Source organism: Nocardia sp. CNS-044 (assembly GCF_059570515.1).
Window position 1 is genome coordinate 230,687 of record NZ_JCANSX010000011.1, and the last position, 57,671, is coordinate 288,357.

A 57,671-nucleotide genomic window follows, 5' to 3' on the forward strand; every position below is an offset into this window, starting at 1 on the left:
GCGCGCGGCACTGGCCGAGGCGTTGCCCCGGTACATGGTGCCGTCCGCGGTGGTGGTGCTGGACGAGGTGCCGCTGACCGCCAACGGGAAGCTGGATCGCGAGCGGTTACCCGAACCGGTTGCCGTCGCGCGCGAATTCCGGGCGCCTGCACCGGGATTGGAAGAGTTGGTCGCGCGGACATTCGAGCAGGTGCTCGACGTGGACCGGGTGGGAGTCGACGACGATTTCTTCGCGCTGGGCGGCGATTCGCTGAGCGCCTCGCTGGTGGTGGCGCGGATAGGCGCGGCCCTGGAGGTGCGCGTGCCGGTGCGGTCGGTGTTCGAGGCCCCGACGGTCGGCGAATTGGCCGCGCTCGCAGTGACACTCAGCGGCGTGGGCCGGTTGCCCCTGCTACCCGGAGTGCACCCCGACCCCGTGCCGCTGTCGCTGGCGCAGCAGCGGATGTGGTTCCTGAACCGGTTCGATCCGGACTCCGCGGCGTACAACATTCCGGTGCTGCTGCGGCTGTCGGGACGGTTGGACACCGCGGCGCTGGCGGCCGCGCTCGCGGATGTGATGGCACGTCACGAGGTACTGCGGACGATTTACCCGGAGGTCTCCGGTGAGCCGCGGCAGGTCGTTCTCGACGAGCCCGCGGTGCCGGTGGAGCCGGTGCTGGTGTCCGCGGATTCGGTCCCGGAGGTGGTGGGCGAGTTCGTGCGGCGCGGATTCGATGTGACGACCGCGGTGCCGATGCGCGTGGGGCTGTTCGAATTCGACGGCGACACAGGAGAATTCCTACTGGCACTGGTGGTCCATCACATCGCAGGCGATGGTCAGTCGATGGGACCGCTGGCCCGTGACGTGATGGCGGCGTATGCCGCGCGACTGGCCGGGCACGCGCCGGAATGGGAGCCGCTCGCCGTGCAGTACGCGGATTTCGCGTGGTGGCAACGGCAGATGCTGGGGACCGAGGACGATCCGGCGTCGTTGCTGTCCGCGCAGCTGGAGTTCTGGCGCTCGACGCTCGCGGGCGCACCCGACCGGTTGGAACTGCCCGCGGACCGACCACGTCCGGCCGTCGCGTCGCTGTCGGGCGGCCGGGTGCCCGTGGAGATCGATGCGAGTCTGCACGAGCGGCTGCTCGAGCTGGCACGGGCGCGCGGAGCGTCGCTGTTCATGGTGATGCATGCCGCGCTGGCAACGGTATTGGGGCGACTCGGCGACAGCGATGACGTGGTGATCGGCACCCCGGTCGCGGGACGCGGTGAGCCCGCGCTGGACGATCTGGTGGGGATGTTCGTGAACACCCTCGCCTTGCGGACCAGGGTCGATACCCGCGAACCGTTCGCCGAGTTGCTGATGCACGCTCGCGAGACGGACCTGCTCGCGTTCGAGCACGCGGACGTGCCGTTCGAGCGGGTCGTGGAGGCGTTGAGCCCGGAGCGATCGGCGGCGCGGCATCCGTTGTTCCAAGTGGTCCTGGCGTTCCAGAACGTGTCGACGGTCGATGTGGCGCTACCCGGCGTCCGGGTAGCCCGAGTGGACGCCGATACCGGGGCGACCCAGTTCGACCTCCAACTGGTGCTGTCCGATTCGTTCGGCAATACCGATGTGGCGCACGGTATCTCGGGAACGATGACCTACGCGCGGGATCTGTTCGACGAGGCGAGCGCAGCGGCGATCGTCCGACGGTTGGTGCGGGTGCTGGAAGCCGTCGCCGACGATCCGGCCGTGGTGATCGGGGACATCGACTTGCTGGAAGCCGACGAGCGCGCGGCGCTCACGTCGCGCGTCGGGACACGGACCGTGGCGGCTGCGGAGCCCTCCGGATTGCTGCCGGACGTGTTCGCCTCGGCCGTACGCGACAACGGCGACGGTATCGCCGTCGTCGCGGGGGATGCCACGCTGACGTACGCGGAGCTGGACGAGCGGTCCAGTCGGCTGGCGAGGGTACTGATCGGTTGTGGCGCCGGACCGGAGCGTCCGGTGCTGGTGGCGGCGGCGCGGTCGATGGCATCGGTGGTCGCGTGGTGGGCGGTGGTCAAGACGGGCGCCGCGTACGTACCGGTGGACCCGGGCTATCCGGCGAGCCGGATCGAGCAAATGGTCTCGGATTCAGGTGCACCGCTGGGGATTACGGTGTCGGCGGCGCGTGCCGAGGTGCCGGATTCGGTGGACTGGATCGTCCTCGACGACCCGGCCGTCGCCGCGTGGATCGACGCGTCGGCGAGCGGCCCGATCAGCGATGACGAGCGGTCGCGGCCGCTGCGGGCCGCGGATATCGCCTACGTGATCTTCACCTCCGGATCGACCGGAGTGCCGAAGGGCGTCGCCATCACCCATTCCGGCATCGCCGACTTGATCTCGGTGTGGCGCGCCGACCGCGAACTCCGGCACACCTCCAGGGTGTTGCATTTCGCGTCGCCGTCGTTCGACGCCGCACTGCTGGAGATCCTGATCGCCGTCAGCCGGGCCGCTGTCCTGGTCGTGGCGCCGACCGAGATCTACGGCGGCGGCGAACTCGCCGAGCTCCTGCGCGTGCGGCGGGTCACCCACGCCTTCCTGACCCCGGCCGCGCTCGCGTCGGTGGATCCGGACCGGCTGGACGACCTGCGGCTGGTGATGTCCGGTGGGGAGGAGGTCCCGGCCGATCTGGTGAGCCGATGGGCGGGCACCGACAGCGCGGGCGTCAGAAAATTCCAGGTGCTGTACGGGCCGACCGAGGCCACGATCGCCGCCACCGCGACGGGTGCGCTGCGATCGGATGAGCGGCCGACGATCGGTGCCCCGCTGCCGGGAACGCAGGCGCTGGTCCTGGATGCCCGGTTGCAGCCGGTGCCGGTAGGGGTGGCCGGAGAGCTGTATGTCGCGGGCCCTGCGCTGGCGCGCGGGTACCTGAACAGGGCGGCGACGAACGCGGCTCGGTTCGTGGCGCATCCGTTCGGGGAACCGGGACATCGCATGTATCGCACGGGTGATGTGGTGCGCTGGAACACCGGCGGCGCCCTGGAGTTCCTGGGGCGCAACGATTCCCAAGTGAAGATCCGCGGCTATCGGATCGAGCTGGGCGAGATCGACGCGGTGCTGAGCGCGCGGGCGGATGTGGCATACGCGGTCACCGTCGCGCGGCAGGATGACACGGGGCCGGAGATGCTGATTTCCTACGCGGTGCCCGAAGCCGGGGCGGGCCTGTCGGGTGAACAGTTGCGGGCGTCGTTGGCCGAGCTGCTGCCGTCGTACCTGGTGCCCGCCGCGGTGATGATCCTGGACGCGATTCCCCTGTCGCCGAATGGAAAGCTCGACCGCGCGGCCCTGCCCGCACCGGTCGTCCAGGCCAAGCGATTCCGGGCCCCGGCCTCACCGGTGCAGGAGATAGTCGCGGGCGTGTTCGCCGAGATCCTCGGCATCGACGGTCCGGTAGGCGCCGACGACGACTTCTTCGAACTCGGTGGCAACAGCCTGGTGGCGATTCGGGTAGCGGCCCGGATCGGCGCCGCGCTCGACGCGACCATCCCGGCGTCGATGATCTTCGAGGCGCCGACGGTCGCGCGGTTGGCCACCTGCGCCGAATCGCGGGCCGACACCGGCCGGGTGGCGCTGACCGCACAGCAACGGCCGCAGCGCATTCCGCTGTCGTACGCCCAGCAGCGCATGTGGTTCCTGAACCAGCTCGAGCCCGGCTCGGCGGCCTACAGCATCCCGATCGTGCTACGGCTGTCCGGGAAGCTGAATCTCGACGCGCTGTGCGCGGCCGTCGAGGAGGTGCTGAACCGGCACGAGGTACTGCGGACCGTGTACCCGTATGGGGAGGGCGAGCCGTCGCAGGTCGTTCTTCCCGCCGCGGCGATCGCGCCGCTGACCGTGACCTCCGTCGCGGAACATGAACTGGCCGAAGCCTTGTCGGCGTTCGTCTCGACGGTGTTCGATCTGACGGTCGACGCGCCGGTGCGGATCCGGTTGTTCGAGCTCGCGCCGAACGAGTGGGTCCTCGCCGTGGTGGTGCACCACATCGCCTGCGACGGATCGTCGCTCGGCCCGCTGGCACGAGACACCATGACCGCGTACGCGGCCCACCTGGCCGGGGAGACACCGAGCCTGCCGCCACTGCCGGTGCAGTACGCCGACTACGCGATCTGGCAGCGAACCGTGCTGGGGACCGAAGACGATCCCCAGTCCCTGTTGCGCGCCCAGATCGACTACTGGACAGTCGCATTGGCGGAGCTGCCGGTCTTGCTGGAGCTGCCGACCGACCGTCCGCGTCCACCCGTGCAGACCTATTCGGGCGCGAGCGTACCGATAGCCGTCGGCGCCGATCTGCACGCGGGATTGCAGCGGGTCGCGCGGGTGCACAACACGACACTGTTCATGGTGTTCCATGCCGCGCTGGCCGCTACGTTGGCCCGGCTGGCCGATACCGACGACATCGCCATCGGCACTCCGTACGCGGGACGCGGCGAGCCGGAGCTCGACGATCTGGTCGGGATGTTCGTCAACACCCTGGTGCTGCGGACCCGGTTGACCCCGGGGATGACGTTCCGCCAGCTGCTCGAGCAGGTGCGCGGAACCGATCTGGCCGCGTTCGGGCACGCCGATGTTCCGTTCGAGCGACTGGTGCAGGAGCTGAACCCGGTGCGCTCGCACGCGCACCATCCACTGTTCCAGGTGATGCTGGCATTCCAGAACATCGGCAGGGCCGAGTTCGAACTGCCGGGGCTCTCGGCGTCGGCCATGACGGCCGACACCGACACTGCGCTGTTCGATCTGCAGATCACGGTCTCGGATTCCTACGACGCCACCGGCGCCCCGGCGGGCGTCACTGGCGCGGTGACCTATGCGAGCGACCTCTTCGACGCGCCGACGGTGACCATGATCGTCGATCGCCTCCTGCGGTTGCTGTGCGCGCTGGTGGCCGATCCGGCGCAGCCGGTGCACGAGATGGAACTGCTCGGCGCCGAGGAACGGGAAGCGGTTCTGACGCAGTGGAACTCGACCGAACACCGGCTACCGCCCGGCGAGACGCTGCCCTCGATCTTCGCCGACTCCGCGCGGGCGCATGCCGATCGGCCAGCGGTGGTATTCGGCGAAAAGTCGCTGACTTACGCGGAATTCGCGTCTCGCGTGCACCGATTGGCGCGGTGGTTGATCTCCCGGGGCGTGGGTCCGGAATCTTTGGTGGCGCTGCGGATGCGGCGTTCACTGGACCAGGTCACCGCCATGTACGCGGTGCACGCCGCGGGCGGTGGGTACGTGCCGGTCGATCCGGACCTTCCCGCCGACCGCATCGCGTACATGCTGTCGATCGCCGCACCGGTGCTGGAGCTGTCGTCCCTCGATGGACTGGAGCTGGCCGGTTTCGATGACGCGCCGGTCACCGACGCGGATCGGCTCGCGCCGCTGCGACCGCACAACGTCGCGTACGTGCTCTTCACTTCGGGCTCGACCGGACGGCCGAAAGGTGTGGCGATATCGCATTGTTCGGTGGTGAACCAAGTGCGCTGGGTCAGCGGCCTCTGCGCGCTGACGCCGAACGACGTGGTGCTGCAGAAGTCTCCGGCCACGTTCGACATGTCGGTGTGGGAGCTGTTCGCGACCCTGGCGGCAGGGGCGCGCATGGTGATCGCACGAGCCGACGGACATGCCGACCCGGCCTACCTCGCCGAAACCATTGCCCTCCAGCGCGTTACGGTCGCGGCGTTCGTGCCGTCGATGCTGGCGGTATTCGCGGACGCGGCGCCCGCACGGTCGGTGGAGTCGGTGCGGACGCTGCTGGTGGGCGGTGAGGCATTCGGCCCCGAGGTGGTGGCCGCGGTGCGGCGAACAGTGCCCGGGGTCGAGGTGCACAATCTGTACGGGCCGACCGAGTTCAGCGTGTGCGCGACCGCGCATCGGGTGGCCGAATCCGACAGCGCGAACATGCCGATGGGCACACCGGTATGGAACGCGCGGGCATACGTCCTCGACCACCGGTTGCATCCGGTGCCGCCGGGTGTCGCCGGGGAGCTGTACTTGGCGGGCGCCCAGCTCGCCCGCGGCTATCGGTCACGACCGGGCCTCACCGCGGAACGGTTCGTAGCCGACCCGTACGGCGACGGCGGTCGCCTGTACCGCACCGGCGACTTGGTGCGTTGGCGCCACGACGGCGAATTGGAATACCTGGGCCGCACCGATTTCCAGGTGAAGCTGCGCGGGCTGCGTATCGAACTGGGCGAGATCGAGGCGGTACTCGCCGAGTACCCCGGCATCGCCAGGGCGATCGCTGTGGTGCGCTCCACCGGAGTGGTGGATCACCTCGTCGGCTACCTGACGCCCGCCGCGGGCGCCGCGGTCGACACCGCGTCCGTCTTGGCGCACGCGGCGACCAAACTGCCGGAATACATGCTGCCCACCACGGTGATGGTGCTCGACACGGTGCCCCTGACCGCGTCGGGCAAGCTCGACTCCACGCGACTACCGGAGCCGGTGCTCGCGGTAGCGGAGTTCAGGGAGCCTTCGTCGTGGCTGGAAGGTGCGGTCGCACGGGCATTCGCAGCAGTGCTCGGAGCGGATCGGGTGGGCGCCGACGACGACTTCTACGCGTTGGGCGGTAACTCGCTGAAGTCGGTGCAAGTGGTGAACGAATTGCGGAAAGAACTCGACTACGAGGTGCCGATCGCCTGGATGTTGTCGGATCCCTGCCCCGCCGACCTGGCGAAGCGGATCGAATCCGGAATGCGCTCGGGTCCCGTCGTCGAGCGAACCGATCACGGCTTCGACGTGCTGCTGCCGATCCGGACCGGCGGTGAGCGACCACCACTGTTCTGTATCCACCCGGCCGCGGGCCTGTCGTGGTGTTACCGCACCCTCGACCGCTACCTCTCCGACGGTCGACCGATCTACGGCCTACAAGCTCCGCAGATCGGCGGCGAGGTCCCCGGTCCGACGTCGATCGAAGAGATGGCCCGACGCTACTTCGACGAGATTCGCGCCGTTCAGCCCCACGGTCCCTATCACGTCATCGGCTGGTCACTGGGCGGTGTGATCGCCCATGCCGTTGCCGTCGAGATGCGTGCCGCCGGTGAGCAGGTCGCGCTGCTGGCGCTGTTGGACGCCGAGGTGGACGGTGTCGAGGAGCCGACGTTCTCCGCAGTCACCGCGGGAGAGCTGATCAGCAATCTCGGTCCGGTCCTCGGCGTCGATTTCGTGAGTCCCGACGCGACCGCCGAGGAGGCTGCCGAGCTGATCGAACGGCACTTGGGGCGCGGCCTCGGTATCGACGCCACACGGATCGAGCGCCTGACCGATGCCTACAACCTGGCGATCCGGGCGGTCGGCGTATGGCGGCCCGTGGTATTGGACAGCGACATGCTCTATTTCACCGCGACACGGGAAAGGCGATCGGATGCCACGGGGCACGAGGGATGGGCGCGGGTGGTCCGCGGGCAGATCTCGGTCTTCGACATCGATACGACGCATCTGGCGATGACCGAACCGGGTGCGATGGCTCAGATCGCCCGGATTCTCAACGCACGATTGGAGTGAGGTCCGCTCAGTTCGGCGAGGTGGTGGGCGCGCCGGATTCCTCGGTGCGGCCGTCCTCTTGCGGGAGGGGCGTGTTGATGCCCAGCAACGCCCCGATCGACGCCCCGAGTGCCCCACCGAGCAGGGCGGCGGGGATGGCGACGATGGTGACGCCGAGGGCCGCGCCGAGGAGCGGGCCGACAACCAATCCGGTCGGCAGGAACGGGATACCGACGATGAACCCGGCGGCCGCGCCCGCCAACGCGGCGGCTATCGCGACCGGCGCGGACAGTCCCGCGGCGATACCCGCACCGATCGCCGCACCGACGCCCGCGTCCACGGCGGCGACGGTGCATTGGCGGGGATCGACGGGGATCTGCGCGCAGAATGCCTCGAGCTGCTCCTGACTCACGGTCGGCGGCGCGTCCGGCGCGGTGACCGTCTCGGTCGGACTGTCGGCGACCGGATGCGCTGGTCGTCTGTCGCCGCGGGTGTCTGCCGCAGCCGCGGTGTCGACCGGCGACTCGGCGACCGGAACGAGCACGGCCTGCGGAGGGAGTAGCCCCTGCTCGAGGCGCGTCGGTGACGTGACAGGGGTGTCATCCGGGGATGCGTTGGCTACTCCGGTTCCGAGAAGGACCGCGAGCGGCAACATGCTCGCAATCAACATCGGACGAGACCGCCAACGACCGGCTTCCGGCATTCCGCACCTCCTGGACGTGTACCTCTTAGTGCTTTCTGGCCTCGCGTATTTGTCGCACATGGCGGCGCAGACAGCTTAAGCGGCCCGGGTGCGAAGAACCGGCGCATCCTGCGTGTGTCTGGCGAATCTGTGGCTACAAAAGAACTGGCACTGGAAAGCGCCCCGCACCACGATGGTCACATGGACGGGGATGACAACAGCGTGAACCGAATTCGATGGGACGAACTCCCCGGCACCGTGCGCGCCGAGGTCGAGCACCGGTTGGGATCTCAGGTGCGCGCAGCCACCACCCAAGCAGGCGGATTCAGCCACGGCTTGGCAGCCCGGCTCGAATTGCGTGACGGTCAGAACTTCTTCGCGAAGGCGATCAGCACCGATGACAGCCTCGCCGTGATGTACCGGACCGAACTCGAAACCGCCGCCCGATTGCCGCCAACGGTCCCCACACCGGCGCTGCGGTTCACCCTGGATACCCGAGGTTGGCTGGTCGCGGTCTTCGACTACGTTCCTGGCCGACACCCCCGGCTCGATCGACGAGCTGAGCTGGCAGCGGTGCTGGCCACGATCGAGCGGCTGGCGATCATGCTCACGCCCAGCCCGTTGCCTGATCTGCCGACAATCGTCCAGCACTACGGACCGCAGCTACAGGGCTGGAGGAGATTCGCGGAGCACGAGCCTCCTGCCGATCTGGATGGCTGGGCACGGCGCAACCTGGACGAGCTGGCCGAGCTGGAATCGACTTGGACCGACCACGCCGCAGGTGAAACGTTGTTGCACACCGACCTTCGCCCGGACAACATGCTGCTACAACTCGACGGCAGCGTCATGGTCCTCGACTGGGCGTGGCCCTGCCGCGGCGCCGCATGGATCGATCTCGTCGCGCTCACTCCGAACATCGCCGCGCACGGAATCGATGCCGACGAGCTCCTCGCCACGCATCCAACGACCAGCGGCGTCGATCCCGCCGCGGTATCGGCATTCCTGTGCGCCCTTGCGGGTTACTGGGCTATGAGAAGCCGCGAGCCCGCGCCACCGCGATCACCCTGGCTCCGCCGGTACCAGGCCCACTCAGCGCAAGTCACGGCCAACTGGCTCAACAGGCGACTCGGGTGGTGAAACACTCCAGCAGGCCAGTCGCGAACTCATCGTGCACGCCGTCGTTCGATCCGAATGCAGCTCGCTCGGCGGCCGAAGTACCACGAGATCGTCGCGCTCAGGGCGGTTGGCACAAGGACGAACAAGGTGATGAACACGCCGAAAGGCGGCAGGGTCAGCGTCGGGTCGCCGATGCCGCTGACGAGCAGCATGGCGACCGCCCACACGATCCCGGCCGCGCATGCGCGGATCAGCGCGCCCGGCAAGGTTCGGTGCTGGGCGCCTGCGGGAAGTCCGGCGAGGACGACGAGCACGATCGCGGCGATGTAGGCCCAAAGGTTCACCAGCAACGCCACACCACAAATCACGCCACCGACGGCAGGGCCTCCCAAGACCTCCCACACCTTCTTCGGCAGTGAGTAGTCGGCGAAAAGCGGTGGCACCGGCGAGTTGTCAGCGGGTGAGCTCTGCGCGGTGGGGTGACTGGGCTGCATGGAGAACTCCCATAGGCCGATGGCTGCGTCGTCGGCCCAATGATGCGACATAGGCTCCATCGCTGCACAGTTCGTTGTGCATGTATCCAAAAGGCTTGGCGCACATCGTACTTCCGGACGGGTGGCATTTGCGCTCGGGTCGCGCCCGGATGTGAAAAGCTCCGGGCGCGCGGTTCGGGCGGCGGCCAACGGCGCAAGCGCCCGATGTCGCGAAGGTGGTGCCGACAACCGTCGGTAGGGGAGCGGTTCCTGATCCTGCCGCGCCCGGACGCAACTGACACCGAGTCCGATTTCGCGGGCGAATCTCCCGCCGATTCGCTGGGTGTCCAGGCCTGATCGGCCAGTGGGATGGCTCGAGGGCTTGCGCAGGCCGACTTGGTTTGATAAGGCAGCGCGTCAGCGTCGGTGTCTATGCCTCTGAACTGGACATATGTCTCGGTCGTCGGTGTTTACGGGCGTTCGACGCTCGAACATGGGCCGATGCGTCGATCTAGAAAAGTGTGATTGACATTACTTCTCCACTGCTCCACACTGTTCCCACCAAACTGAACTTGGCGTCAAGTTCTACTCCACTCGATCTCGATCAGTGGACACATCTCGACCAGGAGTACGCGCATGACCGCACCACCACTGGAACCAGCCGGCACCGGCGAAACCTCCCTCGCGCCGGCCGCGGAACGCGGGCGAGCCCATCGCAAACTCCTCGCCGCCGGTCTGATCGGCAGCTCCATCGAGTGGTACGACTTCTTCCTTTACGGAACCGCTGCCGCGCTGGTGTTCCCCCACGTGTTCTTCCCGGACAGCTCCGCGCTGATGGGTACGTTGCTGTCGTTCAGCACGTTCTGGGCGGGTTTCGTGGCCCGGCCGCTCGGCGGCGTGCTGGCCGGGCACTTCGGCGACAAGTACGGACGCAAGCCCGCCGTCGTCACCTGCCTGCTCGGCATGGGCTTGGCGACCTTCCTCATCGGCTGTCTGCCGAGCACGAACGCGATCGGTGTCGCCGCGCCGATCCTGTTGGTCGCGTTGCGATTCGTGCAGGGCATCGCCTGCGGTGGCCAGTGGGGCGGCATCGTGTTGCTGCTCACCGAATCCGCGAGCCCGAAAAGACGGGGATTCGCCGGGACTTTCGGGCAGATGGGTGTTCCGCTCGGGGTGGTCCTCGGCAATCTGGTATTCCTGGTCGCGACCTCGGCGCTCTCCGCGGACGCGTTCCTGAGCTGGGGCTGGCGGGTGCCGTTCTGGTGCAGCGCATTGCTTTTCCCGGTTGTGCTCTACATCCAGACCAAGGTCGAGGACTCCCCGGAGTTCCGGGAACTTCAACAGGAAGTGGCCGAAGCGCGCCCCGCCCGGGTCGCCCAAGCCCCGCTGTCGGAGGCGATCCGGTTGCACTGGCGCAAGATCTTGCTCGGGTGCGGCCTGCTCGCCGCCACCAACACCGCCTTCTACATCAGCATCGCCGGCGTGCTCAGTTACGGCACCCACGAGCTCGGCATGAAGCGCAACGACATCTTGACCGTCTCGCTGGTCGCCTCCCTGTTCGGCTGCGCGGTGATTCTCTGGTCGGGCCACCGATCCGACCGGGTCGGGCGCAGACCGCTCATCCTCATCGGCGGAATCGGTCTCGCGGCCTGGGCCTTCCCGTACTTCCTGCTGGTCGACACCGGGAAGTTGCCGATGTTCTTCATCGCCATCGCCGTCGGCACGATCTTGCAATCGTTGACCTATGGTCCGCTGGCGGCTTTCCTCGGCGAGCTGTTCGAACCTCGACTGCGCTACTCGGGCGCGTCCCTGGCCTATCAGCTGGCCGCGATCACCGTCAGCGGCGGCACGCCGTTCATCATGACGGCGCTGATCGCCAATACGGGTGGGACCACGCTCGTCTCCGTGTATTTGGCGCTGATGGGCTTGGTCACCGTCTTCAGCGCTTGGCTACTGCGGGAAACCAATCCCGCCGAGGTCCGCGCGGATCCTGACGCCGTCCCCGGCGAACAGCTCTACGCCTGAACCAATTCGGGCGTAGCGGGCAGCGACGAGCCCGCGGCCGTCGCCGAATCCGTCGCCCGCGTCATCGAAATAGCGACCGCCAACCCATCCAGATATCGATCCGAAAGTAGATTCATGAAAGTTCGTAAGTCCGTCGTGTCCGCCGCTATCGGCGCCGCCGCTCTGACGGTGTGCGCAGGCACCGCCCACGCCGAGCCCCTGAGCGTGGACATCACACCCGGCGTCAACTACACCGCCTACCAGGACGGGAACACGGCGGTGATCACCGTCGACGCCGGCCAGTTGATCGTCGACAAGGGCAGGTTCCAGATCCGCGCGGACGACGGCACGGTACTTGCCGGCGTGCCACTCGAGTTCAACGTCAACAACGTCGCCTTTCCCATCGACGCGCAGATCGACGGGCGCACCGCGCGCTTGACGCCGTCGCTGGACCCCGCTCGCGCCGAGACGAAACCGGTGGCACTGCCGTTCCAGGACCAAGCCCCGTGGAAGACGCCGTACGACCGCGAGGTCGCCGCGTTCTCCCGAATGGCCTCCACGATCACGGTCGCCGGTGTGGTGGGCGGCATGGTCGGAGCGGTCGGCGCCGGAGTGATCGGCTGCCTCGTCGGCGGGGCCACACTGGCCGCGGCGACAAGCCCGCTCGCGATGATGTTCGGCGCGGGTCCGGTCGTCGGCTGCCTCATCGGCGCGGGGGCGCTGGCGCCCGTCGGCGCCCTCACCGGCGCCCTCTTCGTCGGCGCCCCGGTCGCGACGGCAGCGGTGATCCAGTACTTCACCACCATCAACGAGCCGTTCCCGGTGAAGTAGGGATCCGGCCCGCGCGGTGTTCACGAGTGGTCCACGGTCAGCGACGGTGGACCACTCGTGGGCCAACCAGCTCGCTCTTCCGCTCCGGTCCCGGTCACATTCGATTTCGAAGGAATCCCACTATGGTCAACGTCTTCGATCCCGTTCGCCGCCATGCCGAAAGGGCTCCCGACAGTGTCGCGTTGCGGTCCGAGCGAATCGAGTGGAGCTATCGGCAATTGGACAGGTCGAGTTCACGGTTCGCCGGAGCGTTGGCGGCAGCGGGCCTGCGTGCGGGCGACCGGGTGCTGCTGTCCGCGCCGTCGGTGCCGGAATTCGTCGTGGCCTACCTGGGTATCCAGATCGCCGGGGGCGTCGTCGTGCCGGTGAACACGATGTCGACTCGCGCCGAGATCGAGTATTTCCTCACCGATGCCGACTGTGCCCTTGCCGTCGTTTGGCACGGCCTCGGGCCCGCGGTAGCCGAGGCCGCCGAGCGCTGGGGTATTCCGTTGTGGTTGTTGGCGCCCGGCGCGCAGCTGGCCGCGGAACCGGCCGGCTGCGCCGACCGTGATCCGGGGGATACCGCTGCCATTCTGTACACCTCCGGTACCACCGGGCGACCCAAGGGCGCTCAGTTGACCGTCGGGAACCTGCTCGCGGGCGGGGAGATCGGAGCGCTGGTCGGTCGCGGCACCGAGGCCGATCGCACCGGGACCGGGTTGCCGCTGTTCCATGTTTTCGGACAGTCCGCGGTGATGATGCCGTGTTTCACCGCCGGAGGGTCGCTGTCGCTGCTGGCCCGTTTCGATCCGGTCGCCATGCTCGCGATGCTGCGGCGCGACCGGCTGACCATCGTCGCGGGGGTGCCGACAATGTGGAATGCCATGCTGCACGCGGCCGATGCCGCGGATCGCGCCGATTTCGAACAGTTGCGCGTCGCGATCTCCGGTGGCGCGTCACTGCCCGGTGAGATCGCCCGCGACTTCGAGAAGAAGTTCGGTTGCACGATCCTCGAGGGCTACGGGCTCACCGAGACCGCCGGGTTCGGTACGTTTAACGATTTCGATCGCGGGGCGAAGATCGGATACACCGGACGCGCTGTCCCCCGGCTGCGGGTCGAGGTGCGCGATCAGGATTCGAATGTGTGCCCGCCGGGCCAGGTCGGCGAGGTATTCATCCAGGGAGACACCGTGATGAAGGGATATTGGCGCAGGCCCGAGGCGACCGCCGACGTGCTGTCCGCGGACGGCTGGTTCCGCACCGGGGATCTCGGCGAATTCGACGGCGACAGTGATCTGCGCATCGTCGACCGCGTCAAGGATCTGATCATCCGAGGCGGCTACAACGTCTATCCGGGCGAGGTCGAGGAGGTTCTCTATGAGCACCCCGACGTCGTCGAGGCCGCGGTCGTCGGGGTGCCGGATGCTCATCACGGTGAGGAGATCGCCGCGGTCGTCGTCACCACATCTGGCTCGGCGCTGGACGCCGACGAGGTCTCCCGATGGACTCGGGAACGCCTTTCGGCATACAAGATTCCGCGCATCATTCGGTTCACCGATGCCTTACCCAAGGGTGCCACGGGCAAGATCCTCAAACGGGCCATCGATCGGGAATCATTGCGTGAATCGACGCGATGAGAACTCCTCGACGCGATCACACCGGCGGCGCACGGTGGACGACACCGATGCCACGCACCCACAGGGTGGACAGGGTCGCCGCGGCCGCGTCGGCGTCGATATCGACATCGGCCTTGGCCCACTGATAACAGAATTCACGCACCATGCCGCACAGCGCCGTCGCCGCGTAATTGGCGTCGATGTCGAGGGCGGCCAGGCGGTTGTCCTGTAGCCGGATGATCATCTTCTCGGCGCGGTCGATGAACAGATCGATCTCGGCTTGGCGAAGCTCCTCGATGTCGGGGTTGAGGCCGGCGACCTCACCCCACATGAGCATCAGGCGTTGGTGATCGCGGAAGGCGAGGACGTAGGCGCGCACCGCCGATTCGATCGCCTCGACGGCGGTCCCGGGCTGGGCGCCGAGCCGCGAGCGCACCTTGGCGCGCATATCGCTGATGAGATTCAGCACCACCGCGTGGAAGATCGCTTCCTTCGACTCGAAATAGACATAGAAGGTCCCGTGCGCGACCCCGGCCTCCGCGACGATATCGGCGACCCGTGTCTCCACGTACCCGAGTCGCGAGAAGACGAGCTCGGCGACCTCGACCAATCTGGCTCGAGTTCGTTCCCCCCGCGGCGTCAACGCCGGCGCTTGCTTACCACCCCTGGTGTTCACCGATTGCGACACAGCACCATCGTCGCAAATAGCGCCCCGCGGCAACGGCGACGGGCCCGGTGACCGCGAGAAGAGGTCTACGTCCGATCGGTTGCCGCTGGGGAGCGGCCATCGTGCGGCTCCGGCACCTCGGCGCGGTGCCAGTGCTGCAACGTCGCGGCGATGGCGTGCGGGTCCATCCTTGCGGCGGCTGAACGGTCGGAGCTGCGGCGGCGCGCGGCGGCGAGCCGGTCCGCGGCCTCGGTCAGCGAGCAGTCGTGCTTCTCTTGGAGGACGAGAAGCTGTTCTATAGTCGTGTGCCAGGGATGGCGTGCGAGTTCGTCGTCGAAGGACGCCGGATCCGAGAGGCAGTCTGTGATCGTCTTCGCGGTCGAGCGGAGGGACTCGGACCAGCGCTTGTGCCAGTCGGTGAAGCCGGCCGCCGCGACCGGGTCGAGGGCGATCACGAGGCGCCACGCGAAGATCTCCTCTTGGCCGGCGAGGTCGGGGCGGTCCTTGGCGAACTCGTCCCATTCGGTGTTGGTCCCGTGCTCGAACAAGCCGCACAAGGACAGGTTCGGGACCACGGTGCACAGCAGGTCCGCGTCGGGAGCGCGGTGTTCGGCCAGCAGCACGGCGTCGTACAGATCCTTGCCCTGGGGGAACGCATCGGTGCAGATCCACAGCAGCTTCCAGGCCAGGGCGAGGTCGGGGGTGGCGGCGAGCAGCGTCGCGGGCGGGCCAGGGGTGCCCAGTCGCGGGATATCGGTCCACCGCGGGGCCTGCGGCAGCGCGTCGTCGAACACGAAGTCCAGTTGCACTGTGCCTCCGGGGATCCCGGAGCCAGTCGCGGACCACGGCAGCACGAGGCGGCGGCCGGGCACCCGATCGTAGGTCCAGATGTCGTCCTCGACGGCGTCTTCCGCCCGGGCGTGGATCGGGCTGTCGGGGGCCTCGGTCGCGGCCGCGACCCGGGTGGCGACGTCCGTCAGCAGCTGGTCGGTCCGGTCGCTGTTGAACTCCCAGTCCCGCGGCAGCACAACGAAATCCAGGTCGCCGGGCTCGCGCGCCTGCTCCCCGAGCCAGGCGCGGAGCAGTGCGCTGCCGTTCAGCATGAGATCCCGAGCCCACGGGGAAGCGGCGACCGCAGCCAGCACGGTGTCCAGTGCGGCGCGGCGTGCGGCGAACCAGGCCGCCGCGATCCGCGGGTCGTCGAACCTGGGATCCGTCAGGCGCATGGCCGCGAAATGTGGCTTGGCGGCGGGGTCGAACACCGGCGTCTGGCGCACGCCATCAGCCCGGACCGGCCGCAGGGTCGGTGGCAGACCCAGCTTCGGCCTGGCCTGCTCCGTCGGAGGATCGTGCGGCACGACCGCGTCCGCCGGCCACCCCCCGCTGCCCAACCCCTTCCACGAGCGGTCCGCCTCGGTGGTCACGAGTGCTCCTCGTTCTCATCGATCCATCCGGAATCGATGGACTCGTCACTGTCGTACACGACGAATTCTCTTTCCGCCGAGAGTATTCGGTGATTCTCAGCCTCCAGTGCGGTCGTCAGGGCGGCACAGCGGGCTGCGGCGACGGAATCACCCACCAGACGGCACCGCTGGGTCACGAAGCGCTCGACACGGCCGTCGGTGCGGACGCGCCGGGCGTTCACCGACAAATGCGCTGCGTGCACCCCGGCGAGGCGGGCCAAGGCGCTCGTGTCGGCGCCGGAGTCGAGCAGCAGCTTGATGTGATGCTCGAAGTAGTAGCTTTCGCCCAGCGCGACGGCCTCGGTGTCGGTGGCCGGCACCCCCGCGGCCGACGGTGCGGCCTCGATCTTGGTGCGGACCACCGGAAAACCCGCCGCCTCCAGCCGGTTCCGCGACGCCACGACCGATTCCCGCACCGCGACGAAGGGGCCGGATTCCCGGATGGTGAGCATGGGCTGTTCGGTCACGCGACCGCGCGCGAGCACGATGTGCGCGAACTTCGAACCAGTTGCGGCGGCGTACTGTTCGAGCTTTTCAGCATCGGCGCCGCGCACTGTGAGGTGCGCTTCGAAGTCGCCGTCGAAGATCGTTGATGCGGTCACCCGGTCATGGTCGCAAAGGAAACACGGTGGTGTCGCCTGGATTTCCGGTCGCCGGCATCCGTGCAGCGGCCGAACCAGCCCTCGGCGTTGCCATCGGGTTCATACCTCACTCCGCGAGGCGATGCTCCTTCCGGGCCACGGTCTCATCCCGGTCTCGGCTTCCGCCGGGTCGGACATCCATCGCGATGGAGCGGTCGGTCCCGAGTGGCAGCACGCGTCGCTCGATCCGTCGATGCTCGGTTCATGACTGCTCCAGGGTGCAGCGAGTGGCACCACCTACCCCAATGAGTCTGCCGGTATGCCGTCTGCCGGGCTGCCGTCTCTCACTTTGGACGCGACTCTCACCGGAGCGAATCTCAGCGACGCGACGCAAGCTGTTGCCCAGCCGTACGGTGGCGTCAGCGGGTGGACGCCGCGCGGACGACCCAGCGTTGGGTGTCGTCGTTCTGTGCGGGGCGCGTGACGACGGCGAAGTCACGTGACGGTGACGTATAGGCGTCGACGTAGCGGCCGTTGGCGAGCTGCTGGACCGTGAACGTATCGCCGCTGTACGGCAAGAAGACCCAGCGTTGGCTGTCGTCGTTCTGCGCGGGACGTGTGACCAGGCGGAAGTCGTTCCCGTCGTCCTCGTGGGCGTCGAGGAATCGGCCGTTGTGCCGGTGTTGGATGGTGTAGACCGCGCCGATGATCGTCAGTTGCCAACGCTGCGTGTCGTTTTCCTGCGCCGGACGAGTCACCGCCGCGAAGTCGTTCTCCGACGACTCGTAGGCATCCAGGAAACGCATGCTGCTCTTCTGCCGCAGCGAGTAGCCGCCGCCGACCCGAAACTCCAGGGTCCACAGCTGGCTGTCGTTGTTTTGCGCGGTGCGAGTCACGACCGAGAAATCGTGGTCCGAACTCTCATGGGCGTCCACGAATCGGCCCCCGCTCAACTGTTGCAGTGTGACGGCATTGGCATCGGTCGGTGTTCGCCAGAGCACCCAGCGTTGACTGTCGTTGTTCTGCGCGGTTCGGGTGACGACGCGGAAGTCTTGTTCGGGTGATTCGTAGGCATCCAGAAAGCGGCCGGTGGCCTTTTGCTGCACGGTGCAGACGGAGGCCACGGGAAGGAGCATCCATTGCTGGCTTCCGTCGTTCTGTGCGGGACGAGTCACCGCGGCGAAGTCTTCCGACGCCGGGTAGGCGTCGAGAAACCGGTAATTGCTGCGTTGCTGGATGATGCAGAGCCCGCGAACCACGGGTGCCTCGGGCGGGGATTCGACCAAGGCACGTCGCGATGGATGCCGGAGGGTATCCATCATCCGCGAGATCTGTTGCGGGGTGAAACGTTTCGAACTCGCGCCGGATCCGGGCGGAGGGCATCCCGCGTAGTAGCTCATCACGTTGTTCGGGTCGGGGGAGAAGGTAAACGACACGGTTCGCCTGCCGATCGTGCCTCGAACGGTGATACGCGGGCTGGCACAGATGTCCTGTCGGTTGTGTGCCTCGTAGAGGACCGGCGACGGATCGGGTGCAGTGTCGGAGAGTAGATCACCGTCCAGCGCATCAATCGCCCCGCCGTTGCGGGCGATGTAGTCGACGACGGCCTGGTCTGCCGCGGCTGCGGTCAGCGCGCCCGAGAGGTGTCCGTACAACGGCCCTTTGCGATCCGTCCAACCGGGAAAGGTGTGGTAAAGACCGAGGTAGTGGCCGAGTTCATGAGCGACGAATCCGCCGTCGCCTTGATTGAGCAACCCGAAATTGGCTGCGATCCGATTCGGTAGCGCGACGTAGTTCTGCACGACGTCGTCGACGCTCGGAGGTTTCGGACCCGCACCCGGCGGCGGAAACGCATTGCCGTTGCCCGTACGGTCACGTCCCGGACCCCAGCGGAGAAAGCAGACGATCTTGCCGGGGAATCTCCCGGCGATGCGGTTTGCGAGCTCACGCTGACGAGCTCCATCGGTATTGATTTCCGTGTTTGCCATCGGCGCCCAGTCATGGGCCGGATAGAAGAGAAATCGAAGACCGGTGTCGGCGAAGATGAGGTTCACCCGATCGATAAGTTGCGCGAACTCCATCGGCGTGACGTCGTACGGCTTGACGGGATCACCGTTGGCGTCCAGTTCATCGTTGGTCAAGGGAATGATGTGCAGTCGGAGCTCGTGCATTGTTCGGTCCTGTCCGGATCGTGACAGGCATCAGTGGGAAAGGACGCCAGTCGTTGGTCAGAATGTCGGGACTGTCCCAGGTGGGTGGGATCTTGCCCGTTCGCCAGCGCTTCAGCTTTGCTAGGTCCGGCCGTTCGACACGATCCTCGTTGACCGTTACTGTGCCGCAACTTCGTGTTGGAACCTCGGTCCGCCCCCCGCAATCGCAGCCCCCACGTTTCATGCTGCTCATTTTCGGCCGCCATCCTCAGGGCCCAGCTTCGCCACTCAGCGCGCTGGGTGGCAATCTCTTCGCCGTTGACAATTGCGTGCCGCGACAAAAATCGCGCGAGTAGCCAGCTACCTAATTCGAGTTTCTGCCCACTTCAGGCAATCGCAGGGCTACTCGACCTGCGGGTCGGCACGTGCGAACTGGCGGCAGCGAGATCGATGGTGTGGCGGGGAGTTGGTCGAGGAGGTGCAGTTCGCCGGTCGGTCGTGTGGGTTGCGTTTCGAGGAGTTGGTTGAGTGTGGTGGTTTGGGTGTCGAGCTCGCCCCGCGAGTACCGCTACAGCGACGAGCACTACGCCGTTTTCGTCACCGACCCGACGGCGTCCGCGGGGAATTCGGGCACGTCCCGACACCGACCCACATCGAGTCCGTCCGGGGCGGTCGGCGATGACCGGTCATCCGTTCTTGCTTCGGCGGGCGCGGATTTCGCGTAGGAAGGGGTGTTATGGCCTCGGCATTCGATCGACACTTGGACGCCTTCCGCAGCTATCAGGCCACCCCGTGGGGTCGGCTGCGGTATGAGCAGGTGTATGCCAATCTTGTCCGCCATCTGCCGACTCGGCCGTTGACAGTGCTCGATGTCGGTGGAGGGAATGGACTCGACGCTGTGCGTCTGGCGGCGCTGGGCCATCACGTGACCATCGTGGATACCTCGTCGGCGTCGCTGGCTGAGGCCGTGGGCTTGGCCGAGGCGCAGGGCTTCGGGGACCTGATCGACACCCGGTTGGCGGAGGCATCCGACGTGCTTACTGTCGCGGAGTGTGGGTCGATTGATGTGGTGCTGTGCCACAACGTGATTCAGTATGTACCTGATCGAGGTGCCGTCCTCGAGGCAATGGTGTCGGTGCTGCGCCCCGGCGGCCTGCTGTCGGTGCTCGCGCCGAACCTGCTCAGCGACCCGCTGACTGCTGCGGTGCGGCGCGGAGCACTCGAGGAGGCGATGCGGCTGCTGAACACGACCAGGCGGGCATCGGTCACCTATCAGGCCGAGATCGACGTGGTGACCGCGACCGACCTGGCTGCGGAGATGGTGGCGGCCGGTCTGCAACGTCCGGTCCGATACGGGGTGCGCGCGGTGTGCGACTTGATCAGCGACGACGGGATCAAGCACGACTCGGAGTTCTTCGCGAAACTCCTGCAGCTGGAGAACCTGCTGGCCGACCGATACCCCTACGTCGAGACAGCCCGCTTCTACCATCTGATTTCGGTCAAACCCGCAGCGACAGAGCCGGCCACATCGACCGACGTCGGCGGTCGGCGTGTGGCGATGGACCTGGCCGCCTATGAACAGCGGGTGCGATCGGAGGACTGCTTCGTATGCGCCTTTCTGGAAGGCAAACCCGGCTACGAGCACCACATGGTCTACGACGACGGCGAGCACGTGGCGTTCTTGAACAAGTACCCCACCTTGTTCGGCTACGTTCTCGTGGTGCCGCGGCGCCATGTCGAGGATGTGGTCGCCGACCTGCCCGCGCGCCAGTACCTTCGACTGCAGTCGGCCGTGCACAAGGTGGCACGCGCGGTTGCCGCGGTGACCGGCCCCGAGCGAACCTATGTGATGTCGCTGGGCTCTATGCAGGGTAATGCCCATGTTCACTGGCACGTCGCTCCGCTTCCGGCCAACACGCGCTATGACCGTCAGCAGCTGCACGCGGTCGATCCGGTCCACGGCATCCTCGACTACACCGAGACCGAAATGGCCGACCTCGCGGCGCGGATTCGTTCGGCGCTGCCAGCCGAGCCTGCGGGCCGGTTGGTGGTCATTCGCGGCAGCTCCGGCTCCGGCAAGACGACTGTGGCCAGGACATTGCAGCGGCGGTTCGATCGGGGGCGGTGTGTGGTCATTTCGCAGGATGTCGTACGCCGAGAGTTCCTGCGGGAGAGCGATGTTCCCGACGGATTCAATATCGAGTTGATCGGCGAGATCGCCTCGCTGTGTCTGGCTCGTGGGCTGGTTGTCGTGCTGGAGGGGATTTTCTCGCAGCGCCGCTACGGCGACATGCTCGATCGATTGGCGTCCCATGCAGTCGTCTCGCGGTTCTACGCCTTCGACTTGTCGTTCGAAGAGACGTTGCGGCGGCACGCGACCCGACCCCAGTCGTCGTCGTTCGGTCGCGACGAGATGCGGGACTGGTACCGCGGCTGGGATCCGCTGCACTTCGTCGACGAAGCCCGCATGGACGCCACCCAAGGCTGCGCCGACATCGCCGAGATGATCTTCGCCGACATCACCGCCTCGACCACACCATCAGCCGGGGCGGACCCCGATCGCCTCCAGCCCGATGAGCTGCCTACCGCCACCGTGGACGGCCCGGGTGGTCGCGTCGAATCGTCTCAAACACTGGTGGTGCGGTGCTGGGGCACCAGCCACACCGAGCACCTCGTGGGTGAGTCACACCGCTTGGCCGACGTCACCGACCTGCCGGCGCCGGGCTCGACGGTAACGGTCGACCGATGGCGCAACGGCGGGTTCATCGAGCGGCTGAGTACCAGCTTGACCGCACGGCTTCCCGATGTCGCCATGGTCTTCCACAATCTCGGCCGGGGCGGCGCTACCTCGCGCGAGTTGCTGGAAGCCATCGAGACTGCCGATGTCGACCAAGACATCGCGCTGTTCGAGTGCGGCACCAACGACGTCTTGCGACGTCACCAGGCTCGCCTCGCCGAGGGTGTGGACCTGCAGGAGTTCACCCGCAACTACCGAGCCGCGCTCGGCCACCTCACCGCCCGCTCCCGGGGCGTTGTCTGTCTATCCTCACCACCGGTCGCCACGCACATCGGCCCGCAGGCAGCGGCAATGAACCGCGACCTGTGCGCGTACAACCTCGCTGCCCGTGACGCGGCCCGAGACGCCGGAGCTGTGTTCGTGGACTGTTGGGGCAAATTCGTCACAGCCGCCGCACTTCTGGGTAAACGCCCCGACGACTCGTCAGCCGCGCACAGTCCGTGGATGGCCGACGGCCTGCACCTGTCGCCGGTCGGGGACGAGGTCGTCGCACGCAGCCTCGAGGTCGCCTTGGTCGACCAACACGTGATCCGCCGACTGCTTGCGCCGACGAAACAGAGCCGACAACGCCACAACACCGACGTGAAGGTCCGCCACGGCCGAGTCGAGGACATCCCCGCCTGCGTCCAGTTGCATGTCGATGTCGCCGCCGAAGGCAAGTGGATCGGACCGGAACCCCCGATCGATGAAGACGACGTGGCAGTCCGTTTGCGTAACCTCGTCTCCACCACCAAAGGGCTTTTCGTTGCCGAGCATTCATCCGCCGGGATCGTGGCCACGGGCACCGCGCATTCTGTAGCGACCGATGTCGCGTCGATCACCATGATGGTCGCCTCCAGCCACAGAGGCCAAGGTATCGGGACCGCATTGCTGGAGCAGCTGATCGACTGGTGCGGAAACAACAACGCGCACAAGGTCACCCTGCAGGTCTGGCCGCACAACCAACCCGCGATCGACCTGTACCACCGCGCGGGATTCGAGGTCGAAGGCACGCTGCGCGCACACTACCGACGCCGCAACGGCGAACTATGGGACTCGATCATCATGAGCCGCTTGCTGCCGCGCCCGCGACAGCGGTGACCATGCTCGTGAGACCTCGGAGCCGGCGCGGGTAGCCAGGTTCTCACGATCGCCGTCGCCGTCGCCACCGGCTAGCCACCAGGTCGATTCCGAAGGAAGAACCCGCCAGTTCAACCACGGGATCGGAACGCGGGACGTTCGACCGGCTTCGCGGCTCGCGCGTTCGAGTGCGGTCGCCTGTCGGCGTGGGCGGCAGCCGCGACCGGCGCGATCTTCGTCTCCGGTTCGGGTATTCATCATGATCGGGAGATGTACTCTGACATCCATCAGGGGGATTCGCCGGGAGTCGGTCCCCACCAGGGAGGGAAGTCGGAAGCGTGGGCAGTGCCGTATCAACCTGGGGTGCAACGTATTCAGTGGTCAAGCGCGGTCAGTTGCGTTCGGTTCTGATCGCAGTTTCGGTCGTGCTGTGCTTTACCGGTACTCCCATGGCGGTCGGTAGTGCGGATCCGCTGCCAACTCCGCAGAACGACCCGTTCTATACCCCGCCATCGGGCTGGAGTTCGGAGGCGCCGGGCACCATCCTGAATTCGCGACCCGTCGAGGTGGCGTCGCTAGGGCCACAGGCGCAGGACGCCGATGCCTGGCAGTTGCTGTATCGAACGACCGATACCGCCGGGCAACCCATGGCGACCGTGACGACGGTGCTGCGCCCACGAACCGGGCACGTCAAGGGATTGATCAGCTACCAGGTTGCCGAAGATGCCTCGGCCCCACAGTGTGCTCCCTCGTTCGTGCTCCGGCAAGGAGCGCCCGACAAGTACGACTCCTCCCTGGATCTCGTACAGATCGACCAGATGTTGTCGTCCGGTCATGCGATTTCCGTACCCGACTGGGAGGGGCCGCTGGGGGCTGTGTTCTCCCCGAAACAGCCGGGTTACGCCGTGCTCGACGGCGTGCGCGCCGCCGAGGGTTTCACGCCACTCGGCCTGTCCGGCATCGATACTCCGGTTGCTGTGACGGGCTACTCCGGCGGGGCGATCGCTACCGGGTGGGTCGCGCAGGTTCAACCGGCCTACGCTCCCGAAATACGGCTGGTCGGTGTTGCCATGGGCGGTTGGACAGTACCCGTCGGCCCCTACCTGGAGTCGCTCGATTCCGGTCCGTTCTCCGGTTTCCTGCCGTCGCTCCTGCCGGGCATGATGCGCGCCGATCCACATCTGGCGGCGGTTTTCAACAAATATCTGACCCCTGCCGGGCAAGCTCTGATGGCCGCGGGTGACAGCAAATGCGTGGCGCCGAACGTGGCTCAGCATGCGTTCCTGCGCATGGACGACTACCTGACGATCCCTTTTTCGCAGCTGTTCGAGCAGGTACAGGCGTCGTTTGCCGACGTGGACTTCGGCAACGCGGTACCGACCGCGCCGCTGTTCCTCTACAACGCCGTGCACGACGAGATCCTCGACATCGCGCCAGCCGACCAGGCGGTGGCACAGTGGTGCGCAGCGGGGGCGCAGATCACCTATACGCGGGACCAATTGAGCGAGCACGTCAGTCTCGCAATCACTGCGACACCCGCGGTCCTGCGCTGGATCGATGACCGTCTGGCGGGGCAGGCCGCGCCAAACGGTTGCTCGACACGCACGGTGCCGTCCATGTCGCTCGGTGGTGCATAGCGCGCCCTCGGGATTATGGGTAGATGCCCATACGGTTCGGGCACGTCCCACGGCGTCTCCGGTCGCGATCAAAGGTCGACTAAGCGCGCTATGCGGTGTGGGCTCAGGGTGTTCACAGGAACAAGGACACGGGTCTCGGGTGCACCGATGAATTCCTGGCGGATCCGTCGTCGATACCTCTGGATACACCGACAGCGGTGGGTCGGAACAGAAGCTATCGATCCGGACAGTGATTCGGCGGGGTAAGTGGGAGGCGCAGTGAGCGGTACCAGAGTGTTGGTGGCGGGAGCGAGCATTGCGGGGCCCGCGCTGGCCCACTGGTTGCACCGGCGGGGAGCCGTGGCGACCGTGGTGGAGCGGGCCGCCGAACTGCGTCCCGGTGGTCAGGCCGTGGACGCGCGCGGAGTGACCAAGGAAGTCATCCGGCGGATGGGGCTGGACCCGGCGATACGCGCGGCCTGCACCCAGACCATCGGCGCGCACACCGTGGACGCGGACGGGAACGTGCTGGAGAGCTTCCGCGTGGACGACGACGGCGGCGACGGATTCATCGCGGAGATCGAGATCCTGCGCGGTGACCTGTCGCAGGTGCTCTACGAGGACACCCGTGACGATGTCGAATATGTCTTCGGCGACCGGATCGCAGAGCTCTCCCAGGACGCGGACGGGGTCGAGGTGGTCTTCGACAGCGGTAACCGGCGACGTTTCGAGCTGGTGGTCGGAGCCGACGGGCTGCATTCGGCGCTGCGCGCAATGGTCTTCGGGCCGCACGAGCAGTTCGTCCGCCACCTCGGGCACGTGCTGGCCTTCTTCAGCGTGCCCAACGAGTTCGGGCTCGACAAATGGCTGATCGAGTACCAGGAGTCCGGGCGCTCGGCTGGGCTGCGGCCGATACAGGACGCCACCCGGGCGATGGCCATGTTCTCCTTCCCCGCGGCCGACGTCGATGTCGATTACCGCGATATCGATGCCCAGAAGCGGCTGCTGCGTGAGCGGATGGACGGCTTTGGCTGGTTGACCCCGCGTATTCTCGCGCATCTGGACCACACCCCGGACTTCTATCTCGACCAGGTCGCTCAGGTCGTGATGGATCGGTGGTCGCGTGGGCGGGTGGGGCTGCTCGGGGACGCGGCGTTCAGCTCCTCCCCGATGTCGGGCCAGGGCACTGGGCTGGCCTTGGTCGGCGCCTACGTGCTGGCCGGCGAGCTGGCTGCGGCCGAGTGGAATCCAGAGATCGGTTTCGCCCGCTACGAGGATCGGATGCGCTCGTTCGTCGAGGCCAATCAGGAGATCGCCCAATTGAACGCCCGCAGCCGCGACATCCCCGGGTCCGATGCAGAGCCGGGCCCCGATTTCACCGGAGAGTGGTTCGCCGAGCTGGCCGAGCGCGCGATCAATGGGGTCGAACTGCCCGACTACGCGGGGCTGCCGGACTCCGGAGTCCTGGCCGAATCGCCGACTGCCTCGTCGGCCAAGCCGTGGGTGTCACATAGCGTGTCGGACAGGACAACGCTCTAGTAGGACACCGTCGCACTGCGTCCGCACATGCCGCATGGCGGGCGTTGGTCAGTCAATCGTTCCGATTGGTTGGGCGGCAGGGCGTCCCATGTCCGGAAATGCCGCGTGGCGCGCGGTTCGAAACGGTCATCACGGGACCGCCGACAGCGAGCCCGACTGTGGTACAGCGGCAGCTACGTAGGCAGCGACCACGTTTCGAGAGTGGTGAAGTCCGGAGGCGGTTCAGCAGCCCTCCGTTCAGCCAAGGCTGTTGCGCGTTGTCGGACGGCGCGCCGAGCGCGCCATCCGAAGAAGTGAGTGTCGGCACGCATCGCCTGAACGCAGATATCCAGTTCGGGCTTGATATCGAACTGGAAGGGCAGCGTGACCGCCATCTGGGCGTCCGTGGAGACGAGGGGTTGCCGCCACGCCCACTTGCGGTAGACGCCACCGAAAGTTCGACATCGCTCCCAGAGCGCCTCGTAAGCGGCTGCGGTATCAGGAGATTCGAGCCTGAGCCAACCGAGGTGAAAACCGATGCTGCTCATGATCTCGCCGTGTTGATCGTCCAGCCTTGTCCGGGTCTCCGCGCTCGAATCGAGTCGTCGCACAACCCTGTACGGAATTTCCTGGTACTGACGGATTGTGCGTAAGGCTTCGGCGTAGGCCTTGGCTCGACGCTCCCGCCGCGCCGTCATCTGATTGATGACATAACCGATCAGCGCCACGGATGCGGCGATGATTGCGGTCAGGACTCCGACGATCGCGGTGGCGTTCATGCTCTTCCTGTTTTCGGCCGTAGATCTGTGGGCGCACTCATTCTCGCGTGCCCGTTACCTACGTGGCCCCGAACGTACAGTTGGGACGACTGCTGTCGACTATCCGCGCATGCCGCATATCGCGCGGCTCGAAACGGCCACAGTCTCTTCCGAGGCCCCATCGAGGTGTGCCGAACCACTCCGAGGTTCTACTCGGCAAGGGCCGGGATGTCACCGGGCAGAAGCTCGTCCGGAGATGGACCCGATGGCGGCCTCGGCGCCGGCTGGTCCGAGGGTGTCGGTGTGCTCGTAGGTGTCGGCGAGTTCGACGAGTTGTTCGCCGCGTGCGAGGGCTTGTTCGCTTTCGACTTCGGCGCGGATGCCGGAGTCGCTGGTCCCGGCGTAGCCTTCGAACATTTGAATCGCGTGGTGTCGGAAGGCGACTGCACCGGCGATGGCGCCGCCCGGGCGGCGGGCGATGAACCAGGCCAGAGTGCGGCGGAATTGGCTGGTCTTCAGCCGAAAGGGGCTGCCGTCGATGTGGGGATGGTGTCGGTGCGGTGGTGGGTGGTGCGGCAGTTGTCGACCCAGCGGACGAATCGGTTCAACCAATTGTTGGTGGTGCCGGTGTTCAATGCGCGGCCGCCGTGTTCCTCGGCCCAGCCGACGCCGTAGGGCAGTGTCTGGAACAAGATGTCGGTGTCGTCGGGCTGGAGTTGTTCGAGGACAACAACGGCGCGGGCGGCTGGCTCGCCAACGACCCAGGTGGCCGGGACTCCTTGGTGGGTGCGTTCGCCTTTGAACGCGCGGCCGTGGATTCTCCATCGGTAGGCGTTGCCGTCGGCGTCGCGCGAGATTTCCAGGCATCTGCGGTTGACGTGCTTGACAACTGGTGGAGGGGTGCTATTCCTAGCGTGCGCTATTCCCTGCGGTCGCGGAGCCAGCAGCGACTCGCAGGGGTGTAAGGGGACGCCACGTCACGGGCACTTCGCGCATCAGCAAGGCGCAGTCGAGCACCGCACTGCCTGGCGGGAACCGGTCCTGGTCGTCGAAGACCGTGGACCGCACCGAGTGGATATCGACCGGCTCGACTTGCCATGCGTCCGTTTGGAGTTCGAGCCCATCAAGGCATTGACCGCTATGCGTGGGCGAGAATCCGGCCGCGCCACGCTGAAAGAAGTCCGATGCCTGCGCCAGATCGGCGAACAGTTCGCTTCCCTGGAACCGCTCGGCGGTCCGGACGTCCACGCTCACGGAGATCGTCTTGTCCTGACTGGTGAAGGCCACATGCAGGTCCTGCGCCGTCTCCCGCACGTCGAATCGCGCCAAACTGTGCTCACCAGGAAACAATCGGCCACCGGCAAGGACATTGATCGCCGAACCGCTGTCGCGGCGCGGGATGTACACACCGGTCGAGAGTCCCTCCGGACCATCCCACTCAACCGCGATGCGGTGCGCCGCGTTCTCGCTGCGCATCCCGACCCAGCCGGGTAGCCAACTGGGCCGTAACTGTCCGAGGCGGATCAGGCAGATGCCGGCAACCGCCCAACCGTCAACCAATTGAGGGCGCATCGGCGACGGCACCAAGCTCGCGGCGACCTCAGGGGCGACTCGGTAGTTCACCAGAAGACGTCGCTCGACGACGCTGGACATCCGCGGAGGTTTCATCCGGCATTCCTCTATTTCGTGGTTCGCAGCCTGCGCTGTCTGACGATGACCTGTTCCGGGCAGATCGCGCTCAGGAACCTGCCGACACATAACGCCAGTCGTTCCTCGACAAGCGAGTAGAAGATCCGATTGGCGACTCGTCGCTCTCGGACGAGCCCGGCTGCCTTGAGTACGCCCAGATGCCGGGAGATCGAAGGACCGCTGATCGGAAACTTCGCGGCGATCTCACCCGCGGTCAACTCGCCGGAGCGGAGATCCTCCAGGATCTGCCGCCGCGTCGAGTCGGCCAGCGCGCGGAACACGCCGGCTTCCTCTTCAGGGTCGAACTCGGTCATGTTTGCATATTAGCACTATAGCTAAATATCGAAGCCGACACCCGAAGACCGGATCGACAGCCTCACAAAGCAATTGACCCGGAACCTCATCCTGCTCGAGCACCGTCTGCCCGACCATCGCAAGATCGGGCTCGAATTGTTCAAGTGCTCAGCACAGAAGGTCATCGCGCACCTATACGCCTACCGCAGCGCAGTCGCTCACGGAGGCTCGACCGCGGCCACGCTGAAGTGGTTCGGGCAGAATCAGCCAGCGGGCAAGTCACTGGGTACCGCCGTTAACCTGCATCTTTTTGTACGGGCGATGACCAAACGCGTACTTGTCGCAGCGATGCGAGAGCCCCAACTGGTCTGCGATCTGACAACGTCGAATTAGCGCGGACCAGGATCACCTCGATAGCGCCAGATCGAACGAATCTCAGCGCTCACCGGTAGTGACCGGCCAGGCCGGTCAGCGCGGGCTGGGGGGCATCTCGGCCGGTTAGCCCCGGTACTCCCATCCGTCTGGCCGCCATCCGGTCGGCATGTGCTCGCGGGCGAATGCGAGGTAGATGCGGATCAGTTCGGAGCGGTTCGGATCACCAGCCTTCGTTACCAACCCTTCCTCGTTCGCGTGCCAGTCGAGCTGTTCGATCTGTTCATCCAACAGCCGGATTCCGACATTCGTGCGGCGCGGTCCTTGCCTAGGCATGTGTGTTCTCCCGCTGCCGCGCGCGGTTGCGCCGGTCGTTCCAGATCAGCAGGATGGCGACGAGCGCCCAGCCGGCAAGGTAGGCGACGGCGCGTATGGGGTGCCAGTTGGTGGTGAGGAGGGCGACGCCAAAGACGGCGAGGCCGACGAGCAGCAGTGCTGTTCGGGTGGTCATCGTTTTCCTTTGTGCGCAGGGTTGTTGTTCAACTTAGAGAGTGGGACTCCTGTGGGTGGCGTCTTTGGATGCGTTACCTGGCGGGCGGGTATCTTTGGCTCCCTGGAACGCTGGCTTCTGCTTGACGTCGTCGGTATGCATGCTGTCGGCGAGCATTGCTGGAGTACTTACTTGGGTGGTGCGGCGGAGCCAGTGGATGCTGAGTCCCATGGTTTCGATTTCCGGGATGTGTCTGCTGAGGCGGTGGAACAAGGCTTGGTAGCGGCCCTCAGCGATCGGGGTCGGTGGGCGGATCGCAGGGGTTGGGCGCTGCCGGTGGTGCCGCGTTCGGAGGCGTGCTGGAACAAGGCGTTCATCAGTGAGGGGGAAACCGGTTGCCAGCGTTCGGTGTTGCGTTTTCCCGTAGGCGGATGAGGCAGTGTGCCGGGTTGAGGTCCATGGGGCGCAGGGTCCGCCGCGGCGGCAGGCGGTTTCGGTGTGGAGGCGCAGTAGCAGGATGTCGAGATCGGGGTCGCGTCCAGAGATGGTGGCGTAGTGGTTGATTGCTCTTGTGGGATGACCGCGTTCGAGAGACGGCCGCGCACGCACATCGCCGCTATGCCCACCGGCGGACGCCTTTCGATCAGCGGCGGCAGTGGTGGCGCGACGACTCGTCCGCGAAAAGCACCGGACCGCGGATACCCCGCTTCGGTTGGCTGGTGCAGCGGAACCGCATGACTCCTTTCTGTTTCAGACAAACCGGCCTCCTGGTGTGGATCGCCACGATTGGTGCCTTCCGCGATCGACGGAGTAAAACGGTCTTCTAACGCCCAAACCGTCAGGAGTTCGCAACGTGAGCGTGCTGGAATTCGTCTACAACGTCGTGGTCGTCACGCACTTACTCGGTATGGCCGCGGTGATCGGCGGGTACGCCGCCGGGCAGCCGAAGGTGAACGAGGTGATGGTGTGGGGTGCGCGGGCGCAGCTCATCACCGGGATCGTGCTGGTCGGGATGGCCGAGTCGATCGGTTCGCTGGACAAGGATCCGAACATGGTGAAGATCGGCGTCAAGCTGGTGATCTCCGTGCTGGTCGCCGGGTTCGCCGAGGTGAGTCGCGCCGATGCCAAGCGGGGCAAGGATGTGCCGTGGATGACGCACGCGGCCGGTGGTCTCGCCATCGTGAACGTCTTCGTGGCCGTGCTCTGGAGCTGAGCGGGTGGAGGTCCGGGGCCGCAAACAGCCCCGGACCGTCTCACGACTCGAACAGCGTCTGGCCGAGGTAGCCGCCGGGTTCCGGCACGCCGGGCGGGATCACGAAGACCGACGATCCGATCGGCGTCGTCCAGACGTTCAGCGCGTCGACATCCGCCAGCCGCTGCTGCACCGGCAGGTACTGGGCGTCGACGTCGCGTTGATAGGCGGCGAACAGCAGCCCCGAGTTGGAGGTCTGGCCGGGGGCGGGGGCGTCGTCGTAGTTGTAGCCGCGGCGCAGGAACCGTTCGCCGTCGTGGGTGTGGCGGGCGCGGGCGATGTGCGCCGACGGCGGGATCACCGGAATGCCGTGCGCGTCGACGGCCGCGAAATCCGGTTCGTCGAATTCGCGGCTGCCGGTGAGCGGGGCGCCGTTGCCGAGCTTGCGCCCGACGGTGAGTTCCCTTCCCTCCGGGTCGATTTCGTCCCAGGTGTCCAGCGTCATGGCGATCCGGCGCAGTACCAGTGAGGTGCCGCCGGCGAGCCACGGCTGGGCGGCGCCGTCGTCCCAGACCAGCCGGTCGAAGTCCGGTGTACCGGCGGGGATGTTGACCGTGCCGTCGACCTGGCCCATCAGGTTGCGCGGGGTCTGGCCGGGCGCCGCGTCGCGGAAGCCGCGCTGCACCCAGCGCACCGTGAGCAGCGAGGTGACGCTGCGGCACAGTACCCGCACCGCGTGGGCGACGGTGGTGGCCTCGTCCGCGCAGACCTGCAGTAGCAGATCTGCGTCGCTCCACGCCGGTTCCAGCCGGTCGATGACAAACGGCGGCAACGGCCGCAGCCAGGCGGGCCTGCGGTGCTCGAGACCGGCGGCGGTGAAGACCTCCGGCCCCAGTCCGGCCGTCACCGTGAGCCGCGCCGGACGGGCCGCCAGCTCGGGTTCGGTGTCGGCCAGCGCCGCGGCGCCCTGGGTGAGGCGGGCGGCGTCGCCGGTCCAGATCTTCAGGATGCCCGCGATGTCGTCGCGGTCGAGTCCGGGACGCAGATCGAATCCGACGAACGCGGCGTGCGTTTGCGGCGCGGTCGCGATTCCGGCCTGGTGCGGGCCGTAGAACGGTTCGCTGGCCGGTGCGGTGTGCGCGCCGGTGTCGCGGCCGGTGAGTGCGACCGCCCCCGCCCCGAGCCCGACGGCGCCCGCCGCGGCGGCGCCCCCGCCGAGGAGGCGCCTGCGGGTGAAGCCCCGGGATCTGATCGGCTCAGGCACCGGGCGCGGGGGCCGGGGCGGGCGCGCCCGCGTGATGGTCGCCGTCGGGCACGTAGTTCTCCTGGTTGCCGGGGAAGTCACGCACCTGCGCGGTGAAGGTCATGGTCGAACCGTCGTCGAAGGACAGCGTGACCGGGGTTTCGGAACCGGTGCGCAGCGGACCGTTCAAGCCCATGAACATGATGTGGTCGGCGCCAGGCGCCAGCGCGAGCGAGCCGCCCGCGGGGATGACGAACCCGCCCTTCTTCGGGCGCATCGTCTTGGCGCCCGCGGCGTCGGCCACCACCTCGTGCAGCTCGACGCGTTCGGAGGCGGGACTGGTCGCGGACACGACGGTCAGCGCCTTGTCGCCGGTGTTGGTCAGCTCGCCGAACGCGGCGGACATCCCGCTGTCGGCGGCCTTGATCCACTGGTCCTGGATGGTGATCGCGTCGGCGGCGCGCGCCGAGGCGGGCGTGCTGTCGTTGGACGAGCAGGCGACCAGCAGCAGGGGCGTGGCGGCGAGCGCGACGGCGCCGCGTATGACGCGGGAGGTTCGGGTGATGGGGGACATGGAAAAGCTCCGTTCGGATTCGGGATGTGTGTGAGGGACCGCCACCGGTCCGGCGTCGTGTTCGCGCGGCAGAACGCCATCTGGTTCCCACGGCGCTTCGCGTTGTCGCGCAAGGGTTTACAGATGGATGGTGCGAAGTCGCGCGCTCCGAGCGCGGCGCACTGTGTCGCAGTTGGCGGGCGGGAGCGCTCTCACAGCATGTTCAGGCGTGCCGGATCTATCCGCCGGTGCCATATCTCGGCGTGGTGACCCCGTGCGACACGTCTCGGAGAGCCGACACCTATCGACGTCCGAGGCGGACACGACGGCGAAAGCCCAGGCGCTCGACGGATGTTTCGAGCCGCTGACTGCTCGGTGGCGATGTGGGTCTACCGGTGAGCCGGTGGCCCCCGGGTCCCGATACCCGAACTGAGAAGCAGCCTGCGAGGGTTCGCGCCAGCGCGTGGCGCTATCCGAACGATCGGCGCGAGCGCGGGTACCGGTACGGTCCCCAACACGCGCACGATGCCCCGCACACTGGACGCCGCCCTCGCCAACGCCGTCTCGGCGCTGCTAATCAGCATCGCCCCCACCGGAATCGCCGCGAGGTGGGCGAACAGCATCATCGTGGTCGCGTGTGATCCATGGTGATGACCCGGAGACACAGTCAGGGCGGTATGCCCGATGGCCTGGCCGATCGCCAGCAGTCCCATGATTTCGACGAACCCGGCGCGCATTCGAAGCGAGCCCACGAGCACGCCCACGGCCGCGCAGGCCCCGATCAGCAGGGCGACCGACGGCTGCTCCAGTGCGACCACGCCACCGCCGAGCGCGTGCGCGGCGATACTGACAGCCCCCGATGCCGATCCGACGAAGGCACCGCGCAGCCGCGCCGATCCCTCCGCCGGTTTACGCACCGGGCCATACTACCGCCGGTCGTAGGCCTCGGACCAGACGGACCTCGCGCCGCTGCCCGGTATTGCGGCGAGGCGTGAAAGCCGACTCAGGCGTTGGCGTCGTCCGGCCGCCGGACGAGTACGGGCAGCAGCTCGGGTCGTTTCGGCCGAATGCCGGTTCCGGAGGAACGGCCGCGCACTCGGCGGGCGACCCACGGCAGCATGTGCCGGGCCGTCCAGCTGAACTCGGTCGCGACGATCTCGGCCAGGCTGTGCCGCACCGGTGGCAGCGGATCGCGCCAGGTCGCGTCGGCGCCGGGGAGGGTGAGGATGTCGGCGACGGCGCGGGCGACGAGGTCGTGGCCGAGCGGGCTCAGATGCAGGCGGTCGGCCGACCAGACCAGCGGGTGCGTGGTGGCGGCGACGGGTTCGAAATCGACCAGGGTGAGCCCGTATCGATCCGCGAGGCGGCGCATTTCGGCGTTGAGCTCGCGCACGCGCGGGGACAGCGGTCGCACGAAGGGCGCGACGCCGCCGATGTCGGGATAGGTGAAGGTGATCACGCGGGCGCCGGTGGCGGTGAGCGCTTCGAACATGGCGTGCAGGTCGGCGAGCAGGGCGGCGCGGTCGAGGCGCGGACGGATGATGTCGTTCATGCCCGCCATCACGGTGACCAGGTCGGGTCGCAACGCCACGGCGGGGGCGAGTTGTTCGGCGCGGATCTGGGCGGCGCGACGGCCGCGGATGGCGAGATTGGCATAGCGCAGGGCCGGTGCGCCCGCGCCGAGGAGTGCGGCGAATCGGTCGGCCCAGCCGCGGTGTCCGCCGTCGCCGTCGGGGTCGCCGATGCCCTCGGTCTGGCTGTCGCCGATGGCGACGTAGCGGAGGTAGGAGGGGACGGATCCGGTGTCCACGTTCGGCTCCTGCGGGTTGGCGACGACGCGCGCGCACCGGGCACCTCCGGCGCAGCAACATCCTACGAGCGCCGTGCTGTTCGAGCCATTCGGTCGAGCCGCCGCGGATCAGAACGGCCGAAAGCCCGTACCGGGCCCGCCGATCCGGTCGATGTCGGCGAACACTGTGCCGATCTGCGTGGCCACCGCCGGATCGTGCACCGGCACCTGCGGGTGCTGACAGGCCACGTCGAAGACCGTCGCCCCGAACGCGGTGACGCCCACGTGGCCGACATTCATGCCGACCAGGCGATCACCGACGGTGACCGGTCCACCGGAATCGCCTGGCTTCGAACACACCTGGTTGCGGAACCACGACTCGTTCTGATCCCACACCACCCCGCAGCCGTAGCCGGAGGTGCGGCCGTTCTTGCAGACGATCGTGCCGGGCTGCGGCGGTGCGCCGACGTCCTCGATCACCAGCGGTCCCACGTTGCGCAGCGGCGTGACCCGGGTGGGATCGAACTCGATGACGGCGTAGTCGTCGACCACGTCGACCAGGACCACGACACCGACCGGTCCCGCTGTCAGCGCGTGTTCGGCGCGCACGGGCATGCCGCGCATGGTGCAGTGGCCTGCCGTCAGCCCGACGAGTCGCCCGGCGTTGTCGTACCCGATCGTGGTCAGCGTGCACGCCGCGTGCTGGCCGATCACGATGCCCGATCCGCCGCCGAGCACCGCCGGGGCCGCCGACGCGTGCGCGGGCGAGACCATGCCGATCACCAGCGCGGCGATCGCGGTCAGCACCACTCGCAGGGCAGGTCCGGCCGTCGCCCGCGTGGCGGGCCGGAGAGGCCGTGCCGTCGCGGGATTCATGAGCGTGGCCCTGCGGTGGCGGCCGCGGGATGGATGTTGTGATGCAGGTGGAAGACGTTGCGCGGATCGTATTCCAGTTTGACCGCCGCCAGTTTCGCGTAGTTCTCCCGGCCGTAGCCCGCGATCACCCGGTCCGTTCCCTCGTTGCCGATGAAGTTCAGGTACACCGCTCCGGTGGCGTAGGGCCGCATCGCGGCGACGGTGTTCTTGACCCAGGAGATGCCGTACGCGTCGTCGGCGGGGTCCTCCCACAGTCCGAACGGGTGCACCACCCACGCGGCGCCGCGGTGGGGTTGCGGCCAGTCCCGTGCGCCCGCCGCGACGGCGCCGCCCCACGGCACGAGCAGGCTCTGCGACGGCGTGGGAACCGGCATGGCCATGCCCTGTTCGGCGAACCGCCGCACCGCTTCGTCCGGCAGGCCCGCGAGGTGTGCGTCGGACCAGTAGTTGCGGACGCCCGGCGGATCGTCGAGCGCGCATTGGATGTCGCAGTACGGCATCTCGGTGAGCAGCACGCCGTCCGGGCGCAGCGCGAACATCGGTGCGAGCACGTCGCGCAGTTCGGCCGCGGTGCCCGCGTAGACGGCGACGCAGACCGCCAACCGCTTGCCATGGAGTTCGGTGGGCACGAAGTCCTCGGGCGGTCCCGTCAGATACACGACGGCTCCGCCCAGATCCTCGGTGACACCGCCCTCGACGAGGTCTCGGTAGGCAGTGGCGACCTCGAGTCCGCGCTCGGCTTCCCACAGCAGCAGGCCCAGCGTGGTGACCGGCAGCGGATGCAGCCGGAAGGTCAATCGGGTCGCGACACCGAAATTCCCGCCGCCGCCGTGCAGTGCCCAGAACAAATCGGGATGCTCGTCCTCGGAGGTTCGGATCTCGACTCCGTCGGCGGTGACGAGGTCGACCGACAGCAGGCTGTCGCTGGCCAAGCCGAATTTGCGCTCGAACCACCCCGAGCCGCCGCCGAGGGTCAGCCCGGCCACGCCGGTGCTGGACACTCGCCCTCCGGTGGTGCCGAGGCCGTGCGGCTGGCAGGCGCGATCGAAATCCGCCCAGGTTGCGCCGCCCTCGACGACGGCGGTGCGCGCGTGCGGGTCGACGGTGACCGACCGCATGCGCCGCAGATCCACGACCAATCCGCCTTCGGTGAGGCTCGCGCCAGCGACGCTGTGGCCGCCGCCGCGCACGGCCACCTCGAGACCCCTGCGGTCGGCGAAGGCCAGGGCGGCGCGCACGTCCTCGACGCCGGTGCATTGGGCGATCACCGCGGGCCTGCGATCGACCATCGCGTTGAAGATCGCCCGGGCCGCGTCGTAACCGGAGTCCTCCGGTGCCAGCACCGATCCCGCGAACTGGGGCCGCAGGTCGTCCGCGGCAGCGTAGGGGGAGTGAGTGGTCATACCGCCTCCGTCGGACCGCTGTCGGCATCATGTCGGCAAACTTTCAACCGCCCAGTCACGCTACGCGCGCGGATGCGGGGGTTGGCGCGGTTGCCGAGAGCGATGCCGAGATGCAATCCCGGTGTGTCGGCGGTGTTCGGTGCGATATCCGTCGCGATGCCGGGGGTTTGCCGGTGAAATGGGGCCGCCCGCTCCGGTGCGATAAATGCCCAGTTGTCAACAGGTTTGGCGTCGCTCGAGGCGTCGGGATCGCGTCCGGGAAATATTCGAGGAGGTCGCGGCGATGTCGAGACCCGACATGGCCGATCGTCGCGGCGGGGACACGGTTCGGTGACGACGCCTTGCCTATGCAAATATAGCGATCTATGCATATGATCGCCGTATGAAGTCGACAGCGAACACGCACGAACACGGGCACTCGATTCTGGGCGAGCGCGGCGAGCTGATCTTCGCCATCGCCGCCGGTGTCACCTACGCCGCGGGCATGGCGGCGGAGTATCTGTTCTCCGCGCCGCCCTGGGCCGCGATCACGCTGTTCGCCGCGACCTATTTCCTCGGCGGCTTCTTCACGATCCGCACGGCCGTCGCGACGGTGCGGCGCGGCCGGTTCGAGGTCGACTTCCTGATGCTGGTCGCGGCGCTCGGCGCGGCCGCGGTCGGCAAGTGGGCCGAGGGATCGGTGCTGCTGTTCCTGTTCAGCCTCGGGCACGCGCTCGAGGAGTACGCGATGGGCCGCGCCAAGCGCTCCATCGAAGCGCTCGCGGACCTCGCGCCGAGCACCGCGCTGGTTCGTGTCGACGACGGCGCGGTGCGCGAAGTCGATGTCGAGAACCTCGCGGTCGGCGATGTCGTCGTGGTACTGCCCAACTCGCGGCTGGCGGCCGACGGCATCGTGATCGACGGAGCGAGCAGCGTCGACGAATCATCGGTCACCGGTGAGAGCATTCCGGTGGAGAAGAGCGCCCTGACCGGAGCGACCGTGGACCGCGCACCGGTGTCCGAGGCGCACCGGGTGTTCGCGGGCACGGTGAACGGCTCGGGCGCGATGGACGTCCTGGTGACCAGCCGCGCCGCGGACAGCATGCTGGCGCGGGTCATCACCATGGTCCGCGAGGCCGATACGCACAAGTCGCCCACCCAGCGCTTCACCGACCGGTTCCAGCTGTTCTACGTGCCTGCCGTGCTGGCGGCGGTCTTCGGTGTGCTCGCCTTCGGCATGATCGCGCTGACCGAACCGTTCGCCGACAGCTTCTACCGCGCGATGGTGGTGCTCGTCGCGGCCAGCCCGTGCGCGCTGGCGATCGCGACGCCCAGCGCCGTGCTCTCGGGTGTGGCGCGGGCCGCGCAGGCCGGTGTGCTCGCCAAGGGCGGCGGGCCGCTGGAGACGCTGGGCCGGGTCCGTTCCATCGCCTTCGACAAGACCGGCACGCTCACCTGGGGGCTGCCCCGGGTCACCGACATCGTCGCGGTCCGTCCGGAATCGCGCGCCGAGCTGATCGCGACGCTGCACGCGGTCGAGTCCTACAGCGACCATCCGCTGGCCACCGCCATCACCCGCGACCTCGCGCCGCTGCTGCCGGAAGGGTCGGCTCGCCGCGCGACCGAGGTGAACTCGGTGACCGGACGCGGCGTCACCGCCCTGGTGGACGGACATCCCACCGAAGTCGGCAACCTCACCATGTTCGGCGAGCTGGAGGCCGACGGGGTGCCCGCGCCGATCGCGGACATCGTCGACGACCTGCACGCGCGCGGACGCACCACGATGATCGTCCGGCACGCGGGCGCCTACCTGGGTGTCGTCGGGGTGATGGACACCCCGCGCGCCGAGGCCGCGCCCGTCATCGCGCGGCTGCGCGCCCTCGGCATCGAGGACGTGGTGCTGATCTCCGGCGACCACCAGCGCGTCGCCGACGCCGTCGCCGCCGACATGGGCTTGGACGCCGCGCACGGCGGGTTGCTGCCGGAGGACAAGGTCACCATGATCGGGCGGCTCGGCGGCGACACCGCCATGGTCGGCGACGGCGTCAACGACGCGCCCGCGATGGTGAACTCCTCGGTCGGCATCGCCATGGGCGCGGGCGGCTCCGCCGTCGCGCTGGAGACCGCCGATGTCGCGCTGATGGTCGACGACATCGGCCGCCTGCCCTTCGCCGTGGCGCTGAGCAGGCGCACCGCCAGGATCATCCGGCAGAACCTGACTTTCGCGCTGGTGATCGTCGCCGTCCTGGTGCCCGCGACGCTGATCGGCCTGCCCATCGGTCCTGCGGTGTTCATCCACGAGGGATCGACCTTGCTCGTGGTGGCGAATGCCTTGCGGCTGCTGCGGTTCCGGCGCGGCGCGGAGCACGAGGGCATCGTCCACGAGGCGCGCCCGGTCGACGCCGGTGGACGGATCACGTCGACAACCTGAACATGGGCGAAGGCCCGCCGATGAGGATGGCCGCCGGGAGTGCACACCGAATCTCCACAATTGCCGACGCTGCTCTCCACAGCGGGTGGTTAGGGTTCCGGGCATGGAGCTTCGGAATGGGGAGCGCGGCGCGGGGGCCAACGGGCAGGCGCGGCGGATTCTGGTGGTCGACGACGAGGTCACCATCGCCGAATCCGTGGCCGCGCGGTTGCGGGCGGAGGGGTTCGCCGTCGAACTGGCCCACGACGGACCCGGCGCGGTGGCCGCGGTCGAGGCGAACGAGCCCGACCTGGTGGTGCTGGATGTGATGCTGCCCGGCTTCGACGGCCTCGAGGTGTGCAGGCGCATCCAGGCCGGGCGCGGCGTGCCGGTGCTCATGCTCACCGCGCGCACCGACGAGACCGACCAGCTCGTCGGGCTCGGCGTCGGCGCGGACGACTACCTGACCAAGCCGTTCTCGATGCGCGTGCTCGCGGCCCGGGTGCACGCGCTGCTGCGCCGGGTCGAGCGCGCCGCCGACCGGGAGGGCGCCGCGATCGTCGTCGGCGATCTGCGCATCGATCTGGAGCAGCATCGCGTCTGGCGCGGCGACACCGAAGCCAAGCTGACGCCACTGGAATTCGAGCTGCTCGCCCGGCTGGCGCGGCGGCCGCGGGTGGTGCTGGCCAGGGAACGTCTGCTCGAGGAGGTCTGGGATTGGGCCGACGCCGCGGGCACCCGCGCGGTCGACAGTCACGTGAAAGCGTTGCGACGCAAGCTCGGCGCGGATCTGATCCGCACGGTGCACGGCGTGGGTTACGCGTTGGAGGCGCGATGACCACCGACGCGCGCACGAAGGACGCCACACCGTCGGAGTTCACGCGCCGATGCCGCGCGCTCGCCGACACGGTGGCCGAGGCGCTTCCCCGGCCGCTGGATCCGGTGCGGTCGGTGAAACTCAAGCTGGCGATCCTGATGGTGGTCTCGGGTGGTCTCGCGTTCGGGTTCTTCCGTTTCCAGATCGGCTGGCTGCCGCCGCGAACCACCCTGACCGCGGTGTTGATCGCCCTGATCACCTCTCAGATCCTGGCGCACGGCATCACCAGGCCGTTGCGGGATATGACCGCGGCCGCTCAGCGCATGGCCCAGGGCGACTACACCCGCCGGGTGCGGGCGAGTTCGCGCGACGAGGTGGGGCAGCTCGCCGAGGCGTTCAACCGGATGGCCGCCGACCTCGCCGCCGTCGACCAGCAGCGCCGCGACCTCATCGCCAACGTCTCGCACGAACTGCGCACACCGATCACCGCGCTGCACGCCGTGCTGGAGAACCTGGTCGACGGTGTGTCCGAACCCGATCCGAGCACGCTGCGCACCGCGCTGGCCCAGACCGAGCGGCTCGGGCTGCTGGTCTCGGAACTGCTCGACCTGTCCAGCATCGAGGCGGGCGCCTTGGCGTTGGATCGCGAGAACATCCCGGTCGCGCCGTTGCTCGCCGAGGTGGTCGCCGAGGCCGAGGTGATGGCGGCGGCGCAGGGCCGCGGCGTGCGATTCAGCACCGACGTGCGGCCCGACACCGCGTGCGTCGACGCCGACCGTGCACGCTTGCACCAAGTGCTGATCAACCTGCTCGACAACGCCGCGCGGCACGGCCCGGCGGGCGGCGAGGTGCGGATCACCGCTCACGCGCAGCACGGCGAACTCGTCATCGATGTCCAGGACGAGGGTCCCGGCATCCCGGCCGCCGAACGCGCCACCGTCTTCGACCGCTTCACCCGCGGCGGACGCACCAACGGCGGCGGCACCGGACTCGGCCTCGCCATCTCCCGCTGGCTGGTCGACCTGCATGGCGGCACCATCGCCGTGGCCGACCCCGGCTCCCGCATCCGCGTGGTCCTGCCCGCACCCTGACGGGCCGGACCCGACCGAAACAACCCACCCACCGCAACCCGGACCGCCAGAGGTGCCGGGGCGATCACGCACACCCGAAATCGGAGGGGCTCATGAGTAAAGAACCGACCGGACGGAACGATTCGACGCCTGAACCGCCGGACGCAACGGCGGCGGCCCCGGAAAGCGCCGGCGAGAGTGCCACGCGGTCGACGGCCCTGGAGACGGCGGCCGCTGAGACTCGCGAAGGCTCCGATGGTGGAGCAGGATCGACCGGCCTCGAGATGGCGACGAGCCCGGCGGCCGCCGAAACGCGGAAAGGTTCGGCGGGTGGAGTCGACCAGTCGGCCGCCGCCCCCGACACGGCGACTGTCGCGTCCACCGACGGAAGCGGCAAGACGGTGGACGGCGCGACGGCGGGTTCGTCCTCGCATGACGCCGCCGCGAAACGTACTCCCTCGCCCGAGTCGCCGGGTGCTGGCGAATCCGCGGACCGCGGCACGGCTTCGCGGGGGTCCGGCACGGTCTCGTCTGAGGCAGGCGAGCAGGCTGCGCGCGCCACGGCCGCCGCAGAGTCCGCGGATGCTCCGGTAGACGGCAAAACGGCGGCATCGTCGGACGCTTCGGCCGACGCCATGACTGCGACATCGTCAGTTGCTTCGGCAGAGGCCGGGGCGGTGACAACGCCGAGTGCTTCGGCTGACACCCGAACGGTGACCTCGTCGGACGCTCCGGCTACCAGCAAGACGTCGATTTCCTCCGACAAGACCGCCGAACAGCCCACCGAATCCGGGACGAAGCTCGTGAAGACCGCGGATGCCACCGCGAAAGACCCTGACAGTCAGGTGAATTCGACCCCAGGCGCACTCCAGCCGATGAGTCCAGTACCCGGACGATCCGGCCTACTGACCATCGCGCCGATACCCAAGTGGCGCAGGGTCGCCTATCCGCCCGCGGCATTGCCCGCCGCCTTGGTCGCCGGAGTCGCGGCCGCGGTACTGGTTCCGTGGGACCGCCCCGGTGTCGGCTGGGTGCTCGCCGCCTTGGTCGCCGCGGGCGCGGTGTTCGTCGTCGATCGACGGGCGCGCGCGTCAGTCGAGCAGGGCGAGTCGACCGGCGACCGTTCGATTCGCGCACTGCTGCGGCACAACCCGGCGCGACTGTGGTGGACCGCGCTCGCCCTGGCGCTGCTGGCGGTGGGCGCGGTGCGGGCGGCGGGGTGGCTGTTCGTGCTGTGCGTCCTGGCGGCGGTCTTCGCCAGTTCGCTCGCCGTGGTGCCGCGCCGCTCGGTGCACGGCATCTGGTACGACGCGATCGCCGTGCCGCTGGAAGCGTCCGCCGCGGTGCTGTGGGTGTCCGAGGGTGCGCGCCGGGCGCGCGACGCGCGAAAGACGCGCACGTGGCGGGCCGGACTCTCGGTGGGCGCGACCGTCGCGCTGCTCGCGGTCTTCGCGCCGCTGCTCGGCAGCGCCGACGCCACCTTCGGTTCGATATTGAACCGGCTGGTCCCCGCCGTCGACACGGGGTCGCTCGTGCGATGGACGCTGGTGTCCGGCGCGGTGGCGCTGGGGTGCCTCGGCGCGATGTTCCTGCTGGCCGGTCCGCCGAGGTCGGCGGATTCGATGCCGCGCGAGAAGGTTTCGGGCCGCACGGTGAGCCGGTGGGAGTGGGCGCTGCCGGTGGGCGCTTTGACGGCGCTGTTCGCCGCGTTCGTCGCCGCTCAGTTCGCGGCGCTGTTCGGCGGCGACGACTACGTGCAGAAGACCGCGGGCCTCACCTACGCGCAGTACGCGCGCAGCGGTTTCGGGCAGCTGTCCATCGTCACCATGCTGGCGCTGGCGGTGATCCTCACGGTGCTGCGGTTCGCCGACCAGGATTCGGCACGCGACCGGACGTGGCTACGCGCGCTGCTCGGCTCGGTGACCGCGCTGTCGCTGGTGCTCGTCGCCTCCGCGCTCGGCCGCATGTGGACCTATCAGCAGGCCTACGGCTTCACGGTGCTGCGCGTGCTCGTAGAGGCGTTCGAGCTGTGGCTCGGACTGATCTACGTGCTGGTGCTCGCGGCGGTGATCCGGTTGCGCCGCGCCTGGCTGCCGCGCGCCGCGCTCGGCACGGCGTTGGCGACGCTGCTGATGCTCGCGATCCTGAATCCGGAACGCCTGGTCGCCGAGCGCAACATCGACCGCTGGACGAACGGGAAGACGCTCGACACGGACTATCTGAGCACCCTCTCGCCCGACGTCGTCCCCGCACTGGACCGGCTCCCGGAACCGATGCGCGCCGAGGTGCTCGAACCGATCCGCGACGACCTGCCCGAAGACACCTGGCAGAGCTGGAACCTCTCCCGCGCCGCCGCCCGCTGAACCCGGTGCGCCACGCTCAACCCCGGCGTGACCCGATCGTGAGCCGCACCGCTTCAGCGGGGTCGGCGGCGGTGAGTGTGGCCTGCAACGGCTCACCCGCGGCGTCGAGGATCTGCCAACCGCCGAGCGAGACGACCGGGATATCGCCGCGGTGCCGTGCCAGCGCCAGTTCGGACAGCGTGCCCCAGGACCCGCCGATGACGATGACGGCGTCGGCGGAGCGCACCAGGATCGCGTTGCGCGCCTCGCCCATGTTCGTGAACAGCACGGCGGAAAGTCCCGCGCAGGCGGCGTCGCGGTCGATGTCGGGCCGCACCCCGATCACCAGTCCGCCCGCCCGCGACGCGCCTTCGGCGACGGCGGCCATCACACCGAAGCCGCCACCGCACAGCACGGTCGCCCCCGCGGTGGCGAGCAGTCGGCCGACCTCGGTGGCGTTCGCGGCGTCGGCGCGGGTGCACGCGGTGGGCCCGCACACGGCGACCTGCTTGGCGTAGGTGCGTCGGGTGGTCAGCGCTGCCATATCGACAGTGTGCCGGGTCGAGGGGTCAGCCGCGGGTTCCTCCGGCGAGTCGCGCCGCGGCGTCGTCGGGGAACCCGAACGCCATCTCGGTCTCCGCGCGCAACGCGGCGGTCCGTTCCATCGACCGAGTGTTGGCGTAGAGCGCCTTGTAGATGCGGGTGCGAGCCGGGCGAATTCGCGGCGATGCGCTCGGCGAGATCGGTGACATACCGATCGAGTTCGGCGTCGGGCACGCAGTGGTCGACCAGCCCGATGCCCGCGGCTTCGGCGCACGCCACGCCGGTGTCTTCGCACCCTATTGCATGAACTTCAGTCCGATGACGCAGGCGATGATGCCGCCGAGGAAGGCGATCCTGGCCGCCGAGACGGTCTCGGCGCCGCTCGCCATGGCGTACCCGACGGTGAGCGCCGCACCGATGCCGATCCACACGGCGTAAGCCACGCCGATCGGTATGCGCCGGGTGGCCAGCGCCAACCCGATCATGCTCACCGCCAACGCGATTCCGAACACCGCCGTGGGCACCGGCCGAGAGAACCCGTCCGACATGCCGAGCGCGGTCGCCCACACGGCCTCGAACACCGCGCTGACGATCAGCAGCGGCCACGCCATCTCAGCTCACCGCCTTCAGTCCGGCCACACAGGCGACCAGCCCGCACAGCAGCAGCGTCCGCGCCAGGCTCGTCCGCTCTTTGCCGGTCGACACCGACCACACCGCGGTGAGCACCGCGCCCACGCCGACCCACACCGCATAGGCGGTGCCGGTGGGCAGGCTGCGCATGGCGAACGCCAGTCCGAGCATGCTGGCGACGAGCGCCGCCGCGAACACGAGGGTGGGAACGAGACGCCGGAAACCGCGGGATTCGGCGAGCGCCGTGGCCCATACGGCCTCCAACACCCCGGCGACGAGAAGAACGACCCAAGCCACGACCGACCTCCATGGTCAGTCTTGTCGCTGTCCGGGTACTGAGCCCTCGTCCGGAGGCCCGCCGCGGACCTTGTCTTCGACGCTAGCACGCGACGCGGGCCCGCAACGCCAGCGCGTCGCGCGGGGCCATCACCTTGGCGTCGTTGTCGAAGTAGACGTACACGTCGCCGTCGCGCGCCCAGGACCGGATCTTCTCGGCCCACATGTCCAGCCCCTCGTCGGTGTACCCGCTGACGTAGAGCTCGTCGTGCCCGTGCAGCCGGACGTACACGAAATCCGCGGTGACGTCCTCGAGCAGCGGATACTTGCCCGCCGCGTCCGCGACCACGAGTGCGATTCCGTGCTCGCGCAACAGCTCCGGGAATTCCGGCGTGACGAAGCTGGGATGCCGGATCTCCAGCGCGTGGCGCAGCGGCCGGTCCGCGTCGGCGGTGGTGTGGGCGGGGTCGACGCGGTGATCGTGTCTGCTCGCGATCTCGGCGGCCTGCGCGGTGCTGCGCGGCAGGTGGGCGAAGAAGCCGGTGAGCAGGTCCGGGTCGAACGGCATGGTCGGCGGCAGCTGCCACAGGATCGGCCCGAGTTTGGGGCCGAGAGCGAGAACGCCGGAGGCGAGGAAATTCGCCAGCAGCGTGTCGCCGTCGCGCAGCCGTTTCATGTGGGTGATGAAACGGCTGCCCTTCACGGCGAACACGAAGTCCTCCGGTGTCTGTTCGGCCCAGCGCAGGTAGCTCGACGGTCGCTGCAACGAGTAGAACGATCCGTTGATCTCCACGCTGTCCATTCGCTCGGACAGGTAGCCGAGCTCGAGCCGCTGGGTCAGTCCCACCGGGTAGAACACGCCGCGCCAGCCTCGGTACAACCATCCCGAGGTGCCGATCCGGATGTCGCCCATGGATCCCATGGTGGCAGGCGGGGCAGCGGGAGACGAGTTCGCGGGCGAGTGGCGGGGGTGGGTGAACCCCGGAAAACGAGGCGCGGCAGGATCTTCGAGGGTTCGACGGCCCGCGGTTCGGGTACGTCATGGTCGGATCATTCGCTTTTCAACTGAGTTCAATCGGAGGAATCACATGTCGAAGGTCGATGCCGTGCGGCTGTCGAGCGTGCTGGGCATCGATGTGGCGCAGGCGATGCTGCGGCTGCGCAACGAACGGTATCCCGGCGAGAACGAGCACGACACGTGCCTGCGTCTGATCGCCGAGGCCGCGCAGCGCAGGCGCCACGGCGCCTGAGGCGCGTCGTCCGAGCCGAACGCAGGTCGGCTCGGGCTTCTATCGGTTGCGGTGATCGACGCGGCCGCAGTCGCCGCTGACGTGGAGCGCACCGTCCCCGCGCGACCTCGCCGAGAACCTGGCCAACGCCTCGCTCAACGCGCTGACGTCGCCGAAGGCGAGGGTGCGAGCGTCGATCGCACGGGCGATCTCGCTTTCCACCTCGATCACACGCACCAGGACGCGCAGCACCTCCGCATCGCGCGGCCTCCACGTTTCCGCATCACGAACCAATTCCTCGGCGATCGCCCCGGCCCGGTGGAGATCGCGCACCGCGCCCGCGGCGTCGCGGCGGCGGACCGACAGCTGTGCCTGAGTGCGCAGGGCCTCGATGTCGCCGAGGCGAACGTCGAGATGGCGAGATCCGGGTGACGTCACGATGTCCTCACTGGGTACCTGTGGCAACGGGTGATCCGGTTGTGTGCTCTACGCGGTGCAGTGCATATCGCCGGTGTACCCCGCACCGTGACACTGTCGCGTGGATCGCCCGGCAGTGGGTAGGTCCCGAGGACGGGAGCACATCGACGACGCGAGGAGGCGATGGCGATGACGAGCGCGCAGCTGCTCACCGACGGGTACGAGCGGGTGAGGGAAGCGGTGTACGAGGCCGTGGACGGCTTGGACGAGGACGCGCTGACCTTCCGGATCGACCCGGGCGCCAACACGATCGCCTGGCTGATCTGGCACCTGACCCGGGTGCAGGACGATCACATCGCGGACGTCGCGGGCACCGAGCAGGTGTGGACCGCACAGGATTGGTACGGCCGTTTCGGCCTGCCGCTGGACGAACAAGCGACCGGCTACGGCGACGGCCCCGAGGAGGTCGCGTTGGTGCGCGCGTCCGCCGCCTCGCTGTCGGGCTACTACGACGCCGTGCACGAGCGGACCCTCGACTTCGTGCGCGAGCTGACCGACGCGGATCTGGCGAAGGTGATCGACACCCGCTGGGACCCGCCGGTCACGCTCGCCGTGCGACTGGTGAGCGTGATCTCCGACGATCTCCAGCACGCGGGCCAGGCGGCGTATGTGCGCGGGGTGTTCGACCGTACGAGGTGAACCGCGTCAGGTTCGGGTGAAGACGCCGAGACCGTCGGCGTCGAAGTATTCGAGGGTCAGGGTGTTTCCGGAGAAGGTGGCGCGGGAGACCGAGCCGGTGGTGGCGTTCTCGCCGGTCGGGGTGAACACGAAGGTGTCGCCGTCCCAGTGACGCAGCGCGAAACGCATGTTCCGCGGCCCCAGGGTGAGGGTGAGCGCGTCGTCCTCGACGGCGACGGTGGCCGGACCGTAGTAGGCGTTGTCGTAGCGGCCCGCGTAGGACGGCAGCGGTTGCGCAGGGGCGGGCCGCGCGGGTGGTGACGCACCGGCCAGGCTGCCGCTCGGCGCGCTGAACGGCGCGAACGCCTCCCGATAGAGCGCGCGCCAGTCCTCGCGGACGGTGCCGAACTGGACGAGGTCGGCGAATTCGGCGTTGAGCGTCTCGGGCAGCCCGATCGGCGCGGCGTTGGTGAGCGTCACGATGCCGACGTTCACCGAGGGGATCAGGGTGAACGCGGTGGCGGCGCCGAGGTCGAAGGCGCCCGAATGGCCGAGCACGACCCGTCCCGCAGGGGAGACGCCGACGTTGAAGCCGTAGCCGTAGAACCCGGCGCGCGCGTCGAAGGCCGTCGGCGGGGCGGACACCGCTTGCGGCGACACCGCGGGTCGTAACGCGTTCGCCGCGAGGAACGGTCGGCCCTCGGCGAGCATCATCGTCATCCATTTGGTGAGATCGTCCACCGACGAACTGACCCCGCCCGCAGGGGACTGGGCGTCGGGATCGCGCGGCGGGTCCGCGACCCGATACGTGCCGTCGACGAGCACGTGACCGTCGGCGCGGTCGGCGCGTGCGCGGAAGTCGCTGTACCGCGAGCTCGTCGAGGTCATGCCGAGCGGCTGGTAGATCTCCTTGTCCGACAGCGTCTCCCAGTCGGTGCCCGCCGCGGTGGCGACCGCGACGGCGGCGGCGGTGAGACCGAAATTGGTGTAGGCGTAGGAGTCACGGAAGGCGTCCAGCGGCAACTCCCGCAACCGCTCCAGCACCTGGTCGCGGTCGTAGCCGAGATCCTCGAGCAGATCGCCCGCGTGATCGGGGAGCCCGGACCGATGCGCGAACAGATCACCGACGGTGACCTTCTCGGTGACGTACGGATCGCTCAACGCGAACGTAGGCAGCAGCTGGCGCACCGGGGTATCCCATCGCACGGCGCCCGTGGCGACCTGCCGTGCGACGACCGTCGCCGCGAGCGATTTCGACACCGACGCCAGCTGGAACACCGTCTCCGGACCGACCTTGGCGTCCGAGCCCACCGCGCGCACGCCGAAACCCTTGCGGTACACCACTTTTCCGTCGTGCACGACAGCGACGGCGAGTCCGGGGACATGCGAGGTCGCCAGCAGGCTCTGAGCGAGTTCATCGAGCCGATCCACCGCCTGGCCGACCTGCCCGTCGGGGATCGTCACCCCGGCGACCTGGTTCGGCGACTCGACGGAGGTGCTGGGCGCGGGCGACTGCGGAGCGGGTGCGTCGACGCAGCCGCCGACGAGCAGTCCCGCGGCCAGTAGCGCCGCGAGACCCGGAATTCTCCGCCGATCTCCGCGCACGGCCACTCCCGGGGCTCGTTGTCGACACAAACCCTCCTCGAGCGTAGAGCAACCGATCTTGCGACGAAAGGCTCGGCGGAGGGCGGTGGTGTTTGCCGCACGGGTTTCGCGGTAGTCCTCACCAACGAACCACTGACCGTCGGCGGACACCTCCGGTCGCCGACCCGCGGAGAGGAGCTTCGATGAGTCAGCTGCCGAAAGGCCGCGACGTCAGACGGCACACCGTAGTGACGCGCGGCGCTTCCGCCTTGGCGATGGCGGCCACGGTATTCCTCGCTCCGGTCGCGGGCACCGCGACCGCCGCCGATCCGCCGGTACTCGGCGGCGGCTCGGGCATCGTCATCGCCAACCAGGCCGAATGCACGCTCACCGCGATCGGCAATGATCGCGCCGGGCGTCTGGTCGGCCTCACCGCGGGACACTGCGGGAACGCGGGAGCGACAGTGCTCGCCGAATCCGATCCCAACTACGGCGTGATCGGCAGGTTCGCCCATACCGATCCCGTACTGGACTACGCGGTCATCGAATTCGACCCGGAGCGGGTCACGCCGGTGCGTCAGCTCGGCGACCTCGCGATCACCGGCCTCGGCGCACCGGCACGGTTCCCGGCGGTCGTCTGCAAGAAGGGCCGCACCACCGGAACCACCTGCGGCGTCGCGTGGGGCGGTGTGGGCCCGGCCGCCGAGACCTGGACCCAGTTGTGCGTGCTCGAAGGCGACTCCGGCGCGCCCGTGGTGGTCGGCACGACGCTCGTCGGCATGGTGAACGCCTACCTCGGGGTGGGTTGCTTCGGGCCGGAAGTGGGTACCGACATCCACGCGGTTGTCGCGGATCTGGACGGACGTGACCTCGTGGGGGCGGGTTTCCGGCCGATCTGATCGGCGCCGTTCGCGAAAGCTCGGCGGGTGCTCGCGGGTTGCCGCAGGTGAGCGATTGCCGGGCGGTTCGATCGAGGTGCGCGTCGGTGCGATCGCCGGTCCATCATGTGAATCGTGCGTCTCTTCATCCTGCGCGCCCCGGTTCTCCTATTTCACCAAATGCCAATGGATTCCGTGTGCGTCGCATTAGTCAAGTGGTGCTCGAATCTCAACACGAGGCGTCCCGGTTTGGGGTTGGTCACAACGACCAGATCGCCCGGCGAGGGTGTTTGCCGAATTCGCGCCGCCGAATCGCTTTCGAGGTTGCTGGTGGATACCGTGGGGGCACATCGGGAGGAAGCGGAATCCACATGGGCCCCAACGACGCCGAGGACGACGGCATGTCTGCTCCGGTGCGGGACTTCGGCACGGCGATCCGCATGGGCCTCGACCTCGCGCTGGCGTTGGTGGAGGACACCGACACCTCGCTGGACGGCATGCTGCGCACCCTCGAGCGTCACACCACCCGGTGGGCGCTGGACGGTGTACCCATCGACGAGATCCAGCACGCGGTCCACGACGGCGTCAGATCCGGGCTCGCCCAGCTGCGCGACGACGCGGAACCGGACCTCGACTGCGTACTCGTCGTGGATCTGCTCGACGTCATGACCTCGGCGGTGTCGCGCGCGTACGTGGCGGCCGACCGCACCGTGCGCGGCACCGCGCCCTGAGCCGCGCTCATTACCTCGCGGGTAATCGTGCGGCGCCCGCCGGATTCGTAGGATCGGCGAGGTGAGTACTCGAACAGCGGGCGATCTGCTGCGGCACTGGCGGCTCGAGCGTCGACTGAGTCAGCTGGAGCTGGCCGGCCGCGCCGAAACCTCCGCGCGCCACCTCAGTTTCATCGAGACCGGCCGCGCCACCCCGAGCCGCACGATGCTCGCGCACCTGTGCGATCACCTCGACATACCGCTGCGCGAACGCAACCGTCTGCTGCTGGCGGCGGGCTACGCGCCCGCCTACGCCGAACCGACCCTCGACACCCCCGAGATGGACGCGGTGCGGCAGGCGATGCGCCAGATCCTGGTCGGCCACGAGCCCTACCCGGCGCTGGCCATCGACCAGAACTGGAACATGGTGGAAGCCAACGCCGGTGTGGCCGTGATGCTCACCGGTATCGACGCGGGGCTGCTCACCGCGCCGGTCAACGCGCTGCGGCTGAGCCTGCATCCCGGCGGCCTCGCGCCGCGGATCGCCAACCTCCCCGAATGGCGCGGACACCTGTTCGCCCGGCTGTCGCGCCAGATCGAGATCACCGGCGCCCCGGAACTGATCGCGCTGCGCGCGGAATTGCGCGCCTACCCGGGCGGGGAAACCGAGGTCGCGCTACCGGAGCCGGAGCAGGTCACCGTCCCGCTGCGGCTGCGCCACGACGGCGCGGAACTGTCGTTTCTGTCGGTCACCACAGTGTTCGGCACGCCGATGAACGTCACCGTCGCCGAGCTCGCCATCGAATCGTTCTTCCCCGCCGACGCCGAAACGCGAAAGTACTTGAACGCGTCGAGTTCCTGAGTCATGCCGAGAGTGCGGCGCGGGCGGCGGCGAGAGTCTGCGCGCGATACCCGGAACCGAACAGCGCGACGTGCACCAGCAGCGGATGCAGCTGATGCAGCGGAACCCGGGAACGCCACCCCGCCGCCAGCGGGCGAGTCCGCTCGTAGGCGGCGACGACCCGATCCAGGTGCGGTGCGCCGAACAACGCGAGCATCGCCAGATCGGTCTCCCGGTGCCCGCCGTGCGCCGCCGGGTCGATGAGCACCACGCCCGCCTCGGTCCAGCGCAGATTGCCCGACCACAGATCACCGTGGAGGCGCGCCGGTGGCTCGGGCGGACCCGCCAACTCCTCGATGGACTCCATCACTCGCTCCAGCAGCCGCACCCCGTCCGCGCCGAGCACGTCCGCGGTGCGGGACACGAACGGGCGCAACCTGCGTTCGGCGTACCAGCGCGCCCACGGACCCTCGCTCGGCGTGTTGTCCAGCGGGAGTTCGGCGATCCAGCCGGGCCACGGCGCGCCGAAGACCCCCGGCGAATCCGCGTGCAGCACAGCGAGATCCCGGCCGAAGCGCGCCGCCGCGGCAGGCGAGGGCACGACGTCGGGCAACCACGGCAACACCAGCATCCCGTCCTCGGCGGCCAGCACCGGCGGAACCAGCGCGGAATGGCCCGCCCCGAGCCAGCGCAGACCCGCCGCCTCCGCCGCGAACACCCCATCCCGGTCCGCGGCGGCCTTGACGAAGACGACGCGACCGTCGGAAAGCTCCGCCCGGTGCAGCGTCCAGTCGTGGCTCGTCCCGAGGTCGGTCACCGCGTGGACGGCGACACCCAGCGATGCGCTCAATCGGTCGGCGATGCTCACCGCACCACCGTATGCGTACCTCCGCCTTCGCTATGGCCGTGCGCGGCTCGCGAACGGACTTCGTCCGACTGCGCCCCTGGTGCGTACCTGTGCCTTCGCTATGGCCATGTGCGGCTCGAGGCCCGACTTCGTCCGGCTGCCCCTCGCTCGGCCGTGCGCGAGTCTTCGGGCGGGCGTGCGGCCGACCGCGCCGATCTCAGGACGCGGTGCGCGCGATGACGTGCTCGGCGAACCGGGACAGGTTCGCGATCTTGGTCTCCAGACTCTCGGTGTCCTGATCGCGGGTGTACGGATTGCGGAAGCCGACGATGACGTCGGTGACGCCCTTGTCCTCCAGCCGCTTCACGCCGTCGACGGTGAAACCGTCCAGCGAGATGACGTGCACCTCGAAATCCTTGCGGGTGCCGTACTCGGCCCGCAGTTTGTCCAGCCTGGCCAGCAGCCGATCGAGCTCGGCGGGATCGCCGCCCGCGTGCATCCATCCGTCGCCGCGCTGGGCGGCACGCCGCAGCGCCGGACCGCTGTGCCCCCCGATGAGAATCGGGATCGGCTCGGTGGGCACCGGATTGATCTTGATCGGCGGCAGGTCGTAGAACTCGCCGTGGTACTCGAAATAGCCGCCCGCGGTGAGGCCGCGCACGATGTCGACGCACTCGTCCATGCGCGCGCCGCGCTTCTCGAACGGCACGTCCATGATCTCGAAGTCGTCCGGCCACGGGCTGATCCCGACACCGAGGCCGAACCGGTTGCCGCTCAGCGCCGCCACCGACGCGGCCTGCTTGGCCACCAGCACCGGCGGGCGGATGGGCAGCTTCAGCACGAAGGGGGTGAACCGCAGCTTCGTCGTCGCGGCCGCCATCGCCGCCGAGAGCACGAACGCCTCGATGAAGGGCTTGTCCTCCAGGAACTCCCGGCTGCCGTCGGGGGTGTAGGGGTAGGTGGCGTCGGAGTCGCGGGGATAGGCGACGCTGTCGGCCACCGCCATCGAGGTGTACCCGGCCGCCTCGGCGGCCTGCGCCAAAGGCACGTAGTAGGACGGGTCGGTCATCGTCTCCGCGTACGTGAACCGCATGGAATCAGCCTTCCTGCTCGGTCGTCGCCGGACAACAGCTCGTCGGTGGGCGGCACGCCCACGGCATCGCCATGGCGAACATCTCCCAGCCAATTAATCACTGGTGATTAACTTGGTCAAGACTCGGGTTCAGTACAGTGGGTGCCTATGCAAGCCGACGACTCGCGCGCCGCCCTGCTCGACGCGGGGGAGCGACTCATCGCCGAACGCGGCGTCGACGTCCCGCTGCGCGACATCGCCGCCGCCGCGGGCCAACGCAACAACTCCGCGGTGCACTACTACTTCGACTCCCGCAACGGACTCGTCGAAGCCATCGTCGAGCGCCGGATGAACCGCCTCGAACAGCGCCGCATGGAACTGCTCGCCGCCCACGAAGCCGACGGCACCGGCGCCGACCCGCACGCACTGGTCGGCATGCTCGTCGGACCCATGCTCGAACTCGTCGGCCAAGACCGCACCAGCCACTACGGCCGCTTCCTCGAAGTCGTCCGCACCCACCCCGTCATCGCCGACGCCCGCCGCCTCGCCGGCGCCGACCGCGCCGCGGTCCGCATCATCGCCACCCGCCTCGGCGCCGCGCTCCCGCAGCTGTCGCCCCGCCACCGCCGCCGACGCCTCGAAACCATGACCACCGTGCTGTTCGCACTCGTCGCCGACTACGAACGCGCACTCCAAGACGGCAGCCGCACTCCGCACCTCGACACCGACACCGCTGAGATCGCCGACATGCTCGTCGCGATGCTCACCGTGCCCGCCCGTGACCCGGCCTGAACCATGCGACCTCGCCGCGATCGCTGATCGGCGTGCTTGCCGGGCTGCCTCGCGGGCGCGTAACGCTCCTACTGCGCCTGAGCCTGAGAACAGGAAGCGATCCGCGCGATCATCGAGCGGCGCCGCCTCGGCGAGTGATTATCCCGCCGAGGATCCGGTGGCTCTGCGCCGTTCTGCCCGATCATCCCGCTGCCACGCGGGATCATAAAACTCCTACTGCGACTGAGCCTCAGGGCAGGAAGCGGCCCGCGCGATCATCGAGCCGCGCCGCCTCGGCGAGTGATTATCGCGCCGAGGATCCGGCACCTCCGACGACGAGTCCGGCCTCGCACAGCGACCGCCGCATACTCGCCCCAGCATTCGCGGCCGCATCACGCACCACCCTCGCGGACGATGATCAGTGAATCCGCCACGACCGGCGGACATGCCGTCCGCCACCCCCGATACCGCTCCATGACAGCCAGCATCACCGGGTCCGCACGTGACCGGAAGCGTAGGACTACTCAGCCGACCGCGACCTCAGCCCTCCCGCGCCCGCCGCGCCAATTCCACTGTCGCCGTACGCAATCCGTCGACACCATCCAGCCGCTCCGCATAACCCACCCGGGTCCGCGCCACCCCGCGCGGCGTCTCCACCCGCAGGTCCAGCCCGTACCGATCCGCCCGCTCGCACAGCGCCGCCGTCGCATCCGGATAACCACCGAGCACCCGCGCCATCGACAACAGCGCGTCCGCGTGATCGTCGTTCAGATGCGCGACCGCCCGCGCCGCCACCGGCGCCACCGGATCCGCCTCGGCCGCCAGATACTCCTCGGCCGTCGCCGAATCCATCCGCCCGTACCCGCCGACCCACCGCACCCGGCCGACCCGCAACACCCACAGCGAGAAATCGCTGTACTCGACATACATCCGCGCCGCGGGCACCGCAGCCACATGCGCCTCCCGCGCCGCCGCCAACTCCGCGCCCACTGGACGCTCCACCACCCCTGCCAGCGTGATCCGCGAACCCGCCAACGGATCCGCGGGCCGCTCCGGCGCCACGATCGACAGACTGGCCCGCGCATCGCCCGCCAGATTCCGGCCGTGCTCGGCCATCCGCGACACACACAACACCGGCGCACCGTCCAACAACCCGTACGTCACGAACGACGCCCACGGCGCCCCGTCCTCGCTCAGGCTCGCCAAAGTCGCGATATTCGTCGCCGCCGCAACGGTTCTCGCCTCCTCCGCCGCCGAAGGCCGCGCCGCGTTCACCACCGCACCGAGCGGACCGGGCACCGACGGCGCGTCACCGGGATCACCGTGATCGAGAGTCATGACCACCAGCGTGCCACGCCGAAACGCCGCCGGAGCCACAACCAAAGCAACCCAATACCCCCACGCCGCCACCCGATGCGTGAGGATGTGCCACGTGACCCGATACGCATTCGACGCCGACCGCAACGCACTCGTCGCCATCTGGGCGACCGGACGCGGCGACCTGGCGGAGACGGTGGCCCTGCTGCCGCCGACAACACCCGAGCTGGCAACGGATCTGGCGTCGAATCTGACCACGCTGTCGCGCTTCCACTGGCGCACCTACACCCACCCCGCGGCCGCCGCGGGCGACCCCGACATCCCCGACAGCGAAGCCTGGCGCCGCGCCGAAGAACGCCGCAACTTCACCGAAGTCGAGAACGGCCTGCGCGACCCCAACCTGCCCACCGAAGCCGGACTGCTCGTCTCCTACAGCGGCGTCGTCGAATCCGCCCACCGCGTCGGCCGCTGCCTGCACAGCATCGACACCGACGAACTCACCGAGACCATCGTCGCCGAAATCCGCCGCGAGCAGGCCGCCATCGAAGCCGCCGAGCTCGGCGACCTCTCCGGCCGCGCCCGCCAAGCCGTCGAACTCTCCCGCCCCGACGTCTCACCCGCCCAGGTCCACGCCGCGGACACTCTGCTGCGCACCGACCCACTCGGCGCGCCCGAACTGTTCACCGACCTCGACCCCGCCTCCGCCTCCGTCGCCGCCGCCCACTGGCTGCACGCCGCCGCCGAGGTCGCCGGCGAATTCGCCGACCTCCCCATCACCGACGTCATCGCCGAAGCCGACGACATCGAAGCCATTCCCGTCGAAACGCCCAGCCTCGTCCTGGAACGCCTCGACAGCGGCGAGACCGCCACCGACATCGTCACCGACCTCATCGCCGAAGCCGTCTCGGTCTCCGAAGGCCACCTGCCCGCGCCGTGGGCCGTGGTCGCCCGGGTCGCCGAACTCGAAGAGCACGCCCGCCGCTACGACTTCGACAAAGCCACCCGCGCCGCGCTGCTCGCCGAATTCCGGGTCAGCCGACTCGACCCCGCCCGCCCCGCACTCGACCTGCTGGAAGACCTCCTGGACGGCATCCGCGGCTGCCTGCTGCTCTACGCCGCGCACCACGACGACGACACCGACATCGAGGAGCGTTTCGCCGCCGACGTCCGTTTCGCCGCCGACAATCACTCCGAACGACTCTTCTGAGGCGAACCTCGACCCGCCCGGCCCGCACCGAGGGCCGCGGCGGGCTCACCGCCCAACCACCCACGCAACGCCTCGTACACGGCCTCGTGGTTCAGCAGCGTGAAATGATTCGCGCCCGGCAGATGCAGACCGTTCTCCTCCAGAAAACCGAGCCGCCGCGCCCGTCCGCGACCCGAACCGCTCGGGCTCAGCACCAGACCGTCACCGAAGACCCGGCCAAGCGGATGACGCGCACTCCTGGTGAACGTGGCGGTGACGAAATAGTGGTCCGCGCCCTCCAACAGCGGAACCTCTCGCGCCGCACGCCGCTCCAACGCGTCGGCGTCCACCCCGCGCCAATCCTCGTCCACCAGCGAACCGTGCCGAAGATCCCGGATCCCCGCGCTGCGCCGCCGCAGCATCCGGCCCACCGGCCGGGTCTCCGGCAACCGGACCAGCGCCGCCGACAACCGATGCACAACCTGCTCCAATGGCGCTCCCAGATGCGGCGAGCCGAGACACACCACCTGGCGCACCGACCGCACCCATACCCGATCCTCTTGCGCCGCACCGAAACACGCCGCCCGCGCCACCAGCCCGCCCATCGAATGCCCCACCAACGAGATGCGCCGCACCGGCACCGGCCAATGCTCGACCAGCCGCTCCATCAGATCGGACAGCTCCCGCGCGTTCTCGGAGATGTGCAGCCCGCTGTTGTAGCGCACCTGAACGCACGCGCACCCCAGATCGGTCGCCAAGCGCTCGCCGTACGTCGCGCGCCCACCCAATCGCCACGCGTGCTCCGTCTCGACCAGGCCGTGCAGGAACACCACCAGGTGTCCGCTCGGCGCGAGGTGCGCGGTAATCGACTCCGGCGCAACGGGATTCCCATCCACCCGCAGCGACATCGGACCCGCGAGAATCGGCATGCCGTCCTCGAGGCGGTCGCCGATCAGACCTTGCAGCGCCGCGAGGAATCCCGACCCCCACACGGTGCGGGACGGTGGCGCGCCCGGGATATCCGCCGCCCGTTCGCCCACCGCCCCCGCGGTGATCGCGGCGGTGCCGACGATCCGGTACACGCCGTCGCTGATCGCATCGTGCACCACCTTGACCGGCTCGGCAGCGGGACCGACGCCCCAGCGCACCGCGGCGAAAACACGATTCGACACCGCCCGATGGATCGTCGCGATGCCATCCACCGCGCCGCCCAGCTCATCACCCGCCAAGCGCGCCAGGGCGCGCACCTCCGCCCGGCGTTGCGGGACACTCTCCGACATGGCATTCAGTGTACAACTGTGCACTGAGATTGTTTGGTGGAAGGCTCAGCGAGGCACGCGGGTCGTGGCGATCGCCGACTCGGTCAAGCTGCCCAGATAC

At 68.3% G+C, this 57,671-nt stretch carries 51 protein-coding genes and 1 riboswitch (2 of these 52 running past the window's edge); of the genes, 20 read left to right on the plus strand and 31 right to left on the minus strand.

All coding sequences use genetic code 11. The features are described from left to right. Window positions 1-7,501: the 3' end of an amino acid adenylation domain-containing protein gene (locus tag T333_RS29260; RefSeq protein ID WP_496426504.1), read on the plus strand. It extends 10,676 nt beyond the left edge of the window; only the last 7,501 of its 18,177 coding nucleotides appear in the window; the start codon falls outside the window, past its left edge; the stop codon is at window positions 7,499-7,501. 7 nt (window positions 7,502-7,508) lie between these two features. Here T333_RS29260 and T333_RS29265 read toward each other — a convergent pair whose 3' ends face one another. Next, complete coding sequence (locus T333_RS29265) at window positions 7,509-8,024, minus strand: hypothetical protein (RefSeq protein ID WP_496426505.1); 516 nt, start codon at window positions 8,022-8,024, stop codon at window positions 7,509-7,511. Between the two features lie 339 nt (window positions 8,025-8,363). Between T333_RS29265 and T333_RS29270 the strand changes: the two genes are divergently transcribed. Next, a complete protein-coding gene (locus tag T333_RS29270; protein WP_496426506.1) occupies window positions 8,364-9,299 on the plus strand; it encodes a phosphotransferase in 936 nt (311 codons plus the stop codon). A gap of 26 nt (window positions 9,300-9,325) precedes the next feature. On the opposite strand, the gene T333_RS29275 is transcribed toward T333_RS29270, so the two are convergent. After that, complete coding sequence (locus tag T333_RS29275) at window positions 9,326-9,823, minus strand: hypothetical protein (protein ID WP_496426507.1); 498 nt, start codon at window positions 9,821-9,823, stop codon at window positions 9,326-9,328. A 564-nt stretch (window positions 9,824-10,387) separates the two neighbouring features. On the opposite strand from T333_RS29275, the gene T333_RS29280 reads away from it, so the two are divergent. The 3 genes from T333_RS29280 to T333_RS29290 all read left to right on the plus strand — a co-directional run bounded on the left by T333_RS29280 (window position 10,388) and on the right by T333_RS29290 (window position 14,205). Beyond that, a complete protein-coding gene (locus T333_RS29280) occupies window positions 10,388-11,776 on the plus strand; it encodes an MFS transporter (RefSeq protein WP_496426508.1) in 1,389 nt (462 codons plus the stop codon). Window positions 11,777-11,890: 114 nt separating this feature from the next. Then, window positions 11,891-12,586 (plus strand): DUF8020 domain-containing protein, encoded by a 696-nt coding sequence (locus T333_RS29285; RefSeq protein WP_496426509.1) that lies wholly within the window; start codon window positions 11,891-11,893, stop codon window positions 12,584-12,586. A 122-nt stretch (window positions 12,587-12,708) separates the two neighbouring features. Then, window positions 12,709-14,205 (plus strand): AMP-binding protein, encoded by a 1,497-nt coding sequence (locus T333_RS29290; protein ID WP_496426510.1) that lies wholly within the window; start codon window positions 12,709-12,711, stop codon window positions 14,203-14,205. A 16-nt stretch (window positions 14,206-14,221) separates the two neighbouring features. Here T333_RS29290 and T333_RS29295 read toward each other — a convergent pair whose 3' ends face one another. The 4 genes from T333_RS29295 to T333_RS29310 form a co-directional block, all read right to left on the minus strand. Continuing rightward, a complete protein-coding gene (locus T333_RS29295; protein WP_357255105.1) occupies window positions 14,222-14,794 on the minus strand; it encodes a TetR/AcrR family transcriptional regulator in 573 nt (190 codons plus the stop codon). A gap of 143 nt (window positions 14,795-14,937) precedes the next feature. Continuing rightward, window positions 14,938-16,275 carry a nucleotidyl transferase AbiEii/AbiGii toxin family protein gene (locus T333_RS29300; protein ID WP_496426511.1) on the minus strand — a complete coding sequence of 446 codons (1,338 nt, stop codon included), beginning with the start codon at window positions 16,273-16,275 and terminating at the stop codon, window positions 14,938-14,940. Continuing rightward, on the minus strand, window positions 16,272-16,916 hold the full coding sequence (locus T333_RS29305) for a hypothetical protein (RefSeq protein ID WP_496426512.1): 645 nt from the start codon (window positions 16,914-16,916) through the stop codon (window positions 16,272-16,274). Before T333_RS29305 ends, T333_RS29300 begins: the two co-directional genes overlap by 4 nt. A 398-nt stretch (window positions 16,917-17,314) precedes the next feature. Next, window positions 17,315-19,066 (minus strand): RICIN domain-containing protein, encoded by a 1,752-nt coding sequence (locus T333_RS29310; RefSeq protein ID WP_496426513.1) that lies wholly within the window; start codon window positions 19,064-19,066, stop codon window positions 17,315-17,317. A gap of 715 nt (window positions 19,067-19,781) precedes the next feature. Here T333_RS29310 and T333_RS29315 point away from each other — a divergent pair. The 3 genes from T333_RS29315 (at window position 19,782) to T333_RS29325 (ending at window position 26,056) form a co-directional block, all read left to right on the plus strand. Next, on the plus strand, window positions 19,782-22,922 hold the full coding sequence (locus T333_RS29315) for a GNAT family N-acetyltransferase (RefSeq protein ID WP_496426514.1): 3,141 nt from the start codon (window positions 19,782-19,784) through the stop codon (window positions 22,920-22,922). Window positions 22,923-23,278: 356 nt separating this feature from the next. After that, on the plus strand, window positions 23,279-24,538 hold the full coding sequence (locus T333_RS29320) for a lipase family protein (RefSeq protein ID WP_496426515.1): 1,260 nt from the start codon (window positions 23,279-23,281) through the stop codon (window positions 24,536-24,538). 258 nt (window positions 24,539-24,796) lie between these two features. Then, window positions 24,797-26,056 (plus strand): FAD-dependent monooxygenase, encoded by a 1,260-nt coding sequence (locus T333_RS29325; RefSeq protein WP_496426516.1) that lies wholly within the window; start codon window positions 24,797-24,799, stop codon window positions 26,054-26,056. Between the two features lie 173 nt (window positions 26,057-26,229). On the opposite strand, the gene T333_RS29330 is transcribed toward T333_RS29325, so the two are convergent. The 7 genes from T333_RS29330 to T333_RS29360 all read right to left on the minus strand — a co-directional run bounded on the left by T333_RS29330 (window position 26,230) and on the right by T333_RS29360 (window position 29,659). Beyond that, window positions 26,230-26,814, minus strand: coding sequence for a hypothetical protein (locus tag T333_RS29330; protein ID WP_355001220.1), 585 nt, complete (start codon window positions 26,812-26,814; stop codon window positions 26,230-26,232). Between the two features lie 210 nt (window positions 26,815-27,024). Then, a complete protein-coding gene (locus T333_RS29335) occupies window positions 27,025-27,210 on the minus strand; it encodes a hypothetical protein (protein ID WP_496426517.1) in 186 nt (61 codons plus the stop codon). Window positions 27,211-27,308: 98 nt separating this feature from the next. Continuing rightward, window positions 27,309-27,485 (minus strand): hypothetical protein, encoded by a 177-nt coding sequence (locus T333_RS29340; RefSeq protein WP_496426518.1) that lies wholly within the window; start codon window positions 27,483-27,485, stop codon window positions 27,309-27,311. Between the two features lie 217 nt (window positions 27,486-27,702). Then, the gene (locus tag T333_RS29345) at window positions 27,703-28,446 is read right to left on the minus strand and encodes a DUF2071 domain-containing protein (RefSeq protein WP_496426519.1); all 744 of its coding nucleotides are present in this window, start codon (window positions 28,444-28,446) and stop codon (window positions 27,703-27,705) included. A 26-nt stretch (window positions 28,447-28,472) separates the two neighbouring features. Next, entirely contained in the window at window positions 28,473-28,796 is a 324-nt protein-coding gene (locus T333_RS29350; protein ID WP_496426520.1) for a metalloregulator ArsR/SmtB family transcription factor, read from the minus strand. 478 nt (window positions 28,797-29,274) lie between these two features. Beyond that, window positions 29,275-29,439: a hypothetical protein gene (locus T333_RS29355; protein WP_496426521.1), complete on the minus strand. Its 165-nt coding sequence runs from the start codon at window positions 29,437-29,439 to the stop codon at window positions 29,275-29,277. 37 nt (window positions 29,440-29,476) lie between these two features. Then, window positions 29,477-29,659: a hypothetical protein gene (locus T333_RS29360; protein ID WP_355001225.1), complete on the minus strand. Its 183-nt coding sequence runs from the start codon at window positions 29,657-29,659 to the stop codon at window positions 29,477-29,479. 841 nt (window positions 29,660-30,500) lie between these two features. Here T333_RS29360 and T333_RS29365 point away from each other — a divergent pair. Beyond that, on the plus strand, window positions 30,501-30,851 hold the full coding sequence (locus T333_RS29365; RefSeq protein ID WP_496426636.1) for a hypothetical protein: 351 nt from the start codon (window positions 30,501-30,503) through the stop codon (window positions 30,849-30,851). Window positions 30,852-30,891: 40 nt separating this feature from the next. Here the strand turns inward: T333_RS29365 and T333_RS29370 are convergent, their stop codons facing one another. From T333_RS29370 to T333_RS29395, 6 genes are all read right to left on the minus strand, one after another. Continuing rightward, a complete protein-coding gene (locus tag T333_RS29370; protein WP_496426522.1) occupies window positions 30,892-32,094 on the minus strand; it encodes a Dyp-type peroxidase in 1,203 nt (400 codons plus the stop codon). Continuing rightward, window positions 32,087-32,647, minus strand: coding sequence for a copper chaperone PCu(A)C (locus T333_RS29375; RefSeq protein ID WP_355001227.1), 561 nt, complete (start codon window positions 32,645-32,647; stop codon window positions 32,087-32,089). The genes T333_RS29370 and T333_RS29375 overlap by 8 nt, the downstream gene beginning before the upstream one ends. A 368-nt stretch (window positions 32,648-33,015) precedes the next feature. After that, window positions 33,016-33,543 (minus strand): hypothetical protein, encoded by a 528-nt coding sequence (locus T333_RS29380; protein WP_496426523.1) that lies wholly within the window; start codon window positions 33,541-33,543, stop codon window positions 33,016-33,018. An 86-nt stretch (window positions 33,544-33,629) separates the two neighbouring features. Continuing rightward, window positions 33,630-34,436, minus strand: coding sequence for an SGNH/GDSL hydrolase family protein (locus T333_RS29385; RefSeq protein WP_355001229.1), 807 nt, complete (start codon window positions 34,434-34,436; stop codon window positions 33,630-33,632). Window positions 34,437-34,544: 108 nt separating this feature from the next. Next, window positions 34,545-35,222: a chymotrypsin family serine protease gene (locus T333_RS29390; protein WP_496426524.1), complete on the minus strand. Its 678-nt coding sequence runs from the start codon at window positions 35,220-35,222 to the stop codon at window positions 34,545-34,547. A 65-nt stretch (window positions 35,223-35,287) separates the two neighbouring features. Then, window positions 35,288-36,694: an FAD-binding oxidoreductase gene (locus T333_RS29395; protein ID WP_496426525.1), complete on the minus strand. Its 1,407-nt coding sequence runs from the start codon at window positions 36,692-36,694 to the stop codon at window positions 35,288-35,290. A gap of 382 nt (window positions 36,695-37,076) precedes the next feature. Here T333_RS29395 and T333_RS29400 point away from each other — a divergent pair, with 382 nt between their 5' ends. The 3 genes from T333_RS29400 to T333_RS29410 all read left to right on the plus strand — a co-directional run bounded on the left by T333_RS29400 (window position 37,077) and on the right by T333_RS29410 (window position 40,991). Continuing rightward, window positions 37,077-39,104, plus strand: coding sequence for a heavy metal translocating P-type ATPase (locus T333_RS29400; protein WP_496426526.1), 2,028 nt, complete (start codon window positions 37,077-37,079; stop codon window positions 39,102-39,104). Between the two features lie 103 nt (window positions 39,105-39,207). Continuing rightward, window positions 39,208-39,921, plus strand: a complete 714-nt coding sequence (locus tag T333_RS29405; RefSeq protein ID WP_496426527.1) for a response regulator — start codon at window positions 39,208-39,210, stop codon at window positions 39,919-39,921. A gap of 137 nt (window positions 39,922-40,058) precedes the next feature. After that, window positions 40,059-40,991 (plus strand): HAMP domain-containing sensor histidine kinase, encoded by a 933-nt coding sequence (locus T333_RS29410; RefSeq protein ID WP_496426637.1) that lies wholly within the window; start codon window positions 40,059-40,061, stop codon window positions 40,989-40,991. A 64-nt stretch (window positions 40,992-41,055) separates the two neighbouring features. On the opposite strand, the gene T333_RS29415 is transcribed toward T333_RS29410, so the two are convergent. Continuing rightward, window positions 41,056-41,793: a hypothetical protein gene (locus tag T333_RS29415; RefSeq protein ID WP_496426528.1), complete on the minus strand. Its 738-nt coding sequence runs from the start codon at window positions 41,791-41,793 to the stop codon at window positions 41,056-41,058. 52 nt (window positions 41,794-41,845) lie between these two features. Here T333_RS29415 and T333_RS29420 point away from each other — a divergent pair, with 52 nt between their 5' ends. Continuing rightward, window positions 41,846-43,333 carry a DUF4153 domain-containing protein gene (locus T333_RS29420; RefSeq protein ID WP_496426529.1) on the plus strand — a complete coding sequence of 496 codons (1,488 nt, stop codon included), beginning with the start codon at window positions 41,846-41,848 and terminating at the stop codon, window positions 43,331-43,333. A gap of 16 nt (window positions 43,334-43,349) precedes the next feature. Here the strand turns inward: T333_RS29420 and T333_RS29425 are convergent, their stop codons facing one another. The 4 genes from T333_RS29425 to T333_RS29440 form a co-directional block, all read right to left on the minus strand. After that, entirely contained in the window at window positions 43,350-43,856 is a 507-nt protein-coding gene (locus T333_RS29425) for an SLOG cluster 4 domain-containing protein (protein WP_496426530.1), read from the minus strand. Between the two features lie 295 nt (window positions 43,857-44,151). Continuing rightward, window positions 44,152-44,466 carry a DMT family transporter gene (locus tag T333_RS29430; protein WP_496426531.1) on the minus strand — a complete coding sequence of 105 codons (315 nt, stop codon included), beginning with the start codon at window positions 44,464-44,466 and terminating at the stop codon, window positions 44,152-44,154. Between the two features lies 1 nt (window position 44,467). Next, window positions 44,468-44,782 carry a DMT family transporter gene (locus T333_RS29435; protein WP_496426532.1) on the minus strand — a complete coding sequence of 105 codons (315 nt, stop codon included), beginning with the start codon at window positions 44,780-44,782 and terminating at the stop codon, window positions 44,468-44,470. Between the two features lie 10 nt (window positions 44,783-44,792). Beyond that, window positions 44,793-44,856, minus strand: a riboswitch (guanidine-III (ykkC-III) riboswitch). A gap of 8 nt (window positions 44,857-44,864) precedes the next feature. After that, the gene (locus T333_RS29440; RefSeq protein WP_355001285.1) at window positions 44,865-45,674 is read right to left on the minus strand and encodes a DUF72 domain-containing protein; all 810 of its coding nucleotides are present in this window, start codon (window positions 45,672-45,674) and stop codon (window positions 44,865-44,867) included. Between the two features lie 175 nt (window positions 45,675-45,849). On the opposite strand from T333_RS29440, the gene T333_RS29445 reads away from it, so the two are divergent. Continuing rightward, window positions 45,850-46,011, plus strand: a complete 162-nt coding sequence (locus T333_RS29445) for a hypothetical protein (protein ID WP_355001286.1) — start codon at window positions 45,850-45,852, stop codon at window positions 46,009-46,011. A gap of 39 nt (window positions 46,012-46,050) precedes the next feature. On the opposite strand, the gene T333_RS29450 is transcribed toward T333_RS29445, so the two are convergent. Next, window positions 46,051-46,428, minus strand: a complete 378-nt coding sequence (locus T333_RS29450) for a hypothetical protein (RefSeq protein WP_496426533.1) — start codon at window positions 46,426-46,428, stop codon at window positions 46,051-46,053. Between the two features lie 168 nt (window positions 46,429-46,596). Between T333_RS29450 and T333_RS29455 the strand changes: the two genes are divergently transcribed. Next, window positions 46,597-47,106 (plus strand): mycothiol transferase, encoded by a 510-nt coding sequence (locus T333_RS29455; RefSeq protein WP_496426534.1) that lies wholly within the window; start codon window positions 46,597-46,599, stop codon window positions 47,104-47,106. 6 nt (window positions 47,107-47,112) lie between these two features. Here T333_RS29455 and T333_RS29460 read toward each other — a convergent pair whose 3' ends face one another. Next, entirely contained in the window at window positions 47,113-48,690 is a 1,578-nt protein-coding gene (locus tag T333_RS29460) for a serine hydrolase (protein ID WP_496426535.1), read from the minus strand. 254 nt (window positions 48,691-48,944) lie between these two features. Here T333_RS29460 and T333_RS29465 point away from each other — a divergent pair, with 254 nt between their 5' ends. From T333_RS29465 to T333_RS29475, 3 genes are all read left to right on the plus strand, one after another. Continuing rightward, a complete protein-coding gene (locus T333_RS29465; RefSeq protein WP_355001701.1) occupies window positions 48,945-49,568 on the plus strand; it encodes a S1 family peptidase in 624 nt (207 codons plus the stop codon). 350 nt (window positions 49,569-49,918) lie between these two features. Continuing rightward, window positions 49,919-50,278, plus strand: coding sequence for an RsbRD N-terminal domain-containing protein (locus T333_RS29470; RefSeq protein ID WP_355001290.1), 360 nt, complete (start codon window positions 49,919-49,921; stop codon window positions 50,276-50,278). Window positions 50,279-50,330: 52 nt separating this feature from the next. Further along, window positions 50,331-51,119 (plus strand): helix-turn-helix domain-containing protein, encoded by a 789-nt coding sequence (locus T333_RS29475; protein WP_496426638.1) that lies wholly within the window; start codon window positions 50,331-50,333, stop codon window positions 51,117-51,119. Between the two features lies 1 nt (window position 51,120). On the opposite strand, the gene T333_RS29480 is transcribed toward T333_RS29475, so the two are convergent. Both T333_RS29480 and T333_RS29485 read right to left on the minus strand, forming a co-directional pair. Then, window positions 51,121-51,966 carry a fructosamine kinase family protein gene (locus tag T333_RS29480; RefSeq protein WP_496426536.1) on the minus strand — a complete coding sequence of 282 codons (846 nt, stop codon included), beginning with the start codon at window positions 51,964-51,966 and terminating at the stop codon, window positions 51,121-51,123. A 196-nt stretch (window positions 51,967-52,162) separates the two neighbouring features. Then, complete coding sequence (locus T333_RS29485) at window positions 52,163-53,038, minus strand: TIGR03619 family F420-dependent LLM class oxidoreductase (protein ID WP_496426537.1); 876 nt, start codon at window positions 53,036-53,038, stop codon at window positions 52,163-52,165. Window positions 53,039-53,185: 147 nt separating this feature from the next. Between T333_RS29485 and T333_RS29490 the strand changes: the two genes are divergently transcribed. Beyond that, the gene (locus T333_RS29490) at window positions 53,186-53,809 is read left to right on the plus strand and encodes a TetR/AcrR family transcriptional regulator (RefSeq protein ID WP_355001293.1); all 624 of its coding nucleotides are present in this window, start codon (window positions 53,186-53,188) and stop codon (window positions 53,807-53,809) included. A 519-nt stretch (window positions 53,810-54,328) separates the two neighbouring features. Here T333_RS29490 and T333_RS29495 read toward each other — a convergent pair. Further along, window positions 54,329-55,126, minus strand: a complete 798-nt coding sequence (locus T333_RS29495; RefSeq protein ID WP_496426538.1) for a HugZ family pyridoxamine 5'-phosphate oxidase — start codon at window positions 55,124-55,126, stop codon at window positions 54,329-54,331. 94 nt (window positions 55,127-55,220) lie between these two features. Between T333_RS29495 and T333_RS29500 the strand changes: the two genes are divergently transcribed. Further along, window positions 55,221-56,312, plus strand: coding sequence for a hypothetical protein (locus tag T333_RS29500; protein ID WP_355001295.1), 1,092 nt, complete (start codon window positions 55,221-55,223; stop codon window positions 56,310-56,312). Here T333_RS29500 and T333_RS29505 read toward each other — a convergent pair. Both T333_RS29505 and T333_RS29510 read right to left on the minus strand, forming a co-directional pair. Beyond that, the gene (locus tag T333_RS29505) at window positions 56,291-57,571 is read right to left on the minus strand and encodes a lipase family alpha/beta hydrolase (protein WP_496426539.1); all 1,281 of its coding nucleotides are present in this window, start codon (window positions 57,569-57,571) and stop codon (window positions 56,291-56,293) included. The genes T333_RS29500 and T333_RS29505 overlap by 22 nt on opposite strands. Before the next feature lie 45 nt (window positions 57,572-57,616). Further along, window positions 57,617-57,671 carry the final stretch of an SMP-30/gluconolactonase/LRE family protein gene (locus T333_RS29510; protein ID WP_496426540.1) on the minus strand. 950 nt of this gene lie beyond the right edge of the window, so only the last 55 of its 1,005 coding nucleotides appear in the window; its start codon lies off the right edge, out of view; its stop codon occupies window positions 57,617-57,619.

Excerpts from the sequence above, each read along its gene's own strand:
- T333_RS29425 (WP_496426530.1), bottom strand. The coding sequence starts at position 43,856 with ATGGCAGCGCTGACCACCCGACGCACCTACGCCAAGCAGGTCGCCGTG.
- T333_RS29350 (WP_496426520.1), bottom strand. The coding sequence starts at position 28,796 with ATGACCGAGTTCGACCCTGAAGAGGAAGCCGGCGTGTTCCGCGCGCTG.
- T333_RS29275 (WP_496426507.1), bottom strand. The coding sequence starts at position 9,823 with ATGTCGCATCATTGGGCCGACGACGCAGCCATCGGCCTATGGGAGTTC.
- T333_RS29505 (WP_496426539.1), bottom strand. The coding sequence starts at position 57,571 with ATGTCGGAGAGTGTCCCGCAACGCCGGGCGGAGGTGCGCGCCCTGGCG.
- T333_RS29335 (WP_496426517.1), bottom strand. The coding sequence starts at position 27,210 with ATGTTCGAAGGCTACGCCGGGACCAGCGACTCCGGCATCCGCGCCGAA.
- T333_RS29495 (WP_496426538.1), bottom strand. The coding sequence starts at position 55,126 with ATGACTCTCGATCACGGTGATCCCGGTGACGCGCCGTCGGTGCCCGGT.
- T333_RS29405 (WP_496426527.1), top strand. The coding sequence starts at position 39,208 with ATGGAGCTTCGGAATGGGGAGCGCGGCGCGGGGGCCAACGGGCAGGCG.
- T333_RS29285 (WP_496426509.1), top strand. The coding sequence starts at position 11,891 with ATGAAAGTTCGTAAGTCCGTCGTGTCCGCCGCTATCGGCGCCGCCGCT.
- T333_RS29360 (WP_355001225.1), bottom strand. The coding sequence starts at position 29,659 with ATGACCACCCGAACAGCACTGCTGCTCGTCGGCCTCGCCGTCTTTGGC.
- T333_RS29420 (WP_496426529.1), top strand. The coding sequence starts at position 41,846 with ATGAGTCCAGTACCCGGACGATCCGGCCTACTGACCATCGCGCCGATA.
- T333_RS29430 (WP_496426531.1), bottom strand. The coding sequence starts at position 44,466 with ATGGCGTGGCCGCTGCTGATCGTCAGCGCGGTGTTCGAGGCCGTGTGG.
- T333_RS29290 (WP_496426510.1), top strand. The coding sequence starts at position 12,709 with ATGGTCAACGTCTTCGATCCCGTTCGCCGCCATGCCGAAAGGGCTCCC.
- T333_RS29280 (WP_496426508.1), top strand. The coding sequence starts at position 10,388 with ATGACCGCACCACCACTGGAACCAGCCGGCACCGGCGAAACCTCCCTC.
- T333_RS29375 (WP_355001227.1), bottom strand. The coding sequence starts at position 32,647 with ATGTCCCCCATCACCCGAACCTCCCGCGTCATACGCGGCGCCGTCGCG.
- T333_RS29395 (WP_496426525.1), bottom strand. The coding sequence starts at position 36,694 with ATGACCACTCACTCCCCCTACGCTGCCGCGGACGACCTGCGGCCCCAG.
- T333_RS29490 (WP_355001293.1), top strand. The coding sequence starts at position 53,186 with ATGCAAGCCGACGACTCGCGCGCCGCCCTGCTCGACGCGGGGGAGCGA.
- T333_RS29465 (WP_355001701.1), top strand. The coding sequence starts at position 48,945 with ATGGCGGCCACGGTATTCCTCGCTCCGGTCGCGGGCACCGCGACCGCC.
- T333_RS29400 (WP_496426526.1), top strand. The coding sequence starts at position 37,077 with ATGAAGTCGACAGCGAACACGCACGAACACGGGCACTCGATTCTGGGC.
- T333_RS29330 (WP_355001220.1), bottom strand. The coding sequence starts at position 26,814 with ATGAACGCCACCGCGATCGTCGGAGTCCTGACCGCAATCATCGCCGCA.
- T333_RS29410 (WP_496426637.1), top strand. The coding sequence starts at position 40,059 with ATGGTGGTCTCGGGTGGTCTCGCGTTCGGGTTCTTCCGTTTCCAGATC.
- T333_RS29485 (WP_496426537.1), bottom strand. The coding sequence starts at position 53,038 with ATGCGGTTCACGTACGCGGAGACGATGACCGACCCGTCCTACTACGTG.
- T333_RS29310 (WP_496426513.1), bottom strand. The coding sequence starts at position 19,066 with ATGCACGAGCTCCGACTGCACATCATTCCCTTGACCAACGATGAACTG.
- T333_RS29445 (WP_355001286.1), top strand. The coding sequence starts at position 45,850 with ATGTCGAAGGTCGATGCCGTGCGGCTGTCGAGCGTGCTGGGCATCGAT.
- T333_RS29440 (WP_355001285.1), bottom strand. The coding sequence starts at position 45,674 with ATGGGCGACATCCGGATCGGCACCTCGGGATGGTTGTACCGAGGCTGG.
- T333_RS29470 (WP_355001290.1), top strand. The coding sequence starts at position 49,919 with ATGGGCCCCAACGACGCCGAGGACGACGGCATGTCTGCTCCGGTGCGG.
- T333_RS29270 (WP_496426506.1), top strand. The coding sequence starts at position 8,364 with ATGGACGGGGATGACAACAGCGTGAACCGAATTCGATGGGACGAACTC.
- T333_RS29455 (WP_496426534.1), top strand. The coding sequence starts at position 46,597 with ATGACGAGCGCGCAGCTGCTCACCGACGGGTACGAGCGGGTGAGGGAA.
- T333_RS29315 (WP_496426514.1), top strand. The coding sequence starts at position 19,782 with ATGGCCTCGGCATTCGATCGACACTTGGACGCCTTCCGCAGCTATCAG.
- T333_RS29345 (WP_496426519.1), bottom strand. The coding sequence starts at position 28,446 with ATGTCCAGCGTCGTCGAGCGACGTCTTCTGGTGAACTACCGAGTCGCC.